Below are 57,671 nucleotides of genomic sequence, written 5' to 3' on the forward strand. Positions count from 1 at the left end.
CTCCGGATGCGCCAGGTGGCGGCTCGCGATGGCGGACGCCGCCCCCGTGCGCAACGCCGTCGCCAGCACCCCGTCCACCACCGCCTTCAAATGCCCCGTCTCACAGTCATAGACACTGTTCGTCGCGATGATGGTGGGAACCCCATAGCGTCTGGGATTCAACGGATTGTAGCCCACCACTTTGATTGTAATTGTTTCCCCCTGGCGCATCACTGGCATCCATTCCAGCACGCCTGTCCGAGCATTGCGCAGGGTGAAACCGTCGCGCTGCCGCAGCTCCGTCCGGGACGTGTCGAACGCGCGAAAGGCGCCTTCCACCGCCTCGATGACCTGGTCCATCAGGGCATCGATTCCAACCTCCTGCACGAGCCTGCGCAGGTCCGCCTGGGTGACGAGAAGTGTCTTCACGGGCGCTCCCCTCGGGTGGAGATGCGAGCACTCTGCATCAAGCCGTCGGACCTGTGAAGACAATCAAAACAATCCGACACATCATTACCAGACCAGAAGAATTATCATCCCTGATTGCCCATGACCACACTTGCCGACATTGCATGATTTACAGGCCCTCAGCACAGGCCGTATCATCCGACGCCGTGAGCGCACGGACGGACACCGCGGAGTTGTCGTGGGGTTGGGTTCGCAATCCCCGCTTCGACCTTCTCTTCATCGTGGGAACCGCGGGACTGGGCTGTGTCTTCGCCCTGGCCGCGTTGGCGAAACCCTCGCTCTTCCCGCTGCTGCTGACCATCGACGTGTGGCTGCTCGGCTACCACCATGTGGTGTCGACCTTCACGAGGCTGGGCTTCGACGGGGAGAGCCGGCAACAGCACCGCTTCCACATCTGGGTGCTGCCGCTGCTCGTCTTCACGGGGACGTTCACCGTGTACAAGCTCGCGGGCGTCTGGCCGCTGATGAGCATCTACTTCTACTGGCAGGGGTGGCACTACCTGCGGCAGAGCTACGGCGTCAGCCGCATCCTGGACCGGGCCTCGCGCAGGCCACCCTCGGACAATCCGGCCACGGTGTGGATGCTCTACCTCCTGCCCCTGGCGGGCCTGCTCCACCGCTCCTCGCAGGGCTCCACCACGTTCCTCAAGCTGGACGTGCGCATGCTGCCGGTGCCCCAGGAAGTCGCCTGGGCGGCCGCGGCCAGCGCGCTGGTGGCGGTGGCCGCCTGGGCCACGTTCCAGGTCCGCGCGCTGCGCTCCGGCACCGGCAGTCCCGTGCAGACGCTCTATCTGGCCACGCACACGGGCATGTTCACGCTGGGCTACTTCGTCATCCCCAGCCTGGAGACGGGCTGGCTGGGCCTCAACGTTTGGCACAACGCGCAGTACATCCTCATCGTCTGGCTGTTCCACAACCGCCGCTTCGGGGACAAGGTGAGTCAGGCCCACCCGTTCCTCTCCACGCTCAGCCAGAGCCGGCGGATGCTCCACTACCTGGTGGTCTGCGTGGGGATTTCCGCGCTGCTCTACACCTTCATCCTCAAGGGACTCGGGTGGATTCCGGCGGCCAGCCTGCTCATCGTCCAGACGCTCAACTTCCACCACTACATCGTCGACAGCCTCATCTGGAAGGTGAGGCAGCCGGCGGTGCGGCGCAACCTGGGGCTCGCCGCGTGAGCCCCGCCGTCACGCGGACCTTCCCCGCCCGCGTGACGGACGGCACGACGGCCGGACGACTCCGCCCGGCCGCCGACGCGCGCCTCAGGCTCCCACGCGCAGCACGGAGCGGCCGCCGTAGCGCGCCTGCTTGCCCAGCTCCTGCTCGATTCGGATGAGCTGGTTGTACTTCGCGGTGCGGTCCGCGCGGGACAGCGAACCCGTCTTGATTTGACCGCAGTTGGTGGCGACGGCCAGGTCCGCGATGGTGGCGTCCTCCGTCTCACCGGAGCGGTGGGACATCACGGCGGTGTAGCCCGCCTTGTGCGCCATCTCCACGGCGGCCATGACCTCCGACAGCGTGCCAATCTGGTTGACCTTCACCAGGATGGAGTTGGCGATGCCGTTCTTGATGCCGTCGGCCAGCCGCGTCACGTTGGTGACGAACAGGTCGTCGCCGACAATCTGGATCTTCTTGCCGATGCGGTCCGTGAGCAGCTTCCAGCCAGCCATGTCGTCCTCGGCCAGCCCGTCCTCGATGGAGACGATGGGGTACTTCGCCGCCAGCCCCTCCAGGTACTTCACGTGCTCTTCGATGGAGCGCTTCTTGCCCTCGCCCTCGTAGTCGTAGACGCCGCCCTTGAAGAACTCGCTGGCGGCACAGTCCAGCGCCAGGGCGATGTCCTCGTTGGGGCGGTAGCCGGCCTTCTCGATGGACTTCATGATGAAGTCGAGCGCCTCTTCGGCGTTCTTGAGGTTCGGCGCGAAGCCGCCCTCGTCGCCCACGTTGGTGCCGTGGCCGGCCTCGGACAGGCCCTTCTTCAGGGTGTGGAAGACCTCGGCGCCCATGCGCACCGCCTCGGAGAGCGACCTGGCTCCCACGGGCATGATCATGAACTCCTGGAAGTCGATGGGGTTGTCCGCGTGTGCGCCGCCGTTGATGATGTTCATCATCGGCACGGGCAGCAGGTTGGCGGAGACGCCCCCCACGTAGCGGTAGAGCGGCAACCCGCGCGCGGCGGCGGCGGCCTTCGCCACGGCCAGCGACACGCCGAGGATGGCATTGGCGCCGAGCTTCTTCTTGTTCGGCGTGCCGTCGAGGGCAATCATCGTCTGGTCGATTTCGAGCTGCGCCTCCGCGTTCATCCCGCGGACCGCGTTGAACAACTCGTTGTTCACCGCGGAGACGGCCTTCAGCACGCCCTTGCCAAGGTAGCGACTCTTGTCGCCGTCCCTCAGCTCCACGGCCTCGTGCGTGCCCACCGAGGCACCGGAGGGAACCGCGGCGCGACCGCGAATGCCGTTCTCCAGGATGACATCGACTTCGACAGTGGGATTGCCGCGACTGTCGAGAATCTCACGGCCTACGACACCGACGATTGTAGTCATCGCGCCTTCGTAGCGAAGCGGTCCCAGTGCGTCAAGACACGAGTCCCCGAGCGAACCGGGGCATCTCCTGACTCACGCGGACAGTCGGGCCAGGGTGTTCTCCACCCAGCGAAAGCCGATGTGTTCCTGCTCCAGTCGGACGCGCTCGCCCAGCCGCTGATGGCGAAGGTCCTCGTAGAGCGCGGCCTCCGACTCGGTGAGTCGCGACAGCGTGCCCCGGTGAGGCTTGTCCTCCTCCACCCAGTGCGCGTTGTGCGCCAGCAGCACGTCGCGGTCCATCAGCAGGGAATGGACGCGGGGATGGTGCGCGCGCAATCGGTCGAGGATGGCGAAGCCATGCGTGTCGATGTCGCCCCAGTAGTACACCCCCTCTGGCCGGCGCAGGCGCAAGGTCAACGGAAAGAGCGCCTCGCCGGAGAGCGGGGCCGAGAGGATGCGGCCCGAGTCCCAGACGCGCCGGACCTGCTCCCGCACGTTCGCCGGAGTGGTCCATGCGAGCACCCGGCTCATGCGCTCCGGGCCTCTCGCTCGGCGTGGTACTGCTCGATGGTGAGGTTGCGAACCCGGGAGCGGCGGCCCTCCTCGTTGTGGACGTAACCCACGCTGGCCACGTACGGCTCGATGACGCGAATCTTCTGCAGCGGCGTCACGATGAGCAGTTGCAGGTCCAGGCGGCGGAACAGCTCCAGCCCATACGCCGCCGACTCGTCCGAGCCGCGCCCGAAGGCCTCGTCGATGACCACGAAGCGGAACGAGCGCGAGCGCGTCTCGCCCCACTGCAGGCCGAACTGGTAGGCCAGGCTCGCGGCCAGCACCGTGTACGCGAGCTTCTCCTTCTGTCCGCCCGACTTGCCGCCCGAGTCCGCGTAGTGCTCGTGCTCCTGGTCATCCGCGCGCCAGCGCTCCGAGGCGGAGAAGCTGAACCAGTTGCGCACGTCCGTCACCCGCTGCGTCCACTTCGCATCCGCGTCGGCCTCGCCCACTCGCCCCCGGAAGCGCTCGATGATGCGCTTCACCTCCAGGAACTTCTGCTCGGAGTACGCGTCATCCTCCGAGCCCGTGAGCGTGCCCTCCGTGCAGGCGCGCAGGTCCTGCTGGAACTCGCGGATGTCGGCGTCCACCGTCGGCACCAGCTCCAGGACGATGTAGCGGTCCGGGTTGTAGTCGATGGCCCGCAACGAGCGGTTGATGGTGTCCACCCGCTCGCGGATGCCGTGGCGCTCCCGGTGGAGCTGCGCCTGGAAGTTGGCCACCTCGCGGATGGTGTTCTCGTTCAAGAGGCTCTTGAAGCGCGCCTCGAAGCGCGGAAGGTCGTCCGCGCGCAGCGAGCCGAGCAGTGCCACGTACTCCGCCGCGGCCTCCAGGCTCGCCGCCAGCTCCTGGGTCTCCAGCGGAAACTCGGTGCGATACGCCTGCATCGCGGCGAGGAGGGCATCCCGCACCCGCTCCTGCTTGCGCGCCTCGCTGTCGATGCGCGTCTGGAGCCGCTCGCGCACCTGCCGCTCCCGCTCGTCGCACGCGTCCGCTTCGAGCGCCGCGCCCCCCTGCCCCTCCGCGCAGAGCGTGGCCACGCGCGGGTAGCAGGCCCGGATGGACTCTGACGTCTCCCCCATCGTTCGCTGGCACGCAGTCAGCGTCCGCCGCGTCGCGTCCTCCTTCTCCTCCAGGCGTCCCTGGCGCTTCTCCACGGCCTTCAAGGCCTGCTCGGTCGCCGCCAGCTCCTTCTCGACGGCGTCGAGCTCCCGCTCGAAGCCCCTGAGCACGTCGGACTCGCCCTCCAGGGCCTTGAGTCGCTCCTCCCTCCGCTGGATGTCGCTGGCGACCAGACGCCAGTCGAGCTCCCGGAAGGTGTCGAAGACGGCGAGCTGGCCCAGTTGCTCGCCCTGGGTCTGCAGCCGCGCGTGGCGCTGTTCGAGCGCCTCCCACCGCGCGGTGGCCGCCTGGATTCTCGCTTCCAAGGCGCGGGACTCCGACTCCAGCGCCTGACGCTTGGTGTCGTTCGTCCAGCCCAGCACCCACTGCGAGCGGTCGTCGATGCGGCGCCGGTCGTCCTTCAAGTGCCGCTCCCCGCCCGACTTCACCTGTCCCGAACGAGAGAGCGCCTGACGTGAGCGAACGAACTGCTCCGTCGTGTCGCAGCAGGTGTAATCGAACTGCCGGGCGAGCTGCGCCTCCAACCACGGCGCCATGCTGGAGCCCGGCTTGAGGGCGAGCTTGTGCGGAAGGGACTCGGGCCGCGCCGGTGGCACCCGCGTCAGGCCCTCTTCCCGGACGCGGTAGTAGACGAGCCGCTCGTTCAGATGGGTGCGGTCCACCCACTGACCGACCCGCGGGTAGTCAGAGTCGGGCACCAGCAGGGACACGCCCAGCGAGTACAGCACGCGCTCGATGGCCCCCGTCCAGTCGCGCGCCTCGTCGCGGATTCGCAGCAGCTCTCCGGCGAATGGGAGCGCGTCCTCGGACAGCTGGAGGTCCGCGCACAGCCGGGCCCGGAGGTGGAGGAATCGCGCCGGGATGTTGGAGCGCTGACGACGCAGCGCCTCCAGCTCCACGGACACGGCCTCGTGCGCCTTCTTCATGTCACGCAGGTCCATGACGACCTCCGTGCGCGTGTTCTGCACCTCCGCCAGCTCGCTCGCGGTCGCCTCGCGCTGGAGCTGGACCGAGCGCGCATTGGAGAGGAAGACCTCCAGCTCCGTCGCGGCCGGCAGGCCCACCGCCTGGGCCATCCGCGAGTAGCGGTCCGCCTTCCGCACGCGCTCGTCCCGCTCATGTCTGCGCTGCACCAACTCCGCCTTCTCGGTCTCCAGGCGGTCTCCCCCGTTGGCGGAGATGGACTGACGCAGCCTGTCCCGGTCGGCCCCGTGTCGCTCGCGCTGCTCCCGCACCTGCTCCGCCTGGAGGCGCACCTGCTCACGCTCCGCCTCCAGGCTGGCCAGCCGCGCCTCGAACAGTCGCGCCTTCTGCTCGGAGAACCAGGGTCGCAGGGCGTCGCGGCAGCTTCGCAGCGCGTCGAGTTCCGTGGACAGGGCGGTGAAGCGCTCATGGTCCGCCACCAGCGGCTCCAATCGGCTCACCTGCCGCTTCGCCTTGAGGACCACTTCGTGCGCGCGGTGGAGGTCATCGAAGTGACCCATGAGCGCCGCGAGCCGCGTCTCCACGTCGAAGGGAGGCAGCATGTGCTGGCGCACGAAGTCCGTCAGGTTGCCCACGGACTTCATCGACACCGTCTGGAGGAACAGGTCCAACGCCTGCTCGTTCTCCAGCCCGAAGCGTCGCCGGAAGGCCGCCTGATATGGAGGGAACGTCTCATGGACTTCGCGCGAGAGGTCCTTGAGACGCTTCTTCAGCGCGTTCAGGTCCGAGCCGCAGCGAGAGAAGTGCTCGGTGATGGAGAGCTTCCCATCCGCGACCACGTACAGCCGCGCGGGCTGGCCCTCCGGCTCACGCATCCACATGACCTGGGCGAGCGTGACGTCCTGGCCATAACCCTCGTTGTGGAAGTGGGCGAGCAGCACCGAGTACGTCGGCGCGTCACGGAGGAAGACGGGCCTGGCGCCCTGCCCTCCCTCGCCGCGCTCGGACTTGTACTGGCCTCGCACATAGGAGCGCAGTGAGCGCTCCCGGGCCTCCGCGCCCGCCGCCTTGTTGTAGGCGAGCTTCTGGGGCGGCACGAACAGCGTCACCAGGCCGTCCACCAGCGTCGACTTGCCCGAGCCGATATCTCCTGTGAGCAGCCCGCTCTCACCCTGGAGCTCCAGGTGCCACACGCGGTCGTGGAAGGTGCCCCAGTTGTAGACCTCGAACCGGCGCAGTCGAAACCCCGCGCGCTCGTTGGGCGCGCCGATATCCAACAGGTCCGCCTGCGTGAGAGGACGCACCGTGCTCATTCCACACCTCCGGGTTGTTTCTCGACGAGCTGGTCGCGGTAGGCCGCGAGCCGCTGCTCGAAGTCCTCCAGCCACTGCGCATCGACGAATGCCTTCAGGATGCGGCGGACCTCGAAGGTGTCCTCCTCCCCCAGCCTTCGGAGGAACCCCATCTCCAGCGCCCGCTCGATGTCCTGATTCACGCGCTCCACCCACCGGACCTCGTTGGTGCCATCCGGGAGGAACAGCCTCACCAGCTCTTGCAGCTCATGGCGCCGGAGCACCAACCGCCCGCCCCCCGCCGCGGCGTCCGCATCCGCGAGCTTCTTGCGCAGCAGCGCGAGCAACAGGCTCAGGCCATACCCCAGCTGCCTGCGCGCGATGAGCCGAGGCAGCTCGGATGCGCCCTCCCCCTCCGAGCGCTGTCGCAAGAACGCGTGGCCCTCCGACTCGTCGAGCATCAACCGCATGCCCAGCACGGACACCTGGTCCCGCACGCGGGCCTGCAGTTGGAGCAGGGACTGCCACAGCGCGGAGTTGTCCTCGCGGTAGACAACACCTTTCAAGAGGGAGACCACGACGAGTGACAGGGCATCGGGACCTTCGGAGGGACGCTGAGCGGGGGTCGTCATCGGAGGAAGAGCACCAGGGGAAGGGTGGCGCGGCGCGGGTGGCCGCTCGCGTCGGTCCAGAAGAGTTCTTGCGTACGGGCCTCATCGACCGAGGAGCGCCTGTCCTCGGAGGCAAGGCTCAGGTAGACGACCAGCTCCGCGAGGCCGTGTTGCAAGGGGTGCTCCCGCACCAGCTCCGCCAGGGAGATCTGCTCGCGTGACTGGAGGGCCTCGCGGACGTGCGTCTTCAACCGCGCCTTGTCGATGAACGCGAGGTTGAAGAGGGCCTCGGAGGGCACGTCCTCGGTCGCCTCCAGCACCTCCTCGTCCGCCATCCGGGTGCGCGCGGGCGGTGAGTACATGGGACGCTCCAGCGGAAGCTCGAGCGTGGGTGCCAGCTCGTCGAGCGAAATGAGGGGCACGGTGGGGGGACGCGTGCGCACGGCGAGGGCGTGTTTCTCGATGCCGCGCAGCACCTGGAGGATGCGGCGGTTCTCCAACCAGACGCGGTCATCCAGGAAGCGGCGGAGCTGACCGGACAGCCTCGCCACTGTGCGCTGGGTGTGCTCGCCGGCCTCCAGCCAGTCGAAGTGGATGCGCGGCAGGCGCGAGTCCGGCTGGAGCGACTGAATCGCGGGATGGGCCAGCACGCGCTCCAGGTTCCGGGTGAGCGACTCCTTGCGCTCGGGGGACATGAGGAAGTCCCAGAAGGCGCGGAAGCTTCGCCCCTGGTCGGAGCCATTGATGGCGTCTCGTTCGCCCAGCACCGTCTCCAGGAGTTCGCCGCGCGTTCCCTCCCACGTCGCGATGCGCTCACGCACGCGCCGGTCCAGCGCATGGAAGCCGTCCTCCAGCGCCCGGAAGTCGGACAGCAGTCCGCGCGCGGTGTCGGACATCTGCTGGAAGCGGTCCTTGAGAGCGGACTCATCCATCAGGTCCAGGTGGCCGGCGCGCACGCGGGCGATCTCCGCCTCCACTTCGGCCTTGCGGCGCTCCAGCTCCACGAGCCGGGCCTCGGGGTCGGGCTCGGTGCCCTCGGTCATCTCCTGGAGGAGATGGAAGACGGTGAGCAATCGGGACTCGGTGCCCACGAAGGGTTGCTCGGTGAGCTGGCTCAACCAGCGGATGGCGCGCTCCGCCGCGGGCGTCAGGTCGAAGTGCGGTTCATCCGTGTCGGGCGGATAGAACTTGCGCAGCCAGCCCGCGCTGTCGGCGGCCCACTCGTCGAGATACGCGCCAGCACTTCGAGGAAACGCGGCCTCTCCGCGCCGCTCGCGGAGGGCGTGCAGATGGTCTTCGAGGCGCAGCACCAGTTCCCGTTGGGGCGTGGCGCGGGCGTTGGATTCGACGAAGACGCGGTGGAGGAAGCTGACGATGAGGGAGGCGTGGTCCGCGACGAGCAGCCGCCATGCGGGATGCTTCAGTCGCAGGGTTTCGAGCGTCGCGAAGTCCATGAAGTATCACCCTTACACCGCGCCTCTGACATGCCCGGGTGACCCCACGGGGTGGTTGTGTTGATGAAGATGGGTGTCGTGCCTGGTTGGTTGCCCACCCGCGAGGGACCTCGCCCAGCACGAGCCCCCATGGCCCGATCCACCCGGACGTTGGGCAACAGCAGGCGAGAGGTGGCCACCGGCTCCGCGCCCGCGTGGGCGACCAGGCACACGGAGGTCTCCAGCATGTCGAAGCGGCTCACCGCAACAGGAGCGACGCGCCAGACCGCGAGGACGGCGCTCCTTCTTCAAAGACAGTCCAACGGGTCAGCAGCGCGTCAACCAGCGCCCACCGGGTGGTCGCGACTCGACAGGTCAGTGACGACATGGGACCTCTCACGACGTATGGGTCCAGGCACGGCGTGGCCGGCCCACTTCCCATTCGTCGCGAAGCGCCAAAGCGCGGCGAGGCCGCCACCGCCCTGTCCTCCTGGGCAACCCGGCGGGAAGTACAGAGCTGCGCCGTGCTGGGTCTTCGGGTGAAATGACGTCATCCGCTCGACATCCGCCAAGGAACCCGGCGCAATGCAGGGACTGGAGTCTCCAAGATGCCCCTCATGAAGACACTGACGCTGGCAGGTTGGGTGCTGGGCGCGCTGCTGTGGAGCGCCTGTGGTTCCGACGATGACGACGAAGGGGCGTGCGTGCAGGTGACCGTCTTCGCCCGGTCCGCGACGGGGAACTGTTCCGCCTACCCGTCGACCTGCGACGTTCCCGCCGGCTACGTCGAGTGCTGCGGGGGTTTCCTCGGCGGCTGCGTCGCCTCCGGACCTGATGCGCGGTGCGTCGACGACCCCACGGACTCCTGCTCCCCTAACACAGGGGGTGCGGATTGCCCTGGTGTCTGCGACTAGCTTACTGAAAATTTCCAATTCCCGGGACGCCTCCGCGAGCCACGCCAATCCTGCATTGGTTGTGTCGACGTGATTGTGCATAGTGCGTCGTTCATGTCGTCACCGGCTCATTCCGTGCCGCGCAGTCGCCCCTGGCTGCGCTCCCTGCTGCGTCAATCCATTATCGGACTCACGTGGCTGTCAGGGCGGCTGCTGGCGACCGCCGAATGGCTCCGGTGGGTGCGTTTGAGATATGTCTGGCTCAAACCGCGACGCGGAGACATCTACATCGCCACCAGCCCCAAGGCGGGAACGACGTGGATGCAGATGATTGTCTTCCAGCTCGTCACGCAAGGCCGGGGCGAGTTCGAGCACATCAATCAGGTGTCACCCTTCCTGGAGCTCCTGCCCCGCGATGCCACCACGGAGCCCCTGCTGGACTCGCTGCCCTCACCGCGCATCCTGAAGTCGCACCTGCCCTTCCAGCAGCTCAAGCCGCCCAGGCACAGCCGCATCATCTACGTCACGCGCAACGCGGCGGACTCGCTGGGCTCGCTCTACCACCACCACTGTCTGATGGAGGCCACGCCCCTGCCCTTCGAGGGCTACTTTCGGGTGGTGATGGATGTGGAGAACCCGTGGCTCGGGCACCTCGAGTCCTGGTGGCCGCACCGGAAGGACGCCAACGTCCTGCACGTGCGCTACGAGGACTTGATTGAGAACCTGGAGGCGGGCGTCAGGCGTGTGGCCGCGTTCTGCGAGCTGCCCATCGACGAGTCGCGGCTGGGCAACATCCTGGAGCGGTGCGGCATCGCGTACATGAAGCAGCACAACGAGCGGTTCGACATGCGCGGGCCGCAAGCGGCGCTCCAGGGCCGAGGCACCTTCATCCACCAGGGTGGCGTGGGCCAGGGCCGCGCGAAGCTGAGCGAGGAGCAGCGCGCGGAGCTGGACACCCGGGTGGTCCGCGCTCGCCAGCGGCTGGGCATGGTGGCCACGGAGCCGTAGGGCCAAACGCTCGCCCGGCCGCACCTGGAGCGCTGGGGCTACACGTCCGGCTTGGACGGGTCCTTCCCCTTCTGCTTGTCGTTCTTCCAGCCCCAGCTGGAGCTCCACATCCCGGGCCCCGTGAAGAGCACCGTGACGAGCGTCATCACCGCGGCGCCAATGAGAATCTCCCAGAACATGTCCACGCCTCCAGCCACAGAGTCAGCACCATCCGTACACGCCCAGCATCCCTGATGAAGGCGTAACCGGCGACACATCCCAAGGGGAGTGTCACCTCGCCCACCCGTCGCGAGCACCCTACCGCCCGCTCCCTCGGGGACCCGACGAGAGGTCGCCCTTGAGACAATGACGGGTGGCGTCAACGGCGCGCGGCAACCTAGCAGCTCATGCCCCGAGTGCAATCGAGGACGGAGACACTTCGCCGTCGGGGGCCGGTCCACTTCGCGGTGGTACTGTGCCCGCCCGAATGCCTCTGCTCCCCATCCGTGGCCCGCACCGCTCCGCAGTCATCGGCGCGTGCGTCTCTTCTCTTCGCCGTGCTCCGCTGCTCATGGGCCTGCTGTTCGGCGTCCTCGGCTGTGAGGGGCGGCCTCCTCCGGAGAATCCAGGCCCGGTGAACCCGTGTCCCTCCGGCACCTGTGGCGGCGGCCAGGTCGTCCGGCCCGAGGGGAGCGTGCGCATCGCGGCGTTCAACGTTCATCGCCTCTTCGACACCGTCTGCGACTCAGGGAAGTGCGGCGGCTCCGAGTATGAAGCCCTGCCCACGCCGGGCGTCTTCGATGCCCAGGTGGGTCGGCTGGCGAGTTCCCTCACCACGCTTGACGCCGACATCGTGCTGCTCTCGGAGGTGGAGACCCAGGTGGGGCTCGACGCGCTCCAGGCGCGGCTGCCGGAGTTTCCTCACGCCGTGCTGGGCGAGACGGGTGGGACGGCCTCCGTGGACGTGGCGGTGCTGTCCGCCTTCCCCATCACCTCGGTGGGAAGCCATCGGGACCGCGTCCTGACGCGACCGGATGGCTCGACGACGCGCTTCTCGCGCGAGTTGCTGGAGGTGCACCTGGACGTGAACGGCAAGGAGGTCATCGTCTTCGCCGCGCACTTCCGCTCGAAGGTGGATGACGACCCGGGCCGTCGCTACGCGGAGGCGGACACCACGCGGACCATCGTCGCGCAGGCCGCCGCGCGCGCGCCGAAGGCGCTGGTGGTGATGGGCGGCGACCTCAACGACGTGCCCGGCTCGGCGCCCATCACCGCCATGGAGCGAGATGGACAGCTGCTGCGCGTGGCGAAGGACCGGCCGGACGACCAGACCTGGACCTATGTCTATTCCGGGCAGAAGCAGGCCATCGACCACCTGTTCGTCGCGAACGCGGCGGGCGGCACCTATGTGCCGGGCTCGTTCCGCGCGGCGCGGGAAGGAGGCGGTGGGTTTGGCGGTTCGGACCACTCCGCCGTGCTGGCCGACTTCCTTCCCTCGCCTTGAGCCGCGTCTTCAGCTCGCGGCGGGCAGGGCCTGGATGTCCAGTTCGATGTCCACCTTCTCGCCGACGAGCCACCCTCCGTTGTCGAGCGTCTTGTTCCAGCGGATGCCGTAGTCGGAGCGGTTGATGGTGCCCTTGGCCGTGTAGATGAGGCGCATGCTGCCCCACGGGTCCTTCGACGTGGCCGTGTGGCGCGCCTCGAACACGACGGGCTTCGTCACGTTGCGGATGGTCAGCTCACCGAGGAGCCGGAAGCCCGCGCCTCCGGTGGGCTCCAGGTTCGTGCTGCGGAAGGTGAGCCTGGGCGCGGCGTCCGCGTCGAGGAAGTCGGGCGAGCGCAGGTGCGTGTCGCGGTCCGGCGCGCCCGTGTAGATGCTGGCCGTCTCCGCGCTCACTTCGACCTCGCCCTGGGTCGGCCGCTCGGCGTCCACGCGCAGCACGCCGGAGACGCGCTCGAAGCGGCCGTGCACGCGCGCCACCACCATGTGGCGGGCGATGAACAGGACAGAGGAATGGGATGAATCAATGTTCCAGGAGGTCACGGGCATGAGGGGGGCTCGTTGGGTGAGGAGTCGAGGGGGAGCGTCGCGAGCGGGTCACCGCGGACACAGTCATCCTAGAGAAAGAACGCACCCCAGGTGGCCTATTCGAGTGACGCTTCAAACATTGCGACGCGAAGTGAATGCCTACCCGACGTGGCGCGCGCGCAGGCGAGCGTGGACGATGTCAGACATTGCGCGAGCCCCCGTCGGGGTGTCGCCGTAAAACAAACAAGGCCCGTACACTCGGACGCCTTGGCGCTTTTTCCCCAGCCTCCGAACAGTGGATGCTTTCCGGAGAACAGATGCGTCCCAACATCGTGGTCGTCAACGGCGAGCGGCACTGGCCGACCTACTTCCCGGAGGCCGAGGTCATCCCGGTCCGACTCCAGGACTCCGCCTGGGTGCTGCGCGAGGGCATCCTGTGGTGCATCACCCGAGAGGCGGCGGTGCGAGTCGACGGCGTCTTCTGGCGCGTGGGCGCCATCCGTCCGGACCCGCGCCATCGCACGGTCCTGGACCTGGTGCGACTGAGCGGCGTGCCGTGTGTCAACCCCGCGAAGACGCTCGTGCGGTGTCATGACCGGCTGTCCATGCTCGCCGAGCTTCGCGAGGCGGGCCTGCCCGTCATCCCCTTCGACGTCGCGCTCGGTGACGACATGGTGCGCCGGATTGCCCGACCCGCGCCGTTCGTCGTGAAGGTGGGTAACCACCATGGCGGTTACGGGAAGGCGCTGGTGCGAAAAGAGTCCGAGTGGTTCGAGGTCGCGGACCTGCTGTTCGCCGCCGATGACTACGCGGCTGTCGAGCCCTTCATCGACTACCGGCGGGACGTGCGCTGCCTGGCCATCAGGGACCAGTTCTGGGCCATGTCGCGCGCGGGCGCGGGCTGGAAGGCCAACGTCCAGACGCGAAAACACCAGGTCATCGACGCTCCCGAGGAATTGGTGGGCTACACCCGGCGGGCCCTGGAGCACCTGGGGGCTGATATCGTCGCGCTCGACTTCCTGGAGACGCAGGAGGGGCGCTTCGTGTTGCTGGAGTGCAACGACACGCCGGGCCTGTCGGGCTTCCCCGAGCAGCTGTGTTCCGAATTGGCGGAATGTCTCCGGGAGAAATTGCGGACCCGCCCCCCAGCTGGGGCCTGAAACACGTGGGGGTCCATCGGGACACAGCCGCTGTCATTTTGCCAAGACGGCTCACCCGGAGGATTCTGGGAACACGGTCTCACGAGGGGGAGACTCCGACTGTCGACGGCGAATCCTCGCTCGCGCCGCTTCATCCTGGAGCCACAGCCTCGCATGCGGATCGCCGTCATCGCCACGTACACGCACCCCACGCGCCTGCGCATCAAGGAACCCTCCATCATGCAGTCCTCCGTGCCGGAGCTGATCGCCGGCCTGTGCCCCGAGCACGCGGAGGTGGAGGTCTTCAACGAGAAGGAGGTGGACATCCCGTTGGACCGGCACTGGGACCTGGTCTTCTTCTCGTACCTGCACTCCTACTACGAGCACACCAAGGTGCTCTCCACGCTGTTCCGCCAGCGCGGAATGACCACCGTCGCCGGCGGCCGTCACGCCACGCACTTCCCCGACGACGTGGCGCTGTACTTCGACGCCGTCATCACCGGCGAGCCCGAGTCCAACGTCCCCGCCCTCATCGCGGACTTCGACAAGGGCCAGCTCCAGAAGCGCTACGAGCGGCCCTCGCTCGGCCCCACCGCCATCCAGCCGTATCGCTACGAGCTCATCGACTTCACGAACAACAAGGTGCGCCTGCCCGGCATCGAGGCGTCACGCGGCTGCCCGTTCCGCTGCAACTTCTGCGTCCTCACCGGCCACGAGCGCTACCGCTACCGCCCCGTCGCGCAGGTCATCGACGAAATCCAGACGCGCATGCGCTGGAACCCCAACTACCTGGGGTTGATGAAGGACGCCTTCATCTTCCTCGACAACAACCTGGGCGGCTCGCCCAAGTACCTGCGCGAGCTGTGCGAGGCGCTGATTCCCCTCAAGAAGACCTGGGGCTGCGCGCTCACCTTCAACGTCCTCAAGGACGCGTCGCTGGTGAACCTGATGGCCAAGGCCGGCTGCCGCTACGTGTACACCGGTCTGGAGTCGCTCAACCCCGAGTCCATCAAGGCGATGAACAAGGGGCAGAACACGCTCTCCGAGGTCGACGCCGTCATCCGCCGCACCTTCTCCGCCGGAATCCTCCTGTCCTTCGGCCTCATCGTCGGCTCGGACGGCGACACCAATGAGTACCTGGAGAAAATCCCCGAGTACCTCGCGGACCTGCAGTACTTCTCCGTCACGTTCCTCGGCATCGTCAGCCCCTACCCGGAGACGCCGTTCTTCCGAGAACTGCAGGCCGAGGACCGGCTCCTGCCCGGCACCGTCAGCCGCGACTACGACGGCTACACGCTCTGCCACCGGCCGAAGAACCTGCACCCCTCCGAGGTCGTGGACCACTTCCACCGGCTCTGCGCGCAGCTGGGGAGCCTGCCGAACATCGCCCGGCACTACTGGTCCAAGCTGACCTTGAGCAACCTGCCCCGCTACAAGCAGACCATCCTCTTCGCCGGGCCCGAAATCCTCAGCATCCGCAACCCGCTGAAGAACCCGGCCCGCCGCTACATCGCCGGCATGGACGCGCTGGAGGACTGGGACACGAAGCAGATGGCGGCGCTCGGACTTCAGCCCCAGCGCATCACCTGAGCGCGACGGCGCGAGGCGCTTCCACCGGGGCAGGCGGCGTCAGGCCCAGCTCCGCCTCCAACCGGTCCAGGCGCCGCAGCTCCGCCTGGGCACCAATGGACTGGAAGATGTCGCGCGCCCGCGCCAGGAACTCCACGCGCCGGTGCGGCAGCGCCACGGCCGCGTCATGGTACGCGACGCCCGTCTCCCACCGGTTCGGCGTGTCCTCCAGGAAGGCGATGGCGCGCAGGAACAGCGACTCCGCCGCCTTGCCGCCCTTCTTCAGCGCCAGCGCGCGCGCCGTCACCCGCATCGCGGGCCCCTTCAGGTACGGGTAGCGCCGCCCCAACAGCCGTGCCTTGAACAGGCAGCGACGGATGATGGCCCACAGCGTCTCCCGCGGCACCGCCACCGCGCCCTGCTCCAGCGCGAACAGCGCGCCCTCCGCCGCGTCGACCAGGCCAATGTGGAGGAAGGGCACCAGCACGTGGTAGCGCCACAGCGCCTCGTCCGCGCGCACCGCCATCAACCCCGCTTCCTCCACCTGATGCTCGCGCACCGTCACGTTGACCAGGTGGTTGAGGCTGGCGCACTGGTTGGCCAGGTCCTGCACCTCGATGCTGATGCGCAGGCCCTGCTCCAGCTCCGCGCACAGCTCGCCGACTTCGCCCTCGCCCCGCAGGTAGCGGCACATGGGAATCCACGAGTGCGCCCACCCCTGGTGCATGAGCGCGTGCAGCTCCTCGCCCATCTTCCCCATCTCCACGAAGGCCCGCTCGGCCCCCTCGAAGCGCGAGGCGAGGAACTGGCTGGAGCCCAGCATCATCAGCCCCGTCTGCACCTCCCACATGTCCCGCACCTGGCGCAGCAGGGACATGGCCTGCTCGGCGTACTGCGTCGCCTGCGCCAGGTCGTTGCTGAAGACGGACAGCGTGGCCAGCCGGCTCAGGGCGATGCCCTCCGCCGAGGGATCTCTCGCCCGCCGCGCGTAGTCCAACGCGCGCAGACACCAGCGCTTCGACAGCCCGAGGAAGCCCGAGCCGAACAAGAGCGAGCCGTAATAGCTGCTCGCCAGGCTCAGGCCCCGCTCACCGCGCGAGCGCTCCGCCATGATGGTGGCCACCATGGTCGCCCAGGTGAGCTTGGCGATGTCCTTGAAGTAGTAGATCTTGATGAGGGAGATGAGCGTGGTCAGCTGCTTGAGGTACAGCGGCAGCCGCGAGCCCAGGGGCCGCGCCAACCAGGGGAACAGCGCGTAGAGCAGGTGCAGCCCGAAGGCCAGGAGCGTGCGCACCACGAGCGCGGGCAGGCTCCCCGGCGTGCGGTGCCCCATCAACTCCATGGCCCGCTCCAGCTCCTGGATGGCCCGCTTGGACTCGCCCTTCTCCTGATGGGCTCGCCCCAGGCCCAGGTGCAGCTCCGCGCGGCGTGACACCAGCTCCTCGTCCGCCAGGCACTGCTCGAACATGTGGATGGCGCCCGCGTAGTTGCCCGCCTGCAGCAGCGTCTCCGCCAGCTCCTGCATCACCCGGCGCGTCTTGAGCAGCACCTCGTCCGGGTCCAACTCCACCGTGCCGGCGAGGATTTCGATGGCGCGGTTGTAGTGGTGGAGGGCGTCGTCGTTGGCGTACTGACCGCGCGCCCCTCGGGCCGCCATCAGCGTGTACTCCAGGCCCTTCACCTCGTCGTTCCCGGCGAGGAAGTGGAAGGCGAGGATGCCCGCGGACGCCGCCGTGTTCTCACCGGCACGGGCTTCCAGGAAGCGCGCCAGGCGCCGGTGCAGGTCCTCCCGCGACGACACCATGAGCGTGTTGTAGGCCGCGTCGCGGATGACGATGTGCTTGAAGATGCAGGTGTAGGGCTCCTCCACCTCCAGGAGGATGAGGCCCAGGTGCGTCAGCGTGTCGATGGCCTCGCGGATGCGCTGGCGGGACACCGAGCCCGGCGCGAGCGCCGCCACCGCGTCCAGCGTGAAGATGCGGCCGATGACAGACGCCACCTTCACCACCAGCTTCTCCGTCTCGCTCAAGAGGTCGATGCGCGCGAGCACCACGTCCTGGATGGAGTCCGGCAGCACCAGCGTCTGGAGGCTCCGCTTCAGCTCCCGCCGCGACGCACCCGGCGACACCGGCCCCAGGTAGCCGCCCTCGACGAGCCCCTGGACGATGGACTCCGCGAAGAACGGATTGCCCTGCACCTTGGACAGGAGCACGTCCTCCAGCGCCGTGTCTGGCGGCTCCATGCGCAGGTGGACGCGCAGGAGCGCGCGGGTGTCCTCGTCCTCCAGGCTGGACAGGTCCAACCGGCACAACCCCGGCATGTCGTCGCGCACGTTGCGCAGCTGCTCACCGGGCCGCATCGTCACCAGCAGCGTCAGCCGCAGCGGCGCGAGCCGGGCCGCCACGTACTCGATGAGGTCGACGGAGATGTTGTCCGCCCAGTGCAGGTCCTCGAAGAACAACAGCAGCGGCGTCTTGCGCGCGTGCTTCTCCAGGAGCTGGAAGATGATTTGAAAGACCTTCTGGTTCTTGTGCCGCGCGTCCAGCCCCACCGTGGCCGCGTCTTCCTCCACGCTCAGGCCCAGCAGGGCGGCCATCACCGGAATCCACTCCGGGCCCGCGTCCTCCAGCCCGTCGAACCCCTGCCGCAGCCGCGCGAGCTGCGCGTCCACGTCGTCGCCCTCGTGCAGGCCGAAGAGCTGCACGAGCACCTCCTTCCAGGGGAAGAAGGGCGTGAACATCTCGTACGAGTAGCAGATGCCGTACAGGCTGCGCGCGCCGCGCGACTCCGCCTCCTCCACCACCTTGGCGCCCAGCCGCGACTTGCCGATGCCCGCCTCGCCGGACACCACGCACAGCCGACCACTGCCCGAAAGCGACTCCTCCACCGCCGCGTGGAGCTGCCCCAGCTCGCGCCCGCGCCCGACGATGCCGCCCCGTCCCTTGATGAAGAGGCTGCGGCGCACCTCGCCCTTGAGCTGGTAGACGGGCACCGCGCGGGAGACGCCCTTGAGCGTCGCGTCCTCCACGAACTCCGTGGTGAAGCCGCCCGCCTGGAGCTTGCGCTCCGTCTGCGCGTCGATGTGGATGCCCACTCCGTCCGCGTACGTCATCAGCCGCGCGGCCAGGTTCACCACCTCGCCCAGCGCCGAGTAGCCCTTGCGCCAGGGCGAGCCCATGTCGCCGAAGTAGGCGTGCCCCGTGGCGATGCCAATCTGCAGCTCGCGCACGTACGGGAAGGACTCGCGCTCACGCAACAGCTTGCACGCCAACCGGCTGGCGAGCACTTCCTTGTTCTGCTGCGCGGTGGGCGCGCCGAAGAGGACGTAGAGGACGTTGCCCTTGTCCGTGAAGTCCGTCATCAGCAGCACGCCGCCGTGGTGCGCGCTCTCTCGCTGGACGTGCTCGTAGAAGGCGTTCAGCTCGCGGGTGAAGCCCTCGATTTCCGACGGCGAATGGTCCGTCTTGAAGCGCAGGAAGAAGCAGGTGAGGTCTCGGAAGTCCCCGCCCAATTCCTGGTGCGCGGTGGTGATGCGAGTGAAGAGCACCGGGTGCAGCAGGAGCGCGCAGCGGCCCACCAGTTCCTCGCCACCAGGGGAGACGAACGTGGGCGGAGCCCGCGCCTCCAGCGGCACCGAGGGCTCCAGGCGGAAGGCGCCGTCGCGCTCCTCGCCCACCCGGGCCAGGTCCGGCAGGAGCGCCCACGCCTCGCGGCTCAGGAGGACCTCGCCCACGCGGGCCCGCTTCTCCGCGGCCACCGCCTGCTCCAGCGGGTGGCCCACGAGCGCCGGGTGCATCCACATGCCCGTCGTGCCCAGGACGATGCGGTGCGACTCCCCCACGCCGATGCCAATGCGCGACGACACGGCGAAGCGCTGTCCCAACAGCTCCAGCCGGGAGAAGCGCGCCAGCCGCCGCTGCACGTCCAGCGCGCACCGCGCCGCGCGTCCCACCGCCTCCGCGTCGCCCTCGCTCACGGCGGGCTCGAAGCAGGCGAGGATGGAGTCTCCGGCGAACTGGTAGATGTCGCCGCCGTGCTCCTTCACGACGTCGATCATCTCCGTGTAGTAGCTCTCCAGGAGGCGCTGGAGCGCGTCGATGCCGCGAGGCCCCTCGCCACTCAGCCCGACGACGATGGGCGTGAAGCCCGCGATGTCGAGCACCAGGATGGCGCCGCGCACCGACTCCACCGGAGGCAGCGCGTGCGCCTCTGTATCCTCCAGGCGGCGCAGCAGCGCGCCGGGGATGTAGGGCCGCAGCGAGGAGAGGACGAGGTCGATGTCCGCCGACGACATGCCGCCCTCAGCCCAACGTCCGGAAGCGAATCCACATCGCGACCACACCCACCGCGGCGTAGAAGAATGTCTCGATGGTCTCCGACAGCGGCTGCGCCCTTCTCAGCGCACCCCACGCGTGGACCACCACCATCGCCGCGCACACCCAGCCGATGAGCTCGAACAGCGCCGGCTGACTCCGGGGGTCCGGGATGTAGCGCACCACCGTGAGGATGATGGCCAGCGCCACCCCTCCCAGACAGCGGCCGAAGTACACCGTCAGGTCCGTGTTCCCCTGCACCGGCGCCCAGCCGAACCACCGGGACCAGCGCAGCGGCATCAGCAACAGCGGCAGCGCGAACACCAGCAGGAAGAACGTCGTCGAGACGGCGAGGAACCAGCTGGCGAGTGGGTATTCGGCGCTGATCATGTCGACAGCCGTCCATCCTAGTCGTTTTTCCCCCGGCTTCGAGTGCCCTCGATCAAACCAAGCAATCCTGGCTTTTCTCGCTCAGGGAGCGAGGGGGCGGGCGGGCTCACGGACGGAGGCGCGGATGAACTCGGCGACGCGCTCCAGGGAGTCGGTGCGCTCCAGCTCCGACGAGAAGCGGCGGAACGCCTCCGGAGGGCCGAAGAGGATGATGGGCTTGCCGTAGCGCAGGCACAGCGAGGCCTCGGAGGCGGTGCCGGCGCCCCCCGGCAGGGCCACGAGGGCGTGGGGGGTGAGCACGTTGATGTGGTTGCGGCTGAGCGGGTCCGTCCCCTGCTCTCCGCTGAGGGGCAGGTGGGTGTAGATGGCCAGCTCCACCCCGGGGTTGGGGTAGCCGGAGCGCGGCACGTAGTCGCCGTCCTTCACGGTGCCCGGGACGATGCCAATGGAGATTCCGCGCCGACCCACCACCTGGACGAAGGCATCCGCGGCGGCCCGCATGACGCCACTGCCGGCGCCGGTGAGCAGGTCGAACCCCGCTTCGGCGATCCACCGTGCCAGGGGAATGACACGCTCCAGGTGCTCTTCCTGGCCTGATCCGAAGACCCCGATGATCCGCCGTTCCCTTCGCATGGATGCCCACTCCTTCCCGGACCTGTGACCGGCCCTCCCGGAAGCTTCTTCCATGTGCGTCCGACGCACCCGGCGCAACCGTTCAGTGCCGCACAGAGGGGGCGTCGGCCGTTCACCGACGGAAGGATCCACCCTCGGACAGAGACCGAAATGACACTTGCAGGACGGCGCGCGCGGCGGGGTGTGACTCCCCCGGGGGCCCTCCACCTGTCAGACCCCCTCCCTACCCTCCTTCACGTCAAGCCTGGAGGTCGGCCTTGTTCGACACCTGTGGTGGATGTGAGCGGCGCGGTGGCCCCGGTGAAATCTTCGACTGGTGCGCCAACTGTGAGCTGTCCTTGTGCCCCCGCTGCATGAAGCGGGGATGCTGCGACGCGCTACCCGCGGAGTCGGGGCGGGATGCTCCGTTGATGTTGCCGGACCCGCCGGAAGAGGAGGAGGCCCCCTTGCCCGAACACTTCGGCGGACGGTGCTGCTCCGGCGCCCGCGCGGTGGCGTGCTCGTGTGCCTTCCACTGGGTCTGTGAGCGACACGGGGACCAGCACATCGGCACCCACGACTGAAGCGACGGCGTGAGGGAAGAAAATCCCGGGCGTACGTTCAACCGTCGGCGGCACAGAGCCAACGGCGTCCCGAGCCTGGGGCGCGCGTGACGCAGGCTGACGGGGGACTCGTCGATGACCATGGTGCTGGGGCACGGACCGATTCACGTCCGGCTGATGGAGCTGGTCGCAGCCGCGGCGACAAACGACGCGGAGGTGCTCATCCAGGGGCCGAGCGGCGTGGGCAAGGAGCTGTATGCGCGGCTCGTCCACGAGCAGAGCGCCCGGGCACCCCATCCATTCATCCCCGTCAACTGTGGCGCCCTACCACCGGACCTCTTCGAGAACGAGCTGTTCGGCCACGTGGGCGGCGCCTTCACCGGCGCGAAGACGCGCAACCGGGGGCTGGTGGCGGAGGCGGAGCACGGCACCCTCTTCCTGGACGAGCTCGACGCCCTCCCCCTCTCCAGCCAGGTGAAGCTCTTGCGCCTCATCCAGCAGAAGGAATACCGGCCGCTGGGGGACTCACGGCTGTATCACTCCGACGTGCGCATCATCGCCGCCACCAACACGGACCTGCTGGCGGCGGCCCAGGCGGGGCACTTCCGCTTCGATTTGTTCTTCCGCCTGCGCGTGCTGCCCATCGACGTGCCCCCGCTGCGCGAGCGGCCCGAGGACATCCAGCCCCTGCTCGAGTACTACCTGCGGCGCTACGCGGACGAGTATGGCAAGGCGCCCGTCACCTTCACGGAGGCCGCGAGGCATCGCCTGATGACCTACGCGTGGCCCGGCAACATCCGCGAGTTGGAGAACTGCGCGCGCTACCTCCTGTGCACGCGCGCGGGCACCTGTGTCGACGAGGAGGACCTGCCCCTGCTGGCGGAGCCCGCGCCCACGGGCCACCGCGAGCCGATGTCCGCGGTGTCCCGCGAGTCCTTCCAGGTGGCCAAGCGCCGCGTCGTGGAGGCTTTCGAGAAGGCCTGGCTGGAGGGCTCGCTCGTCGAGCACGGGGGCAACATCGCCGCCGCCGCGCGCGCCAGCGGCAAGCACCGCCGCGCCTTCTTCGAGCTGATGCGGCGGCACGGCCTCAAGGCCCACTCGCGCTGACGGGGACGCTCTCCTCCACGGGCCCCTCGCACGGCAGCTCCACGGTGAAGCGGGCCCCGGCGCCCAGCGTGCTCTCCGCGCGCACCTGCCCGCCCAGGGCCGCGACGATTTCGCGGACGATGAAGAGGCCCAGGCCCAGGCCGCCGTACTCCCGCGAGGAGACGGCGCGCTCGAAGCGGCCGAAGATGTGGGGCAGCCGCTCGGCGGGAATGCCGATGCCCTGGTCGACGATCTCCAGGCGCACGCGGCCTCCGGTCTCCTCCAGGTGGACCTCGATGGGCTGCCCCGCGCCGAACTTGAGCGCGTTGGCGAGCAGGTTCGTCACCACCTGCTCCAGCCGGACACGGTCCCACCGGCCCATGCAGCCCGGGGCCAGGTCCAGCGACAGCGAGGACTGCGAGCGCTGGATGGCGTCGCCCAGCCCCTCCACCACGGCGCGCACCACGGCCTCCAGGTCCACGGTCTCCAGTTGTAGGTGCAGCCGCCCTGTCTGGATGCGGGAGACATCGAGCAGTTCGTCCACCAGGTGCGCCAGCCGGCGCGTCTGGGCCTGGGTGGAACGGGAGGCGCGCTGGACGGAGTCGCGCGTGGGCACCTCGCTGCGGGCCAGCCCCTGCACGGAGAGCTGCAACGCGGTGATGGGCGTGTAGAGCTCGTGCGCGGCGATGGAGAGGAACTCGTCGCGCAGGCGGATGGCATCCTGCGACTCGTGGTACAGCCGCGCGTTGTCCAGGGCGATGGCCGCGCGGCGCGCCAGGTCCTGCGCCAGCTCCAGGTCCCCGGGCCCATAGCGCTTCCCAGGCACCGAGGAGACGAGGGTCATGACGCCCAGCAGACGCTCCCGGGCGATGAGGGGCACCGCCATCAACGTCCGGGCCTTCAGGGCGCGGATGAGCGCGAAATGCCGCGCGTCCCGACACAGTCGCGCCAGGAGTTCGTCGGTGAGCACCGGGATGAGCAGCGGCTCCTTCGTGCGCAGCACGGCGTTGGCGGGCTGCGACGAATCCCAATCCGGCGTGTATGACGACTGGAGCTCCCGTGCGAGCCCCTCCGAGGCCGGGTCCGCGTGCGCGGTGGAGAGCCTGCGGATGGAGCCCGACGCATCCACCACGTCGATGGCGCACACGGTGGCCAGGAAGGGCACCGCCAGTCGAGCCAGCCGCTTGAGGGTGGCTTCGTAATCCAGCGACTCGGCGAGCACCACGCTGGATTCGGCCAGGAAGCGCACGGCCTCCTCGGCCCGCTTGCGCTCCTCGAAGAGGAGGCTGTTCTCCAGGGAGATGGCCATCTGCGAGGACAGCAATTGGAGCACCCTCACACGGTCCGGGGTGAAGGCGTGCGTGGCCAGATTGTTCTCCAGGTACAGCACCCCCATGGTCCGCGCGTGGCGACGGATGGGCACCACCAGCGCGGACTTCACCCGCTGCCGCGCCACGTACGCATCCGTCACGAAGCGGCCCTGGTGCGCGGCGTCTCCCAGCACCACCGCGTCCCCCGTGCGCCAGGTGTGCCCGAGGAGAGACTCCGGCACCAGCTCCGCGCCCGCGAGCGGGACGTGGAGCCGCGTCATCGGCTCACCCACGCCCCCCACTGCCTCCAGCATCGGCGTGCCCTGCTCCTCCAGCACCAGCGCGCCCCGCTGCGCCCCAGCGACCTCCAGGCACACCGCCATCAGCTTCTCCAGGAGCCGCTCCAACGCCACCTCACCGGACAGCGACTGCGCGGCCTTGAGGATGCTCAGCAGGTCGAGCGACGCGCCCCGGAAGTCGTCCCCCGTCGGCGTGACGGTCTGGTCCCAGATGCCGGGCTCCTGTATCTGGATGTCCGGAAACTCCTCCTGGAGCGCGGCGACCACGGCCTTCGCCCCCCAGCGCGCATACCCCTCGCGCGCGGCCCGCAGGTACAGCGTGGCGATCCGCTTCCGGCCCAGCGCGCTGTACAGCCGTCCCGCGAGCACGTTCGCGAGGGCCTCGTCCTGCGGGAAGCCTTCCTCCCGGGCCCGGTCGATGGCCTCGTCGAACAGCTCCGCGGCCTCCGTGAAGCGCCCCTCCAGCCGGGCCCGCTCCGCCGACAACATCAGGTGGCGGTGACGGAAGTTCTCCGGGCAGTTCGTCGCCCAGTGCCGGAAGCGGTGCCACGTCTGCTCGACATACGCACGGCGCGCCTGTCGCTCCGCGTCGCTCCCAGCCTCCACACTGGCCGCCAGCACGAGCGCGCCGAAGAAGGCGTGCTCCGTGACGTTGAAGAGCGACTGCACGAAGCGGAGGTTCGGCTCGGCCGCGCGGAACATCTCGCGCGCACCCGCGAGGTCCCCGAGCAGGTAGGACGTCTGGAGCCGGAGGATGAAGAACTGACCGAGGATGGTCGGGTCGCCTTTCGACTGCTCCAGGAAGGCCGCCGTGTCGAACGTCGCGTCGTCGTAGCCTCCCCGCTCGCGCGTCCTCCCCTGGAGACACCGAACGGCCTGACGCAAGGCGAGCTGCGTGTCCGCCATGGCGCCCTGCCCGCTCTTGCGGTCGAAGGCCAGGGCCCCTTCGGCTTCCGCGTGGACGCGGTCCAGCTCCGTGCCCAGTCGCAGCCGGGTGAAGCTGATGCTGGCCAGGAGGTAGGCGACGTACTGCGGCTCTCCGCTCTCCAGGCCCGCGGCGAGTCCCCGACGCAGCAACGGCATCGACGAGCGCAGGGGCTCGCGCCAGTGGCGCATGTAGAAGAGGAAGGCGGCGAGGACGCGACACTCCTCACGCGGGTTGGCGAAGCGGCGGCTCAACTCCATGCCCAGATGACTGAAGGGGTGGCCCGCGGCGTAGTCGCCCCGTGACTCGCCATGGATGAGGCCGAAGCACACGTAGGCGAAGGCCGAGTACACGCTGTTGCCGTGATTCAGCGTGAGGCCCAGCATCCGGGTGTAGATGAACGAGAACATCGGCGGGTCGGAGAACCACGCCGCGATGCCCGCGCTCATCAAGAGGCGCATGCAGCCGCGCTCCAACGAATCGGCCATGCGCGGCGCCGACAGCAGCTCCTCCTCGGTGCGGGACTTCCACATCTCCACCACCTGGGGCAGCTCCGCCTGGAAGTCGGCGGTGGCATCCCCGTCCGGCAGCGCCACGCCAAAGAGTCGCAGTCCCTCGCGGGCGTGCTGGAGCGCCGCCGCGTGATTCCGGCCGAGGATGCTGGCGTTCATGCGCAGGACGTAGAGGTCCACCTTCTCCAGTGGCGACGTGGCATGCGCCATCGCCTGGTCGATGAGGCGCTCGGACAGGAGGCGGTCTCCCGTGAGCTGCGCGCACTCCGCCGCGTCCTGGTGGAGCCGGAGCATGCGCTCGCGCTGCGTCTCCCAGGCGTCCTCCGGGAGGAGGACTCGGGCGCGCATGAAGTAGGCCAGGGCGGCCTCGAAGGCGGAGGCGTCTCGCACCTTGCGCCCCGCGCGCTGGTTGAGCTCGGCGAGCCACTGGCGCTCGGTGGCGGTCTCCACCACGTCGCCGCCCAGGTGGAAGTGGTCCGCCACCTCGCAGATGCGCGGCTCGGCCTCCACGCCCGGGGCGTCTTCCCAGAGACGGCGGCCGATGGTCCGGTGCAGTGCCCGGCGCTCCTCGTCCGACAACAACGAGTAGGCGGAATGTCTCACACGGTCATGCGCGAAACGGTACGTGGCCTGCCCCTCCGTCAGCCCGTCCGGCGTCGGCTCCGGATGGAGCGGCTGGAAGCGAGGTCCCCGCCCCTCCGGGACGAGCAGGCCCGCACGCAGCGCGCTCCACAGCGCTCCCGCCGTGTCCTCCATGGGGGCATCGACGACGCGAGCCAGGAGCCACAGGTCCACCTGACCGCGCATGCACGCGGCCACCGTCAGCAGCCGCTGCGTGTGCTCGGGGAGCCGACGGATGGAGTCCAGCATCAGCTCCACCACGTTGTCGGTGACCTCCGCCTGTTCGATTCGCGCCAGGTCCCAGTGCCACGAGCCGTCCTCCAGCTCATACGTGAGCAACCCGGTGCGATGCAGGTGCCGCAGGAAGTGACTGATGGAGAAGGGGTTGCCCGCGGTCTTCTCCAGCACGAGCCGCGCCAGCGCCCGCGCGCGCTCCGGCTCGCAGCGCAGCGTGTCCACGCACAGCGTCGTCAGGGCGGACAGGTCCAGGGGCCCCAGCTCCAGGAGTCGCGGCGCCGCAGTGGTGCCCGCGAGTGACGACAGCACTCGGGAGAGGGGATGCGACGTGCCCCACTCTCCGGGGCGATAGGCACCGATGAGCAGCACATGGTGCAGCTCCGGGTCCGTCACCAGCCGCGTGAGCAGCTCCAGGGTGGCGGCGTCCGCCCACTGGAGGTCGTCGAGGAACAACACCAGCGGCTCCTCGTCCGTGGCGAGGTCGCGGAAGAAGGACTGGAGCAGCAGGAGGAAGCGGCTGCCCGCCTCCCGAGGGCCCAGGGGGACGATGGGAGGCTGCTCGCCGATGAGCCGCTCCAGTTCGGGAACCAGCTCGGTGAGCACCCTCCCCTGGGTGCCCAGCGCTTCCTGGAGACGCTGCCGCCACTCGGCCACTTCGTCGGGAGGTTGCTCCAGGACACCGACGACGAGCCCCCGGACGGCCTCCACCAGCGAGGCGTACGGTGCCTGGCCCTTCAGCTCCGAGGACTTTCCGGAGAGGAAGCGCGCCGTGCCCAGGTGCGCGCGCAGCGCGTGGACCAGGGACGTCTTGCCGCTCCCCGAGGCTCCCGACAACAGCACCCACTCCCGGGCGCCGAACCGCGCGCGCTCCAGCGCGGCGTCGAGCACGGCGCGCTCCTGGTCGCGGCCATAGAGCCTGTCGGGCAGCCCCAGCTCGCGCGCGAGGTCATACCGGCCCAGTTCGAAGGCGATGGGCGTACCCGGTCCGCGCCAACGTCGCTGGATTTCTCGCAGGTCCTCCACGAGCGCCTCGGCGCTCTGGTAGCGCTCCTCGGGCACCTTCGCGAGCAGGCGCAGCACCACGTCGGAAAGGATGGCGGGAAGCTGGGGGTTCTTGTCGACGGGAGGCACGGGCGGCAGCGCGAGCAGGGCGTGGACCAGCTCCGCGGCGTCGGTCGACACGAAAGGCGCCTCGCCCGTGAGCATCTCGTAGAACGTCGCGCCCAGCGCATACAGGTCCGCGCGGTGGTCTACCCGGCGGCGCATCCTCCCGGTCTGCTCGGGGGCGATGTAGCGCAGCGTGCCCTCGAAGCCACCGGGGACTCCCGCCATGTGCACGAGCCCTTGCACGCGTGTGGACAGGTCGAAGTCGATCATCACCAGCCCGCGTCCTCCGGGCGCCACGACGAGGTTGGCGGGGTTGAGGTCGCGGTGGATGACGTGCTGGCGATGCAGCGCGCCCAGCGAGCTGGCGAGGTCACACGCCAGTTCCAGGAAGAGGTCCACCTCGATGGGGCCCCGTCGCAGCCATTCCCGCAAGTCATGGGGTCCTGCGTCCTCGATGGCGAGCGCAGGCTGGCCCGCCACCACCTCCAGCGCCACCACGCGGGCGACTCCGTGGAGGTCTCGAAGGTCGCTGAGCATCGCGTGCTCGTGACGCAGCAGGCCGGCGCTGCTCTCCGCCAGCGGCCCTTCGCGGACGACCTTGAGCACCCGCGCGGCGCCCTCGGGCGTCCAGGCGCGGAACACGTCGTAGCGGTGTCCCCGGTAGATTCTTCGCACGTCCTGATAGCCGGCCAGCTCCAGCATCACGACCCCTCGACGACTTCCCAGGGGAAGTTGCACACGCGACAGGCCCCGGGGCTCAGAAGGCACTAACGGATGATGCGGGCGCGGTCCTGTCCAGAGGAGCGGGCCGCCTGCCGCTCGGACGTCAACAGCTCCTGCGTGCGCCTCGCGGCATGCCTGCCTCGGGGTCCGAGAGTACGTCGGCTAGTGAGCGCCCACCGCCCCGTGCTCAGGGGCGAGGAGCGGCTCCAACGAACAGCCCCGCTCGGTCCAGCAGTGGAGTTGCTTCAGTTTCGGCGTGAGGAGCGCGACGTCCTCTCAAGGCCGCGACCTGGTTCGCTCAGGAAGGCGTCGGCACGCCCAAGAAGCGTTCCGATTCGTGAGCGAGAACCAGGCCGAGCATGCAGTGGCGACGATCTGCCGGGTGCTGGGAGTCACCGAGGCCGGCGACTCCGCCTGGAAGCGACGGGCCGCCTTGAAGCGAGCCGAGACCAGGATGGCCGTCTTTCAGTACATCGAGGGCTGGTACAACCTGCGGCGGCGGCACTCAGCCCTCGGCTACCAGTCACCGGCTAGCGATGCGGAACCGGTGTAACTCGAGACGGCTAAAGGAGGGACTCGATGATGGTCCGAAGCTCGTCCTCGCCGAAAAGCTTGTCCGAGTAGCCGTAGAAACTCTCACGCACGAAGAGAGTGTTGTCCTTGAGCTCCACATTCTTGTCGCCCGGGTTGTCTGGGCTCGTGGCGACATTCTGGAAGATGATCTTGTTGAACTTCGATTTGACTGCCTCACGACCGAGATCATCGCTACAAATACTCTTCATCGCCTGTGCGACGAGCCCCGGACCGTATGATTCATAGTAGGAGTCGTAGCAGTCGAGAATGGTCTTGTCTTCGGGGAAGCTCGCGATGTCGATTTCAAAAGGCATCGAGAATCCAATGGAGCTGTTCAGCTCTGATTGGAAACGGGGGGTGTGCGACTCCTTGATCGTAGCGATACGGCGTCGCTCTGCGAGACCCATCGAATGCTCCTTTATCCCAGGGCGTGCTTGTTGGTTTGGAGAGTGTGTCCGCTCGTATTTCAGGCGTCAACTCATTCGGAGCCTCGCGCACGGCTCATTCTTCAGCGCCCAGCATCTTCAGAAATTGTGCTTCGCTGGGTCCGTCAACTCCGCGCGTTTACGAGGAAGACGAGCAGGATGACCGCGACGAGGTCGGACCTGAATCGCCGCCACAAGGACTGAGAGCGGACGGGCCCGTTCAACGCCGCTGCCGTGAAGCGCGCCCCAAAGCGCTCGGCCCCATCACTGTGTCCCGTTGGGACTGGCCGGTCGCGCGAATAGAGCACCCCTGCGCGGGTACTGGCGATGCGAGCGTGCCCATGTGGAAGGTCACCCGTCCTTGCTCCAACCCTTCAGATTGGCCGTGGTGTTCGTGCTCACATGGGGAACTGCGGCGCACGCTGACACACCAGCCGCCCCTCACGTCCTCCGCGAGCGCTCCGTTACTGTCGCCAGTTGGCCCTCCGGGCAGCCCCCGGTCATCAACGTCGCCGAGGGCTCGCCGACGTTGTTTCTCCTCTCTTCGCCGATTCAGCGAAAGTCCCGCAGCCTCGTTCAGGAGGAACACCTCATAACGGTGGCCCCGGTAGATCCTCCGCACGTCCTGATAGCCGGCCAGCTCCAGCATCACGACCCCTCGACGACTTCCCAGGGGAAGTTGCACACGCGACAGGCCCCGGGGCTCGGAAGGCACTAACGGATGATGCGGGCGCGGTCCTGTCCAGAGGAACGGGCCGCCTGCCGCTCGGACGTCATCAGCTCCTTCGTGCGCCTCGCGGCATGCCTGCCTCGGGGTCCGAGAGTACGTCGGCTAGTGGGCGGCATCGGCCCCGTGCTCAGGAGCTTGGAGGAGCGCCGACAAACAGCTCCGCTCGGTCCAGCAGCTCTCGCACGCGCTCCGCCAGCGCCATGTGCTCCGGATTGCGGGCAGTGAAGCGTTCGGGAGTGAGGAGGATGAGGGTGCCCTTGTCTTCCACGGACTCGACACGCACGGGAGCGGGGAGCGGCGGCACTCGGCCCAAGCGGTTCGAGACGTAGGTAATCCACCCAAGGGAGAAGGGCGCGAAGTCGGGCTCCCGAGCTGTGTCCTCGTAGGAGTCCGAGGTGGCAAACGCCCAATCGGGATCCCAGGGCCGAACCATGCTGCGCACCACGTTCGCCAGTACGGGTGCCGTCAGTATCCGCTCCATGCCTGGCCCTTCTTTCGGCAAGGGCATCACGCACGAGTTCGGATTGGCGCCACTGTAGTCACCGCAGGTGATGCGCAGATCCGCGCTGTCCGCCCCCGCCTCGCCGTTGCCGAACCAGAAGCTATAGCCCAATCGCTCGATGGCGGGACCTCCACGCTCACGGTTCACGCCCCGCCGGAACATCTCGGTGAGCGTGGGCAGGTCGGGAGGCATGAGCGGATGTTTGCGGGCATCCTTGCGAGAACGCGCGGGCTTGTACCAATGAGCCAGGATCGGATCACATGACGCAAGGAGGTTGAGGAAGTCTGCTGTGCGCAGAGCGCATTCCTCGGGGGTCTCCTTGCGAGGGCCCCAGTAGGCGCCCGCGTAGTAGGTCTCCGGGTAGGTCGTGAGCTCAGGCGTCGCGGTCACGCTGTGCATTCCTCAAAGCGCCGGTGTGCAGACCACTTCAATGCCCTTGATTCTGTTGCGCATCAATAGCTTCTCGATGGCGTCCGCCGCCTGCTGCTCAGCGACGTGCCATCGTATCGAAAAGCCAAGGCCACGGACCTTCTCACTCTGCCTTCTGGCTTGATCGACAAGGCCCTTGGCTCCCGAGTGACGGAACCACTCTTTCGGGTCCAGGCCCTCGAAGAACCGGGCATAGCCCTGCCCCTTCGCCTCCAGCAGGACACCCTTCTCGAAACCATCGAACTTCACGCCGCCACTGTCCCTGCCTACACCACCGACCCAGTATGCCTCGTCGGCGGAATGCCCCGTAATCTGTTCCTGGTAACGCCGGGCGTGGGGTGACATGGACTCTTTGGCCGGCCCCCACTTGCCGGGCCCATTCGACGGTGAGCCGCCCTTCGCGGCCGTGCTGGCCCGCTGAAGGATGATGGCTGCTCCAGGCCCACCACTCAGCACCGCCGCCGCACGCCCCACCGGAACCGCCACGATTCTCATGGCAACGACTCCCTGTGCGGACAGCGAGAGCGTTGGCATCTCCACCGCTGCGAGCGATGCACCTTCCAACGTGCGCGTCGCGGATGACACCGTGCCCCACGTGGCTATGAGGTTCGTTGCCAGCTTGGAGACGGCCTGAATCTGTTCACCCCGCGTCATGTACCGGAAGCGCTCCAGGTATTCGGGTGACGACTCCAGCAATGCCGCCACGGCGGCAGGCATCTGACGAAGTGCCTCGAGGTTTTCGCCTGGCGACGTCGAGAAGAACTTCCCCACCGCAAGGGCCAGTCCAACAAAAGCCTCTTCGGCACCATCAAGAGAGCGGCTGATGATGTCGGCATCGTCGTGGACGTCCGCCAGCGGGAATCCATCCAACTCACGCAGTTCATCGTCCAGCGAGCGGAAGACACCCGTGCGCCCATCGTAGAAACGGCCCAGCTCGAAGTCGTGCGCACGGAAAACACCGTTCCGCCACTCCACGGGGGCCACTCGCTGCTGCGTCCGGCCACTGCGCACCCACGCGAGGCATCCATCGGGCCGGAGCACCGCCAGATGATTGAAGCGCTCCACCCGCTGCACCAACTCGGTGCGTGACACCGCTCCCGAGCCCATCACCTCGCGCAGCATGAAGCCCACCGCGACACGCGCAGGGAACTGACCCAGCGTCACATCCTTCCCCAGCAACACCTCCAGCAGCCGCGCCGCGTGCGTAGGCGTGAGCGAGTTACCAGACACGGGTTGCGCGTCGCGGTCCTCCAACCCTGAGACCTGAAGCAACTCCTCGAATGCATCGTTCCGCTGCTCTCGGGGAAGATACGCCGTCCCAATGGCTCCCGACTGCCCCCTCGCCTCGTACAGTGTGGAGCGCTGCTGAAGGGCGCCCCTACGGGTGGAGCGTTCAACCCCAGAGCAGCCCGCGACAAGGATGGCGACGCACAGCAACCAGAGGCCACTTCGCATTCAATACCCCATGCCCCTTCAACAAGCGGCCAGCGAGCAGGATGCTGGCATTCGCGTCTGACAAGATGATAGCCATCCACAACGCGACAGAGTCGTGGAAGCCACTGGGCCGGGCCTCTCGTCATCCTGGCAGGTCGCAGCCGTGCGACTCCGACGCCCCGCATCCCCATGCCCGCCCAGCGTCGCGCGCTGGTGACGCAACAGGGAGATGAGCGACACCATGGGTGCTCTCCGTGCCTTCACGGGCAAGAAGCCCTCGTCCCCTGGCAGGTCACTCTCAGCGAGGTCACAGCAAGCACTACACAGGCTCCTCACTTTTGACGCGCCTATTCAACGTTGACGGGCCGCTCCCAACAACGGTGAACGAATGTGCCCCCCAAAGAACGAATCCTCTTCCAGTCTTCTTCAATTCACCCACACATACAACAGCAGCCCCTTGGTCGTGCGCCGCAGTCGCAGTCGCATAATCACCCTTTGTCAGGGTCACCGACACCAGCTCAGTTTCTGAGTCGACAAACCCATCGATCCCAACTGTCCCGTCAGGCTCCTCCGGCCATCGCTCGAGCCTTACCACCTTCCCGATCAACTGGAAGTTCATCAACGGCTCTTGAAACCTCAGGTGAGCGCTACCCTCCCTAAGATTCCTGACGAGTTCAGGCCCAAATGAAAGAAGCCGCGGCACGCTTTTCTCAACCGGCTGCACCAAGGACCATTGAAGCGCCACATTGACCTTGACGGCGGCCCCTCCCTCCGCCATGTCCGCAACAGCATCACACAAGTTTGCACTCACCCCATGCGTGACCCCATCAAAGAACGCCTGAGCCGTATTCACAATCGCGGCCTGTCGCGCAACACTCAGAGCTGTAGCCATTCTCAACATCACCTGGCGCTCAAGCGGCTCCAAGGGTGCCGGGAACGGCAATTCCTCTTGAGCATCAGCAACTCGGGTAGCGATCGTTATCACATAACTCCCGATCCGGGTCTGACCCAATCGGGCGTTCTTCGATACAAATCTTGAGACCTTCCCTTTCAACAGGCGGCCGAAATACGGTCTTCGCTCATCCACGGCTGCCGCAGCAGCAGCATAAAGCCTGAGCGCCCCATCAAATGCCTTTACCCCGTCTTTGAGCGGAATAGTTCCATCGCGAGCATCCTCTCGCTCGATCTGCAGCTCTGCGATGTCATACCCCACATCTCGAACGCTCGTATAGACATCACCGGCCGAACGACGCTCAACGCGAGCCACTAGTTCAAGAAGCTCTGAGGTGCGTTCAGCATAGTCGCGCAAGCTTCTATCTAAGACACATATCGCGGCAACATCTTCATTGCGCCGTTGCTCAGGACGTTCCCAGCACGACGTCTTGCCCGGCCGTGTATCAAAGAGCACCCAGCCAGTTCCGCGCAGATACGCCTCGATCTCAGAAGGCGCAAGCCTCATCAGCGCTTCCTTGTTCCGGGACAGGTCGTTCACGGTACACCTCCATCCCCGACACGACGCATCATATCAACAAGAACAGGGACTGTGAGAAGCTGCCGCCGAGGAATGCGTACCGTAATGCCTTCCTGATCTGGATTCGCGGGCGGCGGAGCATCACGAAGTGAACACCAGTAACCGCAGTGCTGGAGCACGGTAGACTGCTCAGAATGCCCAACCCATCCAGCGCACTCCTTCGGAACCAGAACCACAACCAGAATCCGTGGAGCACTGTTCATTTCTCCGCGCAAGGCTTCATAATTCGTCATCGGCAGAGAGTGTGAAAAGTCGTGCTCGCGCAACTCAAACGACGCCGTGCACTTCAACTGAACATCAAGCTTTGGGGAAAATCTGTGAAAACTCCTGCTGGTTGAAATTGTGGCATCTATCCCATCGTTATCGACGGCAGTCCGAGTGACATTGAATCCGGCGGGCGCACAGATTGCGTGAAGAAATGCTCGGCTAAACTCCTCCTTCCGCATATTCATGGCCATCCCTTCACCAGGAAGTCCGGAAGCCTCGCCCTCTGCTGGCAACGCATCAACGATGCGCTTCAGCAAGTCGGCATGCACCTGATGTCGATCTGGACTTGGCGGAGCACCGGCGGAGGTTATCCCCAACGCCAAGCCAAACTGCCGATCATCCGAGGGGCCCTTGCGCTGCGCCATTCACCTAGGGTTGCGCAGGACATACCCAAAAGTCACGTCTTGACAAACAGCCCCATAGAGAAAAAGCGTCGCACCTGTCCTGGGCTGGGTCCGACGTAGGCATGTCGTCGTCCCGCGCCACGGAAGGGCCGACGTAGCCGATCCCCCACCCCGAGACTGCCAACCGCACATCTGGGTAATGACGCGAAGGGGAATCCGGACACCCTCAAGGTCGCACCGCGCCGCGAGGGTGAACTCGATGAGGTGCTTGTTCTCCGTCGTCCTCGCATCCACAACGAACTCGTCGTCCGGGAATCCCCTCCGATGGGCTCGCGGCCGGCTTGGCGCCGCCAGGGAAGGTCACTGCGTCCAGGTAGCGGGCGAAGGTGCGCTTGCGAATGACGCGTACGCCATGCAGGTCGTTACAGTCCCGCGCGAGGGCCCAGTGTGCCCTGGAGGTTGGCCATGGAGAGAAAGACGGGGAAGGCGCCCGGTGCCAGACCGCTCGAAGCCACGGGCCTACACGGGTCAGGGCTGGTAGGCGGCGCCCTGCCACACCACGGCCCCGTTCAAGCTGTTGGCGCCCGCGTGGAAGTGGCTGATGCCGCCTCCGAGAATGGACGACGCGTCCACCAGGATGAAGAGCTCTACCAGGGCGCCTAGCTCCAGCTTCTGGATGCCCTCTGCGATGCTCACCGGGTCCCACCTCTCTGCAAGGAACTGACTGCGGAGAACTCTTTCTGGCCATGAGCCATGGCGTGGTTCATGGCCACTTCATCCCCCTGATGAGGACAAGATCCAAGCGACGGCCCCGGGTCCCGCCACACCCACGCCTACGAGCCCGCTGGGTCAGGACGACATGCGCAAGCCGTCTGCCTGTGCCACGCTCCAGCGATAGCAAATAAAGGTCCACAATGTCAGACGACCAAGAGTATCCGTGGCTCGATGGGACCGAAGACCTATTCACCCCCAAGGGTGGGTGCATCCTCAATGCGTGCCTGACATACCGTAGAGGCGCGGGGTTTCATGCCTATGCCTACGGGTACCGGCGTTCAGCCGAAATGCTCTTCGAGAGCCTCCGGGAGCGCCACTATTCAGACCCACAGTACTTTGCACTCGCGTTCCTATGGAGGCAGGCACTGGAACTGACTCTCAAATATCTCCATGAAAGGCTGGGGCAATTGGAACTCATGGAGGAGCATCGGACCCCCTCCAAGAAGGCGAGCGCGTCCGCGACAACGCCGCCGGCCCGCACTCACGACCTCCGCAAGCTCTGGGCTTCCATTGAGCCGCGGATGCAAAGGTTCATGCCTGATGCTCCTGAGCATGGGTGGATTGCACGAGTAGTCGAGCAGTTCCATCGTGTCGACCCGGGGTCCGAAGAGTTCCGATACCCTGTGAAGGCGGGAACGGGCACGAAGTCACTCACTTCCCTTCCGGACAGCGTCGTAAGCCTCTCCGCGCTCGACTACAGCATGCGCGCACTCATGAATACCCTGGAGGCAGCAGGGGACGAGGTAGACCGCCTTTTCGGAAAGCATGTCGATGAACTGGAGCGCGCGGAGCAGACGAAAAGCGACAACGCGCCCGCAGAATCCACTGCCACTACCCCGCCACTTCCTGGAACTCGGCGCTGACATCGTGGGCGTTGAAGCTCTTCACCGTGGGCGACCAGCTCTCGCAGACGGCTCGCGCCACCCGCTAGAGTCCCCACATGCATCCCAACGTGCGTCGGGCTCGAGGAAGCGTGCTGCGTGCCCTGGTGTGGTTTGTCAGCGCGCTCCTCCTGCTGGCTGTCATCGCGATGGTCGCGTTCGATTGGTTCACGCGCGCGAAGTACGAGCCCACGCTCGATGCGATGCGACAGGAAGTCACGGCGCACGTGGACCTCTTCTGTCAGGAGCAGACGAAGCTCGCCGCCGACCCGTGGTTCCACGAGCCGCGCACGGAGGGCGACGCGGGGCCGCTGCTCAACGTCTGGACGGAGTGGGACCGCCCGGGCCCGTCGATGCCCGCGGACTCGCCCCTCCAGCTTCCCGCGCACTTGAAGGAGAAGAAGTCGCTGGAGGAATGGTTCGCGGCCAACCCCGATCTGTCCGCGCTCGACTTCAACTGGATGCGCGAGCTCAAGCGGTTCGACCGATGGGATATCCGCCAGAACCTTCCATTCAAACAGGAGGAGCCGTTCGACCTGATGACGGTCCCCTTTCCGAACTTCATCGTGCTGATGGAGTGGTCCAAGCTCCGGCTCCTCCAAGGCATGCGGACCGGGCAGCCCCTGGAGGCAGCTCAGGACGTGCGTCACCTCGCGTGGCTGTCGTATCGGACGGACACCCTGATCGGTTCGATGATCGCCTATACGCTCCTCGGGCTGGAACGCACGGCACATGGACTGACGAAGCAACCTCCGTCGGAGTGGCGACCGATGAGCCAGGAGCAAGGCGATCGCCTGCGCGCCGTGTTCTGGGCGAGCAAGTCGTTCTCCAACATCACCACGCCCGTGGAGGTGGCCCGGAAGGCGCGAAGCTGTGGCTCTGGCATCTCGCGCTGCCTTGGACTGGTCGAGGCGAGCAATCTGGCGAAGCATCTCCAGCCCCTCGCGGAGCCGTCGTATCGCGAGGCCTACGCGGAGCTCGAGAAGGAGATGGCCACGCCCTGCCCCACGTCGGTGTTGGTCACGCAGTGGCAGCACGGCGGCACCATCGAAGATCATCCGCCCAGCAGTGGCTCAATGCCAGACCAGGCAGGCTGGATGCGCAGTCTCCCCGGGCGATATTTCGCAAAGCACATCGCCGGAGTCCTGCTGACCGTCGCGAACCAGGACATCGACCTGCTCAAGAAGCTCCCTCAGGGACAGGCGACTCCCGCCTCCGCCGAAGCCGCTCCTTGAGCGGCGCAGGGTGGACCTTTTCGTCCACCCCTGACTCCGCAACGATTCCGCGAGGTTCCGCGCCACCCGCTGGAGCAATTCATCCGCCCTGGCCCGGCGCGTGCGCTCACCCCGTCACTCAAGTGCCTGGGATCACTCACGCGCGCACGCTTCGCCGCGTGGGCACGCGCGTTGCTGTCCAGCCGCTGACCTTCCCACCGCACCATGGGGGTGTGGGTGGGGGGCGGATGTCAGCGCTGGGGGCACAGCTCGGTGGCGACGTACGCGGCGATACCTGCGGTGGGACAAGCCCTTCTGGCCCTGCTCGAACAGGCGTGTCCGAAGCCTGAGTTCGAGGGCGCGAAGTTCCGCCTCTACCAGGCCTCCGACTTCAAGGCCCCCATGGACGAGGGCATCTCCCTCTTCCTCTTCCGCGTCACCCCCAGCACCACACGCCGCAACCTTCCCGGTCGACTCGACTCGCAGGGACGCCGCACGCGCCGCCCCCTCCCCGTCGACCTCTACTACCTGCTCACGCCCTGGGCGAAGTCCGCGGCCAAGCAACACCGGCTCCTCGGCTGGGCCATGCGCCAGCTCGAGGACACCCCCACCCTCACCGCCAGCTTCCTCAATCACTACGGCACTCCCGAGACAGACACCTTCCTCCCGGATGAAACAGTCACCGTCGTCTACGAGCCGCTATCCATCCAGGACATGCTCAACGTCTGGGAGCCCGGCAAGCCGAACATCCAGGTCTCCGCCTCGTACATCGCGCGCATGGTCGGCATCGAATCCGCCATCGCCGACGAGGAGGCCGGCCCCGTCCAGACGCGCGTGATGTCGCCCGGAAAGGTGACCGAGCGATGAGGCCCGCCATCCACGTCCTCGAGCACGTGTCGCGCGTGGCTCCGCTCGGCATCCGCTTCCGCGACGAGGCCACGGGTGCATCGATCGGCGAAGGACTGCGCGTCAGCGCGTTCCCCGAAGGACAGCCCGCGTTGCGCCGCGAATCCGTGGTCAACCGCTCGGGCATCCACCTGCTGATGAACCTCCCCGGCTTGCGAGACTTGGAGTTCGGAGGCGAGCACGCCGGCGACGACGCGTGGTGGGCCGCCCTGCCCTCGCGACGTCCCTACACCATCGAAGTGCATGACACCTTGAACCGCTTCGTGTCGTGCGCCTTCCGCGCGGCGCTTCCACATCGGGGCCTCTTCTCCCTCGACTGCGTTACCTCTCCCCCTTCGCCGTTGTCGCCACCGTCTCCCTCCGTTCCGCTCTTCTCCGCGCCCACGCGGCAGAGCGCCGTGCCCATGGCCGTCGTGCGCGCGGAGCTGTGGGACACGAAGGCGAAAGCCCCCGCCGCATGGGCGTTGGTGGAAGTCACACCCACGGGGGGCGTCACCGCGCGCGGCATGACGGATGAGCGCGGACGGCTCGCGCTGTTCTTCCCGTACCCGGCTCCCGTGGACTTCGCTCCCGGCTCGCCCGTCGACGCATCCAGCCTGCCTCCGGGGCTTCCGCTCTTGGAGCAGACCTGGCTGCTCCAGCTTCGCGTCCGTCACGACTACCGCGCACCCGGGACGGCGCTGCCGGACGTGTGCACCACGCTGTCCCAACCCCCGGCGGGGGTGTGGGCGGACACGGGCAGCCCCCAGGCGCTGCTCGAGCCAACGCTGCGCTACGGCCAGGAGCTCGTCCTGCGCACCCAGGATGCGCCTGCCTCCCGGCTGTGGATCACCCCCACGGGTTCACCTCCCTAGGAAATGACCGATGCCTGAATATCTCGCTCCCGGTGTATTCGTCGAAGAGACCAGCTTCCGCTCGAAGTCCATCGAGGGCGTGAGCACCACCACCACCGGCTTCATCGGCCCCACCCGCTACGGGCCCGTGGAGCTGGAGCCCGAGCTCATCACCAGCGTGGTGGAGTTCGAGCGCATCCACGGCAACCGCCGACAGCTCGCCTTCACCGACGACGTCACGCTGCACAACTACACGTGGCACGCGGCGCGCGCCTTCTTCGAGGAGGGCGGCAAGCGGCTCTACATCAGCCGCGCCTTCCGCCGTCCGGACGACGCGCTCTACACGGGCCTGGACACCACCATCGACCTTGGCACCGGCACCGCCGTCGCCAACGAGTACAACGACGGCCACGCCCGCGCGCTCCTGGATGCGAGCGCGAACCCCAAGACGGACACGCTGTCGCTGACGGCGCGCTTCCCGGGCTCGGCCGGCAACCTGCGCGTGCGCTTCTCCCTGCGCGTGGGCCAGAACGTCCTCTCGTTCGAGGACGGCACGCCCCGCGTGGGCGCGCTCCTGGCGCGCGACGTCGTGCTCATCCGCGACATCCAATCCCCCATCTCCAGCCCCGTGGGCACCGGCGAGTTCTACCTGGCCACGTGGGACGAGGACGTGCAGGACTGGAAGTTCACCGGCGGCGCCGGCAGCCCCCTCTTCCTCGCGTCGCTTCAAGAAAACGCGGGCTTCGAGATTCGCGTCGTCACCGTCGCCGTGACGGTCATCCCCATGGATGACCCGGCCTCCGCGCAGACGTGGGACGGGCTGGCCCTGGACCCCGGGCACACGCGCAGCGGCGCGGCGGACTCGCTGTCCGCGCGCTTCGCCTACGACGCGGACGAGCCGGCGAAGAACCGCGACGTCCCCATCATCATCTCCACGCAGAACCTGGATGACGGCGTGGAGGTGCTCGGCGCCTTCCTGGATGCCAGCCTCGCCAGCCCCATCATGAGCCCGCCGCTGGACTCCGCGCTGGAGGACCCGGACTCGCCCGAGTCGCAGCGCTCGCTGGAGGTGCTGCTCAAGGGCGGCAGCGACGGCATGCGCCCCACCGCCGACGACTACAAGGGCCAGCAGGTCCCCAACACGACGCGCAAGACGGGCCTGTTCCACTTCGAGGACCTGGAGGACATCTCCATCGTCGCCGCGCCAGGCTCCACGTTCGGCTACGAGAACGGCTACGGCGCCAACGCCGCCACCATCATCAACCTGCTCATCTCCCACGCGCAGCGGATGAAGTACCGCATCGCCGTGCTGGACAGCGGCAATGGCCAGACGCTGGGACAGGTGCGGGCGCTGCGCGCCAAGATAGACACCAGCTACGCGGCGCTCTACTACCCGTGGGTGAAGGTGCTGGACCCCGTCACGCGCCAGCCCATCTTCCTGCCGCCCAGCGGCTTCGTGGCGGGCATCTACGCGCGCAACGACGTCAACCGCGCCGTCTACAAGGCCCCCGCCAACGAAGTGGTGAACCTGGCGCTCGGCTTCGAGACGAACCTGAGCAAGGCGCAGCAGGAGGTGCTCAATCCGGAGGGCATCAACGCGTTCCGCTACTTCGAGGGGCGCGGCAACCGGCTGTGGGGCGCGCGCACGACGGCGTCGGACCCGGAGTGGAAGTACGTCAACCTGCGGCGCTACTTCGCCTATCTGGAGCGCTCCATCGACAAGGGGACCCAGTGGGCGGTGTTCGAGCCGAACGGCGAGCAGCTCTGGGCCAACGTGCGGCGCACCATTGAAGACTTCATGCTCAATGAGTGGCAGCAGGGCGCGCTGCTCGGAGAGAAGCCGGAGAAGGCGTACTTCGTGAAGTGCGACCGCAGCACCATGAGCCAGAACGACCTGGATAACGGTCGGCTGGTCTGCCTCATCGGCGTGGCGCCGCTGCGCCCGGCCGAGTTCGTCATCTTCCGCATCGGTCAGTGGACCGGCGACCGGAAGTAATCCCTCTGGAGACCACCCATGGCTGTCTTTCGTGATCGCCCCTATGTGCAGTTCAACTTCCTGGTCGACCTGGGCGCCGGCAACGGCACCGAAGGGCCGGACGCGGGCTTCCAGGAGATCTCCAACGTGGGCATGGAGGTCACCGTCGCGGAGTACCGCAACGGCAACGAGAAGGAGAACAGCGTCCGGAAAATCACCGGCCTGAACAAGGCGACGGACGTCACCATGAAGCGCGGGGTGATTGGCTCGCTCAGCCTCTACAAGTGGTTGGACCAGCTGCGCAACGGCGAGTCCAACGCGCTGCGCACCGTCACCATCCAGCTCCAGAACGAGGACCACACCGCGGTGGTGCAGACGTGGAAGCTGCTGCGCGCGCGCATCATCAAGCACGTCAGCGGCCCCTTCAACGCGAAGGGAACGGACGTGGCCATCGAGGAGCTCACCATCGCGTACGAGCGCCTGGAGATGGAGTGACGTGAGCCGCCCCGCCGCCAGACGCCTCCCCGGCTTGCGCTTCGAAATCCAGGCACCGTCCGTCGTGGACGTGTTGCCCCGGATGGACGTGGGCGCGTTCGTGGGCTTCGCCTCCTCCGGTCCCCTGCACGTGCCGGTGGCGGTGGAGGACGTGGCGGACTTCGAGGCGGTGTTCGGCGAGGCCCCGCTGCTCGCATGGGACGCCGAGCGCGGAGAGCCCGTGCAGGGGCACCTGGCCTCGGCGGTGCGCGCCTTCTTCCGCAACGGGGGACGGCGCTGCTGGGTCGTCCGCGTGGCGGGGCCCGACGCGAAGTCCAACACCTTCCCTGTCCCCGGGCTGCTGCGTTGCTCGGAAGGTGGAGCGGTGTCCACGGCCGTGGCCCGGGCGCGCTCGGAAGGGAGCTGGTCGGACCCGGTGCGCGTGGCGGCATCCATCCATCGTGAACTGGTGGACCTGGTGGACTGGAGCACCACGGGAGGCGGCGACGCGACGCTCGTCGTGACGGCCTCGGGTGGAGTGGCCGTGGGAGACCTGCTGCGCGTGGGCTTCGATGGCACCGCGTGCGCGCTGCTCGTGCCCGTGGAGTCGGTGGAGGCCGTGGGCCAGGAGGCGGCGCCGTCCTACTCGGGGCCCGCGCCTCGACGCGTGACGATGCGCGTGCGCACGAAGAAGGCCCGGTGGCTCGAATCGAGCGTGGCGCCGACGTCGCTGCCCACCGCGTCGTGGACCCGAGGCGAAGGGGAGGTCGCCACGCTCGGGGTGACGGCGATGACGGACCCGGGCCCGGGCGATGCGCCCCGTGTGCTCACCCTCACGTTGAGCGTGACTCCGGAGGGCGCGCCGCCTCCGGGCGCGGTGCTGCGGTTGATGGAGGCGTCGCTGGGCGAGCACTGGCTCCTGGTGGAGTCCGTCGTGCTGGGACAGGTGGGCGCGGGAGCGGTGCAGGTCTCCGGCGTCGCCTCTCGCGTGCTGACGTCCACGCCCGGTGCCGTGAGCTCGGCGCCAGCCTGGTGCGAGCGATTGACGCTGGGCCTGTGGACCCGCCGGAGCGCGGAGCAGCCCGCGCAGCTCGAGCGGCTCGGATTCTGCCCGAGCCATCCGCGCCACTGGGCCGCGCTGCCCACGGACACCGAGCGGGCCCGCTTCGAGGACACGGAGACGCTTCCCTCGCGGCTTCCCGAAGAGCGGCTGCCGAGCGACTGGCGCCAGGGCATCCCCAGCAGCCGCTTCCCCCTTGCCGGCCCGGGAGCGCGGGGTGAGGCGTTCTCCATTCCCCTCGGACTGTCGGACTCGCCCACCGCCTACGTGGGCTGCACGCCGCCCGCCGGGGACTCGCTGACGCGTGACGGACTTGCGTCCTTCGACGCGGACCTCTTCCTGGATGCGGACCTGAAGTCGGTGAGCATCGAGGCACTGCCGGCCCAGGCGGACTTCCTGCGCTACCAGAGCAGCCGCCCGCGCTCGCTCAAGGGCCTCCACGCCGTCATGGACCGACTGGACGCGACGTTGGTGGCCGCGCCGGACGCCATCCATCGCGCCTGGGTACTCACGGGCAGGCCCTCCGTCCCGCCGCCCGCGCCAAACGAGCCGCTGCCCGAGCCCGACTGGGGGACGTTCCTCGATTGCGCGCACGAGCCGCCGCCCGCGCCCGCGCCACTGGTCGCCTCACCACCGGAGCCCACCTCAAGTCAGCCCTTCACGCTGACCTGGGCCACGCTGCCCGGAACGGGAATCGAGTATGTGCTGGAGGAGGCGCTGCGCCCGGACTTCAGCGATGCGGCCGTGCTGTACCGGGGGCCGCTCACCACGCGCACGCTGTACGGGCGCACGCCGGGCACTCGCTACCATCGCGTCCGCGCGGAACGGGCGGGAATCACCGGACCCTGGACTCCGGGCGTGGCCGTCAGCGTGTCGCCTCCCGCGCGGTGGCAGCTGCTGCCGGCTTCGTCCTACGACGTGGGGCCGCTGCTCGCGGTGCAGCGCTCGCTGGTGCGCATGGCGCGGGCTCGCGGAGACCTGCTGGCCGTGCTGTCGCTGCCCGAGCACTACCGCGAGGAGGACGCGCTCGCGCACGCGGGGACGCTCCAGTCGCCACTCGGCGCGGAAGAGGACGGCGTGCCTCCGATTGGCTTCGCGGAGGACGCGGCGCTGTCGCACGGCGCGCTCTATCACCCGTGGACCTTCGTCTCCGAGGAGAACAAACCCGCGGAGCCCCGGCGCATGCCTCCGGACGGCAACGCGTGCGGCGTGCTCGCCCGGCGCGCGCTGGAGCGAGGCGCCTGGGTGGCTCCCGCGAACGAGCCCTGGACGGGGGTGGTGGCGCTGAGTCCGGCGTTGGGCCGCGACTGGTGGCTGGACCTCCAGGAAGCGCAGGTCAACGTCGTGCGCCAGGAGCCGCGCGCCTTCCTCACGCTGTCCGCGGACACGCTGGCAACGGACCCGGAGCTGCGGCCCATCCACGTCCGTCGGCTGCTGTCCCTGCTGCGACGCGCGGCGCTGCGCCTGGGCGCGACCTACGTCTTCGAGCCCAACGACGCCAGCTTCCGCCGCCGGGTGCAGCGCGGCTTCGAGTCACTGCTCGGAGACCTCTTCGTCCGGGGCGCCTTCGCCGGCAAGACGCGCGAAGGCGCCTTCCAGGTGGTGACGGGCTCCGAGCTGAACACGCCCACCCTCGTCGAGCAGGGCCGCTTCTACGTGGACCTGCGCGTGGCCCCTTCCCAACCCCTCACCTTCCTCAACGTGCGGCTCGTCCAGAGCGGCGACCGCGGGCTCGTCACGGAGGCGCGCTAGGCCATGGCCACGACCGAGGACGAGACGGTCATCGACCCCTTCATCGCCTTCGCCTTCGCGGTGGAGATCGACATCCCGGACCTCGCGCCCACCGCGTGCTTCGCCGCGTTCTCCGAATGCGACGGCCTGGAGATGACGATGGACGTGAAGACCATCCGCGAGGGCGGCAACAACGGCCGGCAGATTCGCCTCACCGGCGCGCACAGCTTCGGCCAGCTCACGCTCAAGCGCGGCATGAGCGCCAACGATGACCTGTGGCGGTGGTTCGAAATCATGAGGACCCGTCCCCGCCTGCGCGCGAGCGCGGAGGTGGTGATGTTCGGTCCCGGGCTCGAACGGAAGGAGCGCGCGCGCTTCGTCCTGTCGCGCTGCCTGCCCGTGAAGCTCAAGGCCCCTCCGCTCAACGCGAAGGACGGCATGGTGGCCATCGAGGAGCTTCAAATCGCCTACGAGTCCCTCACCCGCAAAGCCGGAGGCGCCTGAGCCATGTCCGACGACGCCACGCCGCTCGCGAAGGCGAAGCTGCTCCAGCTCGACTCCAACTTCGAGCACCCGATTGACGAGCAGACCACGTCCACCGTGGTGCAGTTCAACCCGGAGACGCTGAAGGTCGCCTACGCCAACCAGGTGCAGCAGCCCTCTGGAGGCGGAGACCAGCGCGGCACACCCGCGCAGCAGTTCGTCGGCGCGGGCACCACCAAGCTGAGCGTGCAGTTGTGGTTCGACGTCACGGGCCAGCCGGAGGGCGCCTCGGACGCGGTGGAGGACGTGCGCAAGCTCACCGCGAAGGTGGCCTTCTTCATCACTCCGAAGAAGGAGGGCGACAAGTTCGTCCCGCCCGCCGTGCGCTTCCTGTGGGGCAGCTTCCAGTTCGACGGAATCATGGAGTCGATGGAGGAGTCGCTGGAGCTGTTCTCCGCCGAGGGCCTGCCCCTGCGCGCCAGCGTCAGCTTCAGCCTGTCGCAGCAGAAGATCACCGCCTTCGTCTTCGCACCCACGCAGCCTCCCGCGGGAGCCAGTCCGAACCCCAGCGGCAAGGGCGCGGGAGAGGCGCCCATGAAGTCCGCGCCGGAGGGCTCGACGGTGCAGGGGCTCGCGTCGAACGAGGGCAAGGGCGCGAGCTGGCAGGGCATCGCCTCCGCGAACGGAATCGAGAACCCGAGGCGACTGGCCCCGGGGCAGCTCATCGACTTGCAGGCGGGCATCAACATCGGAGTCAGGCGGTAGCGGGGGGCGTGCATGGCCGTGGTCATCAACGAGATGGAAGTGGTGAGCGCGCCGCCAGCGGCGTCCACGCCGTCAGGGGGCGGGTCCGGGGGCTCGGCCGAAGGTGGCGCGTCAGCGGTGCAGAAGGCGCACGAGCAGGAGCGCGCCCAGGTCCTCCACCGCGAACGGCACGCACGCGTGCGCGCGCACTGAGTCGGAGAGCGCCATGGCCGACGGAACAAGCAATGACTCCAAGCTGCGCGCCTCCCGCCCCACGCTGCGGGTGGACGGTCGCGAGCACCCCACGCTCGCCAGTGGGCTGCTGGAGCTGTGCATCGTCGAGACGGCGCAAGGGCTGTACCGGTGCGAGGCGACGTTCGGCAACTGGGGTCCGAAGGATGGCGAGACGGGGTTTCTCTACTTCGACCTCTCGGTGCTCGACTTCGGCAAGCCTTTCGAGGTGCGGCTGGGCACCCAGGATGTCCTCTTCGAGGGGCGCATCACCGGCCTGGAGGCCGGCTTCCCGGAGAGCGCCTCCCCCACCCTCACGGTGCTGGCCGAGGACCGCCTCCAGGACCTGCGGATGACGCGGCGGACGGCGACGTACGAGAACGCGACGGACGAGGACGTCCTGCGCCAACTCGCGGGCAAACATGGCCTGACGGCCGAGGTGGAGGTCCCAGGGCCCAAGCACCCCGTGCTGGCCCAGGTGAACCAGAGCGACCTCGCCTTCCTGCGCGAGCGCTGCCGTGCGCTGGGCGCGGAGCTGTGGGTGGAGGGCCGCACGCTGAAGGCGAAGGCGCGCGCAAGCCGCTCCAGTGGCCAGCCCCTGAAGCTGGGACGTGGCAACGAGCTGATGTCCTTCACGGTGCTGGCGGACCTGGCGGGGCAGCGCTCCTCGGTGACGGTGAGCGGGTGGAACGTGGCGGAGAAGGACGCGATTGCGTGTGAGGCCGGCCCTTCGGTGCTGGGCGCGGAGCTGGAGAAGGACGAGAGCGGGGCGAGCCTGCTGGCCTCGAAGCTGGCCGAGCGCAAGGAAGCCGTGGTGCACGCGGCCCCCATGAGTGTCCCGGAGGCGCAGGCGCGCGCGGACGCGCACTTCCGACAACAGGCACGGCGCTTCGTGGTGGGACGTGGCACGGCGCAGACAGACGCGAAGCTGCGCGTGGGGGCGCGCGTGGAGCTGACGGGCCTGGGGCCGCTGTTCAGCGGCAAGTACCACCTGGCCGAGGTGAAGCACCTGTTCGACGGCGCGCGCGGCCTTCGCACGGAGCTGGTGGCGGAGCGCGTGGGACTGGGGAAGGCGTCATGAGCGCGGACGCGGCGTGGGAACAGGTGTTGGACGAGCGCGTCGCGGACGGCCTGGGTGGTCGCTTCTACGGCCTGTATCCAGCGCGAGTCACGGACCTCAAGGACCCGGACAGCCAGGGTCGGGTGAAGGTGCTGCTGCCGTGGGCCGCCGACGCGGCGGGGGGCGGACGCTACGAGGCGTGGGCACGACTGGCCACGCTGATGGGCGGCAAGAATCGCGGCTCCTGGTTCGTGCCGGACGTGGATGACGAGGTGCTCGTCGGCTTCGAGGCGGGCGACGCTCGGCGGCCCTATGTCGTCGGCGCGTTGTGGAACGGGAAGGACACGCCGCCGGAGTCCATGGACGGCGCGGGTCGCAACGCGAAGAAGGTGCTGCGCTCGCGCAACGGCATCGTCATCACGCTCGATGACACGGACGGACAGGAGACGCTCACGCTGGAGACGCCCGCCGGTCAGACGGTGACGCTCAAGGACGGGCCCGGCTCCATCGAGGCGAAGGACAGCAACGGCAACTCGCTGAAGATGGAGCCCAGCGGCATCACCGTGAATGCCGCGGCCAAGGTCACCATCAACGCGAGCACGGCGGAGATTTCGGCCGGGATGCTCACCGTCAACGCGGGCATGTCCAAGTTCAGCGGCGTGGTGCAGGCGGACACGGTCATCACCAACAGCGTGGTCAGCGCCTCGTATACGCCGGGCGCGGGGAACGTGTGGTGATGGCGACAACCCTTCCCCATCCGGTGCAGTGGGTGACGGCCTCGCCGTTGTGGGGCCCCGCGCCCGACAAGCTGGCGCGACTCCAGGCGCCCGGCATCCTCCAGTTCGACTCGGATCGCTTCATGGAGGAGCTGGCGGAGCGACTCCAGGCGCCCACGCGGCCGGACCTGACGGACCTGCTGGTGACGCGCTTCAAGAGCTACCGCGAGCGCATGCCCGGCGAACCTCCCGACGACGAGGTCAATACGCCGCCCAAGCTGTACCAGCCGGCGCACGGGCGCTTCTATCTGGTGGCCGCGAGCCTCGTGTGTCGACTGCCGGGCCTGCCGGACCACGTCGTGGACACCGCGAGCGGAGAGAAGGCCGCGTTCGTCCTGCGTCGCTCCCTGGGCGGCGGCAAGGAAGGCGCGTGGGTGCCAGCTTCGCCCGGCAGTCCCGCCGACAAGCGGCGCATCTGGAAGGAGCTGAGCACGGCGGAGACAGGCGCGCTGGCGAAGGGCGAGGAACTCTTGCCCCTCTTCCCGATGAACTTCGCCTCCGAGGGGAAACGGCGACGGATGCTCGTGGGGCTGGTGCCCACCTCCAGTCGCGACACCTTCGAGTCCGCGGCAGCCTTCCAGGACGACGACCCGAGCACGGGGTTGGACCCGGACAAGATGCTGGCGGACGAGGCCGAGGGGCAGGTGGTCGCGCCGTTCGAGCAGCTCCTCGCGTACACGAAGGCGACGAGCGAGGCGGTGGCCGTCCAGAAGGAAGTAACGCGCTTCCTGCTCGTGGACTTCGCCACCTTCCTGGAGGAGCGCCTCCCCGCGCTGTGGACGCTCCTGGACAAGGCGTCACCAGGACCCACGCCCGCGGCGGGTTCTCCCCTGCGCACGCTGTTCCTGTTGCTGACAGGCAGCCACCGCGTGGAGGGCAGCTCCGGGGACACGTGGCAGCAGGCGCTGCGCAAGGCGATGCAGCAGCGCACGGCCATCCTCAACGGCGGCACGGGCGGGCTCGACTACAACCTGCGGCTCTGCACCGAGGTGACGGTGGCGGCGCTGCGCTCGGCGTTGGGCGCGGCGGTGGTGGCGGGGGTGTACTCGCTGCCCTCGGAGCCGGAGCCGGTGTCCAAGCTGGAGGAGCCGGGCAAGGCGCTCTACGTGCTGCGGTGCGTGTATTTGAAGCCGGCGTGCGGCGCACTGTGCCCGCCCATCGTCAGCGCGCCATCGAAGGGTTTCACCCTGGCGCCGTTCTTTGATTCGGACGCACCCGCGCGACCGGTGCGCATCGAGCTGCCGTTGGACACCAGCATCCGGGGGCTGCGCAAGTTCAAGAAGAACGTCGGCTTCACGCTGTCGAAGGGGCTGCGCAAGCAGATGTCTCGGGTGGCGGGGTTGGAGAAGACGATGAAGGGGGAACTCGATGATGGGCTGAGCTTCGACCTGGGAGAGCTGTGCATGTTCTCCATTCCCATCATCACGCTCTGCGCGTTCATCGTCCTGATGATCTTCTTCAGCCTGCTCAACATCATCTTCTGGTGGATGCCCTTCCTGAAAATCTGTCTGCCCAAGCCCAGGGTGGGGTGAGTCCATGGACGCCGGAAAACTCATTGGACGCGGCCTCGGCTTCCCCCCACGCGTGGGCCCGGATGGGCGCATGCAGTGGTCCGAGGGTGAGCGCAACGTGCGTGAAGCCATTCAAATCATCCTCGCCACCGAGCAACGCGAGCGGCTGATGTTGCCGGAGTTCGGCGCGGGGCTCGGGCGCTTCCTGTTCGAGCCGAACACCGTCACCACACGGCATCAAATCGCCGATCGCATCAACCGGGCCCTGGCGCAGTGGGAGCCCCGCATCGCGGTGGAGTCGGTCAGCGTGGACGCGGACCCACAGGACGCTCGGGCCGCCACGGCGACCATCACCTACAAGCTCGTGGCCACCGGCGCACGAGAGCGGCTCAACCTGAGCGTCACGCTCGCGGGGTAACGACATCGTGCCACTCACCCTCCCGCCCATCGATGACCGCAAGTACCAGCAGCTCCTCGACGAGGCGCTGGCACGCATCCCCATCCACAACCCCGAGTGGACCAACTTCAACAAGTCCGACCCGGGCGTCACGCTGCTGGAGCTCTTCGCCTTCCTGACGGAGAGCCTGCTGTACCGCGCCAACCAGATTCCGGAGCGCAACCGGCTCAAGTTCCTCCAACTGCTCGGCGTGCCGCTGCTGCCGGCCGCGTCCGCGCGCGGCCTCGTCGCCTTCCGCAACGAGCGCGGCGGTCCGCCGCAGGCCCTCACGCTGACGGAGGGCGTGGAGGTCCGCGCCGGCCAGGTGCCCTTCCGCACCGAGCGCGGCCTGGACGTGCTGCCCGTGGAGGCGGCGTGCTTCTACAAGCGGAGCGTCGCGCCCGAGGAGCGGGTGAAGGAGTACTACCAGGAGCTCTACGCCTCCTTCACCGCCACCGCGCCGCCGCCCGCGCCGCTCAACGAACTCCAGTTCTACGAGACGACGCCCTTCTCTCCGCGCGGCACGGAGCCGTTGGACCTCAACACCGAGACGCTGGACAAGGCGCTGTGGGTGGCGCTGCTGCTGCGGCCCGCGGACCGGAAACTCCCCGATGCGCTGACACGAGCGAGGGAAGAGCTGAAGGGCAAGGTGCTGACGGTGGGCCTCGCGCCCGCCGGTGGCTCCGAGGGACGAGACCTGGTCCCCAATGGACAGGCGCGGCCCGTGGGCTCGGCGGTGCTCCATTTCCAGCTTCCCCGCTTGCCCGTGGACGGCAAGCTCCCGGAGGACCCGGCGCTGCGCAACGCGAGCTGGCGCACCCTGGTCACCTCGGAGATGCCTGGCGAGCCCTCCGTGGTGGACGTCCCCCTGCCCTCCACGCTCGGCGAGCTGGAGCTGTGGACGAACCTGGACCCGCTGGAGGCGGGCACGCGGGACTTCCCTCCCTCGCTCGACGACGAGGAACTGGAGGCGCGCGTCATCACCTGGGTGCGCATCACCGCTTCGGCGCCGGTGACGACGAAGCTCCTGTGGGCCGGCATCAACGCCGCGCCCGTGTCCCAGCGAGAGCGCGTGACGAGCGAGCTGCTGCCCACGGGCTCGGGCGAGCCGGACCAGGCGCTGAAGCTGTCGCGCGCGCCGGTGTTGCCGGGCTCGGTGAAGCTGAGCGTCACGGTGAATGGAATCACCGAGACGTGGGAGGAAATCGATGACCTGACGAGCGCGGGCCCCGAGGTCTCCGTGCCGGACCCGCGCCTGCCGCCCGGCTCGCCGCGCCCCGCGCAGACACGCGTGAAGGTGTTCCGTCTGGACGCGGAGGCGGGAGAGCTTCGCTTCGGTGACGGTGCCCACGGCGCGAGGCCGCCGCTTGGGGCCACGCTGCGCGCTGACTATGACCACGGCGTGGGTCGCGCCGGCAATGTGGCCACGGGCACGGTGGCGAGTGGGCCCGCGCTTCCTCCAGGCATCCAGGTGGCGAATCCGCTGCCCACGTGGGGCGGCTCCGACGCGGAGGGCGTGCGCGAAGGAGAGCGGCACATCTCGCGGTTCCTCCAGCACCGGGACAGGCTGGTGACAGCGCAGGACTTCGAGGCGGTGACGCTGCGCACGCCCGGCGTCGCGGTGGGCCGAGTGGATGTGCTGCCCGCGTTCCACCCTGCCCTCTCGCCCAATGAGCCAGGCGATGCACCCGGCGCGGTGACGGTGTTGGCCATTCCCCGCGCGGAGCCTGACGCGCGCGAGGCGGAGGGGCCGGACACGTTCCTCGATGCGATTGCCTGCTGGCTCGCGCCGCGTCGACTGGTGACGACCGAGGTCTTCGTGCGCCGCCCCCAGTACAAGCCCGTCTGGGTGACGGTGGGCCTGGAGGTGGTGGCGGGAGTCTCGCAGGCACAGGTGCGCGAGGCGGTGAAGGCGGCCCTCATCGAGTTCCTGTCTCCCCTGCCCCCCGAGGACGCGGAGTTGCTGGAGCAGACGGTGTCGCTGGCGGGCGCGAACCTGTCCACGGTGGCCCGGCGTGGCTGGCCGCTGCGCAAGGCGGTGGTGTCGCTGGAGCTGGCGGCGGTGGCCAGTCGCGTGGCGGGCGTGGCGCTGGTGCGCGGGGTGCGACTGGGGCTGGCCACGGGCACTCAGCAGGACCAGATACCGATGACGGGGCTCCAGCTCCCCCGGCTCGCCGGACTCTCGGTGGCCGTGGGTGACGCGCCCTCGCTCGACGACCTGCGCGGCACGTCCGTCACGACGACGCAGCGGCCGTTCGTCTCGGTGCCCATCGTCCCCGAGGAGTGCCGATAGATGGATGCCAACGGCGCTCGTTTTCATCTGCTGCTCGGTCGCGACGACTGGGGCCGCTGCACCTCGAAGGGCCGCGTTCTCTCCGAAGCGTGGAGCGAGGCGTCCGGCACCGGCGCGGACGTCGCGTGGGACTCATCGCGCTCGGAGGTGTCCCTGCGCGCGGAGCTGTTCCGCTTCATCGCCGCGCCGCGCGACGTGCCTCCCGTGCTGCAGGACCGGCGCGGCGCCGCGAAGGACCGCTATGGCAACGTCTACTGGGTGGCTCTCGACGGACGCACGCTGAAGGTGCTCTCCAGCGGTTCGAGGCAGACGAGCGACTTCTGGCCCGTCACGCCCGAGGCCGCACCCGTCTCCGGCACGGGCGGCTTCGGCCCGCTGATTCCGCCCACGCCTCCCACGCCCGAGCTGCTCGGAGCCATGGCCATCAGCGGGCATCACTACCTGGTCGTCGGCACGCTCGCGCCCGCGGGGCTGCTCGTGTTCGACCTGCACTCGGGCGGCCCTCCGGTGCGACACCTGTGGCCCACGGGTGTGCCCTTCGCGCCGTGGGACATGGCGGCCACTCCCGATGGCGGCGTGGTGGTGCTGGACCGTCAGCACCGCCGCCTGTGGCGCCTGGACGCGGGCTTCCGCGTGGTGCGCACGGGCGTGGATGACGTGCTCTCCGCGTCACGGGTGGAAGCCTTCCAGCCCCTGGCCGGAGGACCGACGCGAACGATTCCCGCCGTCACCTTCCCACGGCCGGTGACGCTGGATGCGTCGACGCCCGTCGCCGCCCAGGACCCCATCTCCGTGGAGGTGCTGCCCGACGGCCGCGTGCTCGTGCTGGACCGGGGCACCGAGGACAGTCGCCTGTTGGTCTACCGCGACGGCGTCCTGACAGGCGCCCCCGTGCCGCTGGAGGTCGATGGCCTCCTTGGCGACAACAGTCCCGCGTCGTCGTACGTCCTGGTGGCGCATGACATGGCGCTGCTTCCGGCCGGGTCGGATGGCTCGGTGGGCCGCGTCGTCGTGGTGGGTCGGGACGGCAACCAGGCCTTCGCCTTCGAGCTGCACACCTCGGAAGGCGGCGACCTCGTCGCGGTGGCGCAGCCGGAGTACCTGCCGCTGCGGTTGTTTGGCGGCAAGGCGCTCATCGCCTCGGACGGGCAGGCCCTCTACGACTTCGCGGACACGTTCATCCCGCTCGTGGCGCAGCGACGCCCGCGCTACGTCTCCGAGGGCACGCTGCGCACGCCCGTGCTCGATGGACGGACGCCTGACTGCGTGTGGCATCGGCTGCTGTTGGACGGCTCCCTTCCGCCCGGAGCACGCATCGTCGTGCGCAGTCGCGCGGCCAATGAGCGCTCGGACCTGGAGGCCCTTCCCTTCAGCGAAGAGCCCGCGCTCTACAAGCGAGGAGCCGGCTCCGAGCTGCCCTTCACCACGACGGCGCGGGGCGAGCACCGAGGCACCTTCGAGGTGCTCTTCCAGCGCGCCAGGGGCCGCTTCGCGCAGGTGGAGCTGGTCCTCCAGGGAGGCGGCGCCGCGACTCCGCGCATCCACGCGATGCGAGCGTGGTACCCGCGCTTCTCCTACGCGGAGCAGTACCTCCCAGGCCTGTACCGACAGGACCCTGAGTCGGCCAGCTTCCTGGACCGCTTCCTCGCGAACCCCGAGGGACTGCTCACGCCCCTGGAAGACCGCATCGCCGCCGCACAGGTCCTCTTCGACGCGAGGAGCGCGCCCCCGGAGGCGCTCGAGTGGCTGGCCTCCTGGTTCGGCGTGGCGCTGGACCCGGCCTGGGACGAGACGCGTCGCCGCCTCTTCCTCCGTCACACGCTGGACTTCTTCCAGTGGCGAGGCACGCCGCGCGGCCTGCGCATGGCGCTGCGCGTGGCCCTGGACGACTGCCCTGACGCGTCCATCTTCACCGATGACACCGAGCCGACGCGCGCCCGCTACCGCATCGTCGAGCGCTTCCGCACCGCGCGCACCCCGTTCCTCTTCGCGACGGACACCTCCGAGGCGGGAGGCATCCGCATCCAGCCCGCCGCCACGTCGCGCCGCTGGGAACCGTCCCAAGGCATCGCGAGGCTGCTGGAGCGCTATCAAGCCGCGCTCTCCGACGCGGGTGTGACGGCGGCGTCCGATGCGCTCCCCTTGCGCGAGCCCACCCAGGCCGCGGTGGCCACCGTGTGGCGAGCCTTCACGCAGGAGACGCTCGGCTTCATCCCGGCCGCCACGGCAGCGAGCGCGCCGCGCTGGCTCGACTTCCTCACGCGACGCTATCGGACGGTGCAGGCCCTCAACGCGGCGCATGGCACCACGCTGACGGACTTCACGCAGGCCGTGTTGCCAGTGACGCTGCCCGGGGACGGTCCGGCGCAGTCGGACTGGTACCACTTCGAAACGGTGGTGCTGCCGGTGCGTGCGGCGGCCCATCGCTTCACGGTGGTGCTGCCCGTCCCACGAGGCAGCGCGGCGCAGGAGCAGCGCGCGCGACAAGAGCAGGCGATGCGGGTGGTGGCGGTGGAGAAGCCGGCCCACACCGTGTTCGACGTGAAGTTCTACTGGGACATGTTCCGCGTCGGCGAAGCCCGCCTGGGCGTGGACACCCTGGTCGATCTGGGCAGCCGTGCCCCCGAGCTGATGCCCGCCATGCGGCTCGGACGCGAATACCTGGCGGAAAGCCATCTGGCCCCGAGACCACCCCAGGACGCCGCGGACCGGCGAATCCTGGGGCGGGACTTGCTCGGGCGCCGTGAGACCCACGGGAGCGACATCCAATGAGCACCTTCACTTCCACGTCAGTGCAGCGCGCGCCGGCCGACCCGACCAGACACGTCAACTACGTGCTCGGCATGGTGCTGGGCGTGGACGACTTCACCCAGGAGTTCGCCTACCTGTCGGAGCGAGACAGATGGCTCGCGCGCGACCTCCTCGGCTACGGCACCGCCTGGGGCCTCGCCGTGAGCCACGGCACCGGCACGCGCGGCCCGGAGGTGCGCGTCACCCCCGGCGCGGCGCTGACACCGCGAGGACAACTGGTCCGCGTGACGCCCACCCAGTGCGCCGCGCTCAACGACTGGCTCATCGCGCGCGGCACGGAGGTGGATGCCTACCTGCGTGCCGGCAACCGGCTGACGGTCTACGTGGTGCTTCGTCACCGCGACTGCCTGACGGACCCGGTCCCCGTGCCGGGAGAGCCGTGCCGCACCGAGGACGACACCACCGCGCCCTCGCGTGTGACGGACGACTTCCACCTGGAGCTGGCGCTCCAGCCGCCCCCGCCTCCGCTCGAGGAGAGCGCGGTGCGCGACTTCGTGCGCTGGCTGCGGCGGAACATGAACGTGGTCTCCTCCACGCCCACGCCCACGACGCTGGAGCAGTTCATCACCCTGCTGCGCGGCTCCGTCGTCCCCTCGTCGCCGGTGTCACCGGTGGACGACTACGTGCTGGACGACCCGCCGGGTGGACCCCTGCCGGTGCTGGAGACGGACGTGGAGGCCTTCCTGCGCGAGGCGTCGCGGCTGTGGGTGACGGAGCTGCGTCCCTTGTGGCGGACGAACTGGCTGGGCGAGTCCCAGGGCTGCACCCAACCCGTGTCTCCCGCGCCGGAGTCGCCGAACGACGGCGTCCTGCTGGCGGCCGTGGACCTGCCGTTGGTGCGCGAGCTGGGCACCGGTCCGTGGAAGGTCGACGCGGCGGGCACGAAGACGGTGGACGAGAGGCAGCGGCCGTACCTGCTGCACCAGCGCATGCTCCAGGAGTGGCTGCTGGCGGGGCTCGCCCGTGACGCCTCTGCGGTGCACCACCCGGACAACCTGCAGCCCTACTCCCTCATCGCGGCGGGAATGATTCCCATCGACGACACCTCCACCGACGTTGGCTACAACGGTTTGAAGGCGACGAAGGTGGACGTCGGGCTCGTGACGCTGAGCTTCGACGGCTTCGCGCACCAGCCGGACCAGTGGCGCTACGTGGTCAAGGCGACGCTGGTGGAGCCGCAGAACGGACTGGTGACGCAGCCCTCCGTCACCTTCGTACGCGCGGACGCGGATGGCCTGCTGCTGAAGGTGCGGGACAAGGACGCCCTTCTTCCCATCGCCACCCTGCGCAAGCTGGGCCTCATCGTGGAGGTGAGCCAGTACGCCGTCCCCGCGAAGAAGAAATCCTCCAGTGGCGACGCGAAGCCGAAGGCCCGCGTTGGCACGGAAGGCACGAGGTAGGCCATGCGCATCGACCTGGACACCGCGTTCCTCGAGGACGGCATCCGCTCGACGAACTTCTTCAACGGCCGGCTGCTGTCCGCCGAGGACCTGAGTCAGGAGCAGACCGCCCACGAGGCGGCCCTGGGACGACACGTGCGAGCCATGGGCGAAGGTGTCGCCCACGGGCTCACGGTGTCCATCGCTCCGGGAAGCACCGTGTCCTCGCCGCTCGTCACGGTGACGGCGGGCCTGGCGCTCAGCCGCGCGGGCCACGCGCTGGAGCTGCTCCAGCCGGTGGAAGTATCCCTGGTGCGAGGCCCCTCCAACAGCGGCAGTGGCGCGACGGCCACCGCCACGGGCGGCTTCGAGACCTGCGCGCCGGGCAGCAGCGACTACGTGTCCGGCACGGGCGTGTACCTGCTGGTCCTCTCGCCCGCGTCCGGCCGCGAGGGGCGCGCGCCCGTCAGCGGCCTGGGCGGAAATCCCTCCTCCGGCTGCGAGGCGAAGCGGCGGGTGGAGGGCGTGCGCTTCCGGCTGCTGGACTTGAAGCTGACGGCGGCCCAGCTCTCGGACGAAGCGCGGCTGCGCAACCGGGTGGCGCACCTGTGCCTGGGCACGTCGGACGCGGCGAGCCGCGCGTGGATGGTGAATCCCTTCGGGCCCGCGAACCCACCCTATGGCCTCATCGACAAACTGCGGCCCACGGCGCTGACACCGTGTGACGTGCCGCTGGCGGTGGTGCACTGGAAGGCGGGCGTGGGCCTGCGCTGGGTGGATGCCTGGGCCGCGCGACGCCGGCCCGCGCGAGTGGCCACGCCGGAGCGCTGGGGCCTGGGGCTCGAGGACCGCCGAGCCACGGAGGGCGAGGCGAGCTTCCTCCAGTTCCAGGAGCACCTGGACACGCTGCGCACCGGGACGCCGGAGACGGTGCGCGCGCTGGACCACTTCGTGGCACTGCCCGCGGTGGGCCTGTTGCCGCTGGAGGGCATGACGGGCGCGCGGGGCTTCACGTACACGAAGTTCTTCGACGGGCTCACGTATCCCCCCGAGGCGCCGGTCCACGTGGAGGGCTCGCGGCTGCAAGCCCTCTTGAGGATGTCGCTGGCGTATCCGCCCGTGGACCTGGTCCGCAAGGAGCCCTTCCTGTGGCTCTACCTGGTCCACGAGAACCAGCTCGCGCAGAGCGACGCGAGCACACCCCGGCCCCAGCCCTATCTCGTCTTCGCCAGTGGATACCTGCCCTACCTGGGTGACGCGCGGTCCGACGCCGCGCACTGGCACTTCGGCAACTACGCGCTGCCCCGCTGACCTTCCCACCTTCCATCTCTCGCAGGCCGCGAGGAGACCCCGATGGCCGACCCACTCAACCTCGTCAAGCCCGGCGACCTCATCAGCGCCGAGCTCATCAACGCAATCATCCAGCTGCTCAACGCGCTGGCCACCACGTCGGGTGGGCCCAACGTGGTGCCCAATCTGTTCAGCCGAACGCTGCTCGACGTGAAGGCCCTGCTGGCGCAGTCCGGCGGCAACCTCCAGCTCGCCCTGTCGATGGATGCCTCGGGCCTGGTGGTGAACCTCAATGACCCGAAGAACAACGCGCGGCCGGTCATCGGGCAGATTCCCACGCCGGGCACCCGGGT

47 protein-coding genes and 1 pseudogene (1 of these 48 running past the window's edge) are annotated in these 57,671 nt (G+C 68.3%); 28 read left to right on the top strand and 20 right to left on the bottom strand.

Annotation, left to right across the window (positions count from 1 at the left end):
* Positions 1-408: pseudogene (locus HR086_RS03595) on the bottom strand (ornithine cyclodeaminase family protein); the annotation flags it as partial.
* Between the two features lie 185 nt (positions 409-593).
* Here HR086_RS03595 and HR086_RS03600 point away from each other — a divergent pair.
* A complete protein-coding gene (locus HR086_RS03600; RefSeq protein WP_174464879.1) occupies positions 594-1,625 on the top strand; it encodes a hypothetical protein in 1,032 nt (343 codons plus the stop codon).
* 84 nt (positions 1,626-1,709) lie between these two features.
* Here the strand turns inward: HR086_RS03600 and eno are convergent, their stop codons facing one another.
* The 5 genes from eno to HR086_RS03625 form a co-directional block, all read right to left on the bottom strand.
* Positions 1,710-2,993: a phosphopyruvate hydratase gene (gene eno, locus HR086_RS03605; protein ID WP_174455661.1), complete on the bottom strand. Its 1,284-nt coding sequence runs from the start codon at positions 2,991-2,993 to the stop codon at positions 1,710-1,712.
* A 72-nt stretch (positions 2,994-3,065) separates the two neighbouring features.
* Positions 3,066-3,503, bottom strand: coding sequence for a DUF2220 domain-containing protein (locus HR086_RS03610; RefSeq protein ID WP_174455662.1), 438 nt, complete (start codon positions 3,501-3,503; stop codon positions 3,066-3,068).
* Positions 3,500-6,883 (bottom strand): ATP-binding protein, encoded by a 3,384-nt coding sequence (locus HR086_RS49370; protein ID WP_174464880.1) that lies wholly within the window; start codon positions 6,881-6,883, stop codon positions 3,500-3,502. Before HR086_RS49370 ends, HR086_RS03610 begins: the two co-directional genes overlap by 4 nt.
* Positions 6,880-7,494, bottom strand: a complete 615-nt coding sequence (locus HR086_RS03620; protein ID WP_174464881.1) for a DUF4194 domain-containing protein — start codon at positions 7,492-7,494, stop codon at positions 6,880-6,882. Before HR086_RS03620 ends, HR086_RS49370 begins: the two co-directional genes overlap by 4 nt.
* Entirely contained in the window at positions 7,491-8,927 is a 1,437-nt protein-coding gene (locus HR086_RS03625; protein ID WP_174464882.1) for a DUF3375 domain-containing protein, read from the bottom strand. The genes HR086_RS03620 and HR086_RS03625 overlap by 4 nt, the downstream gene beginning before the upstream one ends.
* A gap of 962 nt (positions 8,928-9,889) precedes the next feature.
* Between HR086_RS03625 and HR086_RS03630 the strand changes: the two genes are divergently transcribed.
* The gene (locus HR086_RS03630) at positions 9,890-10,807 is read left to right on the top strand and encodes a sulfotransferase domain-containing protein (RefSeq protein WP_174455666.1); all 918 of its coding nucleotides are present in this window, start codon (positions 9,890-9,892) and stop codon (positions 10,805-10,807) included.
* A gap of 38 nt (positions 10,808-10,845) precedes the next feature.
* On the opposite strand, the gene HR086_RS03635 is transcribed toward HR086_RS03630, so the two are convergent.
* Positions 10,846-10,986, bottom strand: coding sequence for a hypothetical protein (locus HR086_RS03635; RefSeq protein ID WP_174455667.1), 141 nt, complete (start codon positions 10,984-10,986; stop codon positions 10,846-10,848).
* A gap of 287 nt (positions 10,987-11,273) precedes the next feature.
* Between HR086_RS03635 and HR086_RS03640 the strand changes: the two genes are divergently transcribed.
* The gene (locus tag HR086_RS03640) at positions 11,274-12,290 is read left to right on the top strand and encodes an endonuclease/exonuclease/phosphatase family protein (protein ID WP_141644754.1); all 1,017 of its coding nucleotides are present in this window, start codon (positions 11,274-11,276) and stop codon (positions 12,288-12,290) included.
* 9 nt (positions 12,291-12,299) lie between these two features.
* Here the strand turns inward: HR086_RS03640 and HR086_RS03645 are convergent, their stop codons facing one another.
* Positions 12,300-12,836, bottom strand: a complete 537-nt coding sequence (locus HR086_RS03645) for a YceI family protein (RefSeq protein ID WP_174455668.1) — start codon at positions 12,834-12,836, stop codon at positions 12,300-12,302.
* Positions 12,837-13,132: 296 nt separating this feature from the next.
* Between HR086_RS03645 and HR086_RS03650 the strand changes: the two genes are divergently transcribed.
* On the top strand, positions 13,133-13,975 hold the full coding sequence (locus HR086_RS03650; RefSeq protein WP_174455669.1) for a RimK family alpha-L-glutamate ligase: 843 nt from the start codon (positions 13,133-13,135) through the stop codon (positions 13,973-13,975).
* Between the two features lie 153 nt (positions 13,976-14,128).
* The gene (locus HR086_RS03655) at positions 14,129-15,544 is read left to right on the top strand and encodes a radical SAM protein (RefSeq protein ID WP_174464883.1); all 1,416 of its coding nucleotides are present in this window, start codon (positions 14,129-14,131) and stop codon (positions 15,542-15,544) included.
* On the opposite strand, the gene HR086_RS03660 is transcribed toward HR086_RS03655, so the two are convergent.
* The 3 genes from HR086_RS03660 to HR086_RS03670 all read right to left on the bottom strand — a co-directional run bounded on the left by HR086_RS03660 (position 15,537) and on the right by HR086_RS03670 (position 20,859).
* A complete protein-coding gene (locus HR086_RS03660) occupies positions 15,537-19,817 on the bottom strand; it encodes an AAA family ATPase (protein ID WP_174464884.1) in 4,281 nt (1,426 codons plus the stop codon). The two genes, HR086_RS03655 and HR086_RS03660, sit on opposite strands and share 8 nt — an antisense overlap.
* Before the next feature lie 7 nt (positions 19,818-19,824).
* On the bottom strand, positions 19,825-20,226 hold the full coding sequence (locus tag HR086_RS03665) for a hypothetical protein (RefSeq protein WP_174455671.1): 402 nt from the start codon (positions 20,224-20,226) through the stop codon (positions 19,825-19,827).
* An 81-nt stretch (positions 20,227-20,307) separates the two neighbouring features.
* Positions 20,308-20,859, bottom strand: coding sequence for a molybdenum cofactor carrier protein (locus HR086_RS03670; protein WP_174455672.1), 552 nt, complete (start codon positions 20,857-20,859; stop codon positions 20,308-20,310).
* Between the two features lie 257 nt (positions 20,860-21,116).
* Here HR086_RS03670 and HR086_RS03675 point away from each other — a divergent pair, with 257 nt between their 5' ends.
* Positions 21,117-21,422, top strand: a complete 306-nt coding sequence (locus HR086_RS03675; protein ID WP_174464885.1) for a hypothetical protein — start codon at positions 21,117-21,119, stop codon at positions 21,420-21,422.
* Between the two features lie 114 nt (positions 21,423-21,536).
* Positions 21,537-22,508 (top strand): sigma-54-dependent Fis family transcriptional regulator, encoded by a 972-nt coding sequence (locus tag HR086_RS03680; protein WP_174463587.1) that lies wholly within the window; start codon positions 21,537-21,539, stop codon positions 22,506-22,508.
* Here the strand turns inward: HR086_RS03680 and HR086_RS03685 are convergent.
* The gene (locus tag HR086_RS03685) at positions 22,489-28,200 is read right to left on the bottom strand and encodes an AAA family ATPase (protein ID WP_174464886.1); all 5,712 of its coding nucleotides are present in this window, start codon (positions 28,198-28,200) and stop codon (positions 22,489-22,491) included. The two genes, HR086_RS03680 and HR086_RS03685, sit on opposite strands and share 20 nt — an antisense overlap.
* Positions 28,201-28,558: 358 nt before the next feature.
* On the opposite strand from HR086_RS03685, the gene HR086_RS03690 reads away from it, so the two are divergent.
* On the top strand, positions 28,559-28,774 hold the full coding sequence (locus HR086_RS03690; RefSeq protein WP_174455572.1) for a hypothetical protein: 216 nt from the start codon (positions 28,559-28,561) through the stop codon (positions 28,772-28,774).
* Between the two features lie 10 nt (positions 28,775-28,784).
* On the opposite strand, the gene HR086_RS03695 is transcribed toward HR086_RS03690, so the two are convergent.
* Positions 28,785-29,201, bottom strand: a complete 417-nt coding sequence (locus tag HR086_RS03695; protein WP_141644764.1) for a hypothetical protein — start codon at positions 29,199-29,201, stop codon at positions 28,785-28,787.
* Positions 29,202-29,613: 412 nt separating this feature from the next.
* Here HR086_RS03695 and HR086_RS49675 point away from each other — a divergent pair, with 412 nt between their 5' ends.
* Positions 29,614-29,937, top strand: a complete 324-nt coding sequence (locus tag HR086_RS49675) for a DUF2381 family protein (RefSeq protein WP_368773772.1) — start codon at positions 29,614-29,616, stop codon at positions 29,935-29,937.
* A 139-nt stretch (positions 29,938-30,076) separates the two neighbouring features.
* On the opposite strand, the gene HR086_RS49515 is transcribed toward HR086_RS49675, so the two are convergent.
* The 7 genes from HR086_RS49515 to HR086_RS03735 form a co-directional block, all read right to left on the bottom strand.
* Positions 30,077-30,841, bottom strand: coding sequence for an immunity 52 family protein (locus HR086_RS49515; protein WP_373564256.1), 765 nt, complete (start codon positions 30,839-30,841; stop codon positions 30,077-30,079).
* A 12-nt stretch (positions 30,842-30,853) separates the two neighbouring features.
* Positions 30,854-32,134 carry a Tox-REase-5 domain-containing protein gene (locus HR086_RS03710; protein ID WP_254626156.1) on the bottom strand — a complete coding sequence of 427 codons (1,281 nt, stop codon included), beginning with the start codon at positions 32,132-32,134 and terminating at the stop codon, positions 30,854-30,856.
* 499 nt (positions 32,135-32,633) lie between these two features.
* The gene (locus HR086_RS03715; protein WP_174464890.1) at positions 32,634-33,806 is read right to left on the bottom strand and encodes a hypothetical protein; all 1,173 of its coding nucleotides are present in this window, start codon (positions 33,804-33,806) and stop codon (positions 32,634-32,636) included.
* A complete protein-coding gene (locus HR086_RS03720) occupies positions 33,803-34,369 on the bottom strand; it encodes a DUF4365 domain-containing protein (protein WP_174464891.1) in 567 nt (188 codons plus the stop codon). The genes HR086_RS03715 and HR086_RS03720 overlap by 4 nt, the downstream gene beginning before the upstream one ends.
* Before the next feature lie 108 nt (positions 34,370-34,477).
* Positions 34,478-34,750, bottom strand: a complete 273-nt coding sequence (locus tag HR086_RS49680) for a hypothetical protein (protein ID WP_174464892.1) — start codon at positions 34,748-34,750, stop codon at positions 34,478-34,480.
* A complete protein-coding gene (locus HR086_RS49685; RefSeq protein ID WP_174464893.1) occupies positions 34,683-35,012 on the bottom strand; it encodes a hypothetical protein in 330 nt (109 codons plus the stop codon). The genes HR086_RS49680 and HR086_RS49685 overlap by 68 nt, the downstream gene beginning before the upstream one ends.
* Complete coding sequence (locus tag HR086_RS03735; RefSeq protein ID WP_174464894.1) at positions 34,985-35,152, bottom strand: hypothetical protein; 168 nt, start codon at positions 35,150-35,152, stop codon at positions 34,985-34,987. The genes HR086_RS49685 and HR086_RS03735 overlap by 28 nt, the downstream gene beginning before the upstream one ends.
* Positions 35,153-35,370: 218 nt before the next feature.
* Here HR086_RS03735 and HR086_RS03740 point away from each other — a divergent pair, with 218 nt between their 5' ends.
* From HR086_RS03740 to HR086_RS03830, 19 genes are all read left to right on the top strand, one after another.
* Positions 35,371-36,093 (top strand): hypothetical protein, encoded by a 723-nt coding sequence (locus tag HR086_RS03740; RefSeq protein WP_174464895.1) that lies wholly within the window; start codon positions 35,371-35,373, stop codon positions 36,091-36,093.
* Positions 36,094-36,170: 77 nt separating this feature from the next.
* Complete coding sequence (locus tag HR086_RS03745) at positions 36,171-37,346, top strand: hypothetical protein (RefSeq protein WP_174464896.1); 1,176 nt, start codon at positions 36,171-36,173, stop codon at positions 37,344-37,346.
* A 279-nt stretch (positions 37,347-37,625) separates the two neighbouring features.
* A complete protein-coding gene (locus HR086_RS03750; RefSeq protein ID WP_174464897.1) occupies positions 37,626-38,192 on the top strand; it encodes a DUF4255 domain-containing protein in 567 nt (188 codons plus the stop codon).
* The gene (locus HR086_RS03755; RefSeq protein ID WP_174464898.1) at positions 38,189-39,085 is read left to right on the top strand and encodes a hypothetical protein; all 897 of its coding nucleotides are present in this window, start codon (positions 38,189-38,191) and stop codon (positions 39,083-39,085) included. The genes HR086_RS03750 and HR086_RS03755 overlap by 4 nt, the downstream gene beginning before the upstream one ends.
* A 10-nt stretch (positions 39,086-39,095) precedes the next feature.
* Positions 39,096-41,060 (top strand): phage tail sheath subtilisin-like domain-containing protein, encoded by a 1,965-nt coding sequence (locus HR086_RS48265; RefSeq protein ID WP_174464899.1) that lies wholly within the window; start codon positions 39,096-39,098, stop codon positions 41,058-41,060.
* Positions 41,061-41,078: 18 nt separating this feature from the next.
* A complete protein-coding gene (locus tag HR086_RS03765) occupies positions 41,079-41,534 on the top strand; it encodes a phage tail protein (protein ID WP_141643598.1) in 456 nt (151 codons plus the stop codon).
* A gap of 1 nt (position 41,535) precedes the next feature.
* On the top strand, positions 41,536-44,325 hold the full coding sequence (locus HR086_RS03770) for a phage tail sheath family protein (RefSeq protein ID WP_174464900.1): 2,790 nt from the start codon (positions 41,536-41,538) through the stop codon (positions 44,323-44,325).
* Positions 44,326-44,328: 3 nt separating this feature from the next.
* Positions 44,329-44,808 carry a phage tail protein gene (locus tag HR086_RS03775; RefSeq protein WP_174464901.1) on the top strand — a complete coding sequence of 160 codons (480 nt, stop codon included), beginning with the start codon at positions 44,329-44,331 and terminating at the stop codon, positions 44,806-44,808.
* Between the two features lie 3 nt (positions 44,809-44,811).
* On the top strand, positions 44,812-45,552 hold the full coding sequence (locus HR086_RS03780; RefSeq protein ID WP_174455682.1) for a peptidoglycan-binding protein: 741 nt from the start codon (positions 44,812-44,814) through the stop codon (positions 45,550-45,552).
* A gap of 12 nt (positions 45,553-45,564) precedes the next feature.
* Positions 45,565-45,744 carry a hypothetical protein gene (locus HR086_RS03785; RefSeq protein WP_174455683.1) on the top strand — a complete coding sequence of 60 codons (180 nt, stop codon included), beginning with the start codon at positions 45,565-45,567 and terminating at the stop codon, positions 45,742-45,744.
* A gap of 13 nt (positions 45,745-45,757) precedes the next feature.
* Entirely contained in the window at positions 45,758-46,843 is a 1,086-nt protein-coding gene (locus HR086_RS03790) for a phage late control D family protein (RefSeq protein WP_174464902.1), read from the top strand.
* Positions 46,840-47,559 (top strand): phage baseplate assembly protein V, encoded by a 720-nt coding sequence (locus tag HR086_RS03795; RefSeq protein ID WP_141643592.1) that lies wholly within the window; start codon positions 46,840-46,842, stop codon positions 47,557-47,559. The genes HR086_RS03790 and HR086_RS03795 overlap by 4 nt, the downstream gene beginning before the upstream one ends.
* Positions 47,559-49,130 carry a hypothetical protein gene (locus tag HR086_RS03800; RefSeq protein ID WP_174464903.1) on the top strand — a complete coding sequence of 524 codons (1,572 nt, stop codon included), beginning with the start codon at positions 47,559-47,561 and terminating at the stop codon, positions 49,128-49,130. The genes HR086_RS03795 and HR086_RS03800 overlap by 1 nt, the downstream gene beginning before the upstream one ends.
* 70 nt (positions 49,131-49,200) lie before the next feature.
* The gene (locus tag HR086_RS03805) at positions 49,201-49,527 is read left to right on the top strand and encodes a GPW/gp25 family protein (protein ID WP_254626157.1); all 327 of its coding nucleotides are present in this window, start codon (positions 49,201-49,203) and stop codon (positions 49,525-49,527) included.
* 7 nt (positions 49,528-49,534) lie between these two features.
* Positions 49,535-51,838 (top strand): baseplate J/gp47 family protein, encoded by a 2,304-nt coding sequence (locus tag HR086_RS49690; RefSeq protein WP_174464904.1) that lies wholly within the window; start codon positions 49,535-49,537, stop codon positions 51,836-51,838.
* A complete protein-coding gene (locus HR086_RS03815; RefSeq protein ID WP_174464905.1) occupies positions 51,839-54,610 on the top strand; it encodes a phage tail protein in 2,772 nt (923 codons plus the stop codon).
* Positions 54,607-56,049 (top strand): hypothetical protein, encoded by a 1,443-nt coding sequence (locus tag HR086_RS03820; RefSeq protein WP_174464906.1) that lies wholly within the window; start codon positions 54,607-54,609, stop codon positions 56,047-56,049. The genes HR086_RS03815 and HR086_RS03820 overlap by 4 nt, the downstream gene beginning before the upstream one ends.
* A gap of 3 nt (positions 56,050-56,052) precedes the next feature.
* A complete protein-coding gene (locus HR086_RS03825) occupies positions 56,053-57,339 on the top strand; it encodes a hypothetical protein (protein ID WP_141643586.1) in 1,287 nt (428 codons plus the stop codon).
* A gap of 42 nt (positions 57,340-57,381) precedes the next feature.
* A protein-coding gene (locus HR086_RS03830; protein WP_174464907.1) for an IPT/TIG domain-containing protein crosses the window boundary here: on the top strand, positions 57,382-57,671 show its 5' end (the start). Its footprint extends 670 nt past the window's final position; the window shows 290 of its 960 coding nt (coding positions 1-290); it begins with the start codon at positions 57,382-57,384; its stop codon lies beyond the right edge, outside the window.

The sequence above is a fragment of the Myxococcus sp. CA039A genome (assembly GCF_013336645.1).
Taxonomy (GTDB): Bacteria; Myxococcota; Myxococcia; order Myxococcales; family Myxococcaceae; genus Myxococcus; species Myxococcus llanfairpwllgwyngyllgogerychwyrndrobwllllantysiliogogogochensis.

Excerpts from the sequence above, each read along its gene's own strand:
- eno (WP_174455661.1), bottom strand. The coding sequence starts at position 2,993 with ATGACTACAATCGTCGGTGTCGTAGGCCGTGAGATTCTCGACAGTCGC.
- HR086_RS03610 (WP_174455662.1), bottom strand. The coding sequence starts at position 3,503 with ATGAGCCGGGTGCTCGCATGGACCACTCCGGCGAACGTGCGGGAGCAG.
- HR086_RS49370 (WP_174464880.1), bottom strand. The coding sequence starts at position 6,883 with ATGAGCACGGTGCGTCCTCTCACGCAGGCGGACCTGTTGGATATCGGC.
- HR086_RS03620 (WP_174464881.1), bottom strand. The coding sequence starts at position 7,494 with ATGACGACCCCCGCTCAGCGTCCCTCCGAAGGTCCCGATGCCCTGTCA.
- HR086_RS03625 (WP_174464882.1), bottom strand. The coding sequence starts at position 8,927 with ATGGACTTCGCGACGCTCGAAACCCTGCGACTGAAGCATCCCGCATGG.
- HR086_RS03635 (WP_174455667.1), bottom strand. The coding sequence starts at position 10,986 with ATGTTCTGGGAGATTCTCATTGGCGCCGCGGTGATGACGCTCGTCACG.
- HR086_RS03640 (WP_141644754.1), top strand. The coding sequence starts at position 11,274 with ATGCCTCTGCTCCCCATCCGTGGCCCGCACCGCTCCGCAGTCATCGGC.
- HR086_RS03645 (WP_174455668.1), bottom strand. The coding sequence starts at position 12,836 with ATGCCCGTGACCTCCTGGAACATTGATTCATCCCATTCCTCTGTCCTG.
- HR086_RS03650 (WP_174455669.1), top strand. The coding sequence starts at position 13,133 with ATGCGTCCCAACATCGTGGTCGTCAACGGCGAGCGGCACTGGCCGACC.
- HR086_RS03655 (WP_174464883.1), top strand. The coding sequence starts at position 14,129 with ATGCGGATCGCCGTCATCGCCACGTACACGCACCCCACGCGCCTGCGC.
- HR086_RS03660 (WP_174464884.1), bottom strand. The coding sequence starts at position 19,817 with ATGTCGTCGGCGGACATCGACCTCGTCCTCTCCTCGCTGCGGCCCTAC.
- HR086_RS03665 (WP_174455671.1), bottom strand. The coding sequence starts at position 20,226 with ATGATCAGCGCCGAATACCCACTCGCCAGCTGGTTCCTCGCCGTCTCG.
- HR086_RS03670 (WP_174455672.1), bottom strand. The coding sequence starts at position 20,859 with ATGCGAAGGGAACGGCGGATCATCGGGGTCTTCGGATCAGGCCAGGAA.
- HR086_RS03680 (WP_174463587.1), top strand. The coding sequence starts at position 21,537 with ATGACCATGGTGCTGGGGCACGGACCGATTCACGTCCGGCTGATGGAG.
- HR086_RS03685 (WP_174464886.1), bottom strand. The coding sequence starts at position 28,200 with ATGCTGGAGCTGGCCGGCTATCAGGACGTGCGAAGAATCTACCGGGGA.
- HR086_RS03695 (WP_141644764.1), bottom strand. The coding sequence starts at position 29,201 with ATGGGTCTCGCAGAGCGACGCCGTATCGCTACGATCAAGGAGTCGCAC.
- HR086_RS03740 (WP_174464895.1), top strand. The coding sequence starts at position 35,371 with ATGTCAGACGACCAAGAGTATCCGTGGCTCGATGGGACCGAAGACCTA.
- HR086_RS03745 (WP_174464896.1), top strand. The coding sequence starts at position 36,171 with ATGCATCCCAACGTGCGTCGGGCTCGAGGAAGCGTGCTGCGTGCCCTG.
- HR086_RS03755 (WP_174464898.1), top strand. The coding sequence starts at position 38,189 with ATGAGGCCCGCCATCCACGTCCTCGAGCACGTGTCGCGCGTGGCTCCG.
- HR086_RS48265 (WP_174464899.1), top strand. The coding sequence starts at position 39,096 with ATGCCTGAATATCTCGCTCCCGGTGTATTCGTCGAAGAGACCAGCTTC.
- HR086_RS03765 (WP_141643598.1), top strand. The coding sequence starts at position 41,079 with ATGGCTGTCTTTCGTGATCGCCCCTATGTGCAGTTCAACTTCCTGGTC.
- HR086_RS03775 (WP_174464901.1), top strand. The coding sequence starts at position 44,329 with ATGGCCACGACCGAGGACGAGACGGTCATCGACCCCTTCATCGCCTTC.
- HR086_RS03780 (WP_174455682.1), top strand. The coding sequence starts at position 44,812 with ATGTCCGACGACGCCACGCCGCTCGCGAAGGCGAAGCTGCTCCAGCTC.
- HR086_RS03785 (WP_174455683.1), top strand. The coding sequence starts at position 45,565 with ATGGCCGTGGTCATCAACGAGATGGAAGTGGTGAGCGCGCCGCCAGCG.
- HR086_RS03790 (WP_174464902.1), top strand. The coding sequence starts at position 45,758 with ATGGCCGACGGAACAAGCAATGACTCCAAGCTGCGCGCCTCCCGCCCC.
- HR086_RS03795 (WP_141643592.1), top strand. The coding sequence starts at position 46,840 with ATGAGCGCGGACGCGGCGTGGGAACAGGTGTTGGACGAGCGCGTCGCG.
- HR086_RS03800 (WP_174464903.1), top strand. The coding sequence starts at position 47,559 with ATGGCGACAACCCTTCCCCATCCGGTGCAGTGGGTGACGGCCTCGCCG.
- HR086_RS03805 (WP_254626157.1), top strand. The coding sequence starts at position 49,201 with ATGCAGTGGTCCGAGGGTGAGCGCAACGTGCGTGAAGCCATTCAAATC.
- HR086_RS03815 (WP_174464905.1), top strand. The coding sequence starts at position 51,839 with ATGGATGCCAACGGCGCTCGTTTTCATCTGCTGCTCGGTCGCGACGAC.
- HR086_RS03820 (WP_174464906.1), top strand. The coding sequence starts at position 54,607 with ATGAGCACCTTCACTTCCACGTCAGTGCAGCGCGCGCCGGCCGACCCG.
- HR086_RS03825 (WP_141643586.1), top strand. The coding sequence starts at position 56,053 with ATGCGCATCGACCTGGACACCGCGTTCCTCGAGGACGGCATCCGCTCG.